Consider the following 55,445-nt stretch of genomic DNA (forward strand, 5'->3'; position numbering starts at 1 on the left):
AATTAACTAATAATCCACAATTAGCATTCATACCATACTTTGAAACTTCTTCCAAACTTCCACCCTGAGCTCCAACACCTGGTACTAACAAAAAGTGTTCAGGAGCTAAAGTACGTATGTGCGTGAGCATATCTGCCTTTGTTGCACCTACTACATACATCAATTGCTCGTCAGTTGCCCATTCTTGCGACTTTCTAATTACCTCCTCAAAAAGTTGTTTATTATCTTCTAAACGTAAATTTTGAAAATCTTTACTACCTGTATTTGAGGTAAGAGCCAATAGAATAACCCATTTATTAGGAAAATCAAGAAATGGCGTAACTGAATCTGCCCCCATATATGGAGCAACCGTTACAGAGTCAAAATCAAGTCCCGACGAGTTTTTGTCAAAAAAAGCTCTTGCATATAAACCTGAAGTATTTCCAATATCACCACGTTTTGCGTCGGCAATAGTAAAACATTCTTTGGGGATATACTCCATTGTTTTTTGGAGACTCTCCCAACCCTTTGCTCCCATTGCTTCATAAAAAGCGATATTAGGTTTATAGGCTACCGCAAATTGATGAGTAGCGTCAATAATCTGGCGATTAAACTCAAAAATTGGGTCTTTTTCAACTAATAAATGTTGTGGAATTTTCTGAATATCAGTATCTAAACCTACGCAGAGATATGATTTTTTTTGTTTGATTTGGTCAAATAATTGAGCTTTAGTCATTGCTTTTTTCGATGTTCGAGATTAGGAATTCGACAATCGTATAAATATATTACGGTGATTTGAAAACTTATGATTCTCAAAATCGAAATATTATATCGAAAATTGAAAACCTTTATTTGCTTAATCTTTGGATTAAGATTAATTTCGTGGACAATATTAATCTCTTAGTAGTCAAAAACAAAAGATTATCAATTCAAAAATCATTATTTATCCCCGATGCAATTCCAACCCCACGAAATAAAAGGCTTAATTGAGTGTATTCCTACAAAATTTGCCGATGAAAGAGGTCATTTTTATGAATCTTATAATAAAACTCTTTTTACGGCGAATGGTATTCCTCATGACTTTGTCCAAGACAATTATTCGTGGTCAAAGAAAGACGTGATTCGTGGATTACATTTTCAATATGAACCAAACGGTCAGGGAAAATTAGTAAGATGTATGACAGGGAAAGTGATGGACGTGGTAGTTGATATTCGTAAAGATTCACCTACTTTTGGTCAACACGCTAAATTTATTTTAGATTCCGCTATCGGTAATATGCTTTTTGTTCCAGTAGGTTTTGCACATGGATTTGTAGCCCTTGAGGAAACCATTTTTGTCTATAAATGTACCGACTTTTGGAACAAAGGTGCTGAATCTGGAATTTTATATAATGACCCTGCTCTGAATATCGATTGGGGTATTGACAATCCAATCGTTTCTGAAAAAGATTTAATATTACCCACTCTTTCAGAACTTAGATAATAGAAATGAGGCAGTAGGCATGAATTATAAGGTAAAATACGAATAGTAAATACTATCTCATTGCTCATCCCTACTACCTATTCTACATTCTTAATTTCTCAATCTCTCGAATAACATTTACAATTCCCTTCAAAGGTATCTTTACCCAATCTGGACGATAACTAATTTCGTATCCCAACTCATAAACGGCTTTTTCCAGTAAATAAATTAACATCAAAAAGTTAATCTCATTATTATTCTTAAACAATGGATGAGGATTACCGAAGGTATCCAAATATTTCTCCATATACGTTTGCTGAATCAATTTATACCAACGGTCAGCAGCAGTTTGTACTCGTATTGGGTCAAACTTAGCGGTATCAGGGTCATTAAACATTTTTGCAGAAATGGCGTAATGATAACTTCTAATCATTCCCGCAACATCCTTTAAAGGAGAGTGTTTAATTTTTCGGTCGGTAATTGAGCTTTCGGGTTCTCCTTCAAAATCAATAATAATATAATCATTTTGAGTTGCTAAAACCTGCCCTAAATGATAATCTCCATGTATTCTAATTCGTTGCGAGTCAATTTCTCTGGTCAAAATATCCTTTGCAAATTCATCAATCAACTCTTTAGCTTCCATAAAATCCCATGCTAATTTTTGAGTAACTGGATCAAAAATCTTCGTATAATTATCAATCAAAAGATTATACCTTCTCTCTAATAAATCTGATAATCGTTTATGAATAAATTGGCGGTAATCATCATTAAACTGCTCGGGAGCAAACATTGCATCAGCTTCTGGAGCGAACAAAGCCAAGTGCATTTCAGCAGTTCTTTGTGCCAAAAGCTCAACCTGTTCAAAAACCTCCTCTTTAATCGCAAAAGTTTTATCGGTAAAAGCATCTACAAAAGAGTTAAGCTGTTCGCCCGTCTGCACCCAACTATCAGCTTTATTTTCAACCATTCGCTGCATCATACCTAACGTAATATCAGGCTTGCCGTCCCTTTTCCATACTACACTCCCTGCAAAAGCTGGAATATAGGCAAAATCTGAATTTTCCGTAATAAACTCGACCATGTCCACTTCTGGATTAGTTTCCTCAAATAATTTACGATAGAGCTTTAAAAAATACTTATCGTTGAAAGTCATTGCTGAATTAGAAGAATCAACAGGCAAAACTCTTGATGAAATTGAAGCATTGATATCTTCCCCCGAAAGCCCTTTGCCACGATTAAATTCAACCTTACCATGTTCTTGTTGAACAATATCCTCGGCATGGGCTAAATGATGAAAAAGAGCCTGTTGAAAACGTTCATCATAAATAGCATCAACGACCAATCCCCGTTTTTCATTAATGTATGCCAAAGTGATGATACCTTTTGGGGAAATTTCTTGGCTGTTAGTAGAATCAATAAATGAAACAGGAAGAAGGTAAGTTTCACTTTCTCCATCCGCATACTTAACCTCTACAATAAATAAAAGTGCAATAGAATCTCTTATCGGAATTTCCATCGAGAACTTAATAGTAAATTTTTCTTGCAAGCGTGCCTTACCCGCAAACCAACGGCAAGTATTCATATAAGGTGGCAAAACACTTATTTCAAAATCTTTTAGTAAATCCTTATCATTTTGAATATCTGACCATGCTGCTTTTGAGGACAACGATGTGGTATTTGCTTTTTTCATATATCAACGGAAAATCTTTTATTTAATTAAATGGCACTATTCTACCTTAAAATTAGAATATATTCAGATACAAAAAAAACGTTTAGATAGTCATTGAAAAAATATAAAAAAAGTTAATAAAAAGTTAACACCACAACCTTTTGATAATCAATAGCTTCACTTTTTTTTATTATTTTTTTGCATTTTTTTCTTAAAAAGCGTTTGCGTTTTAAAAAAATCACCGTACCTTTGCATCACGAAAAACGAACAAGATAAGAGAAACAAAAACTTAACAAGTTCACATTAACCCAAATGGTCCGTTCGTCTAGGGGTTAGGACACGTCCCTTTCACGGATGAAACACGGGTTCGATTCCCGTACGGACTACAAAAGATGCTTAGGAGATACTAATTTTAGTATCTCTTTTTGCTTTTTACACTGATTACCAGTGGCTTACAAAAAGAACAATACTAAAAACAGTTCCGCTAACAGCTATATTTGGGCTTGCTAACAGGTTTTTGGTGCGGTTTTGATTGTTGGTTTTACACAAAAAACAACTAATTTCTACCAAAATGATTAAAGTAATCATCTCCTGTACTACCAATTCGGAAACTATCTTCCATGAATTTCAATTAGCAAGCATCCCAGACGAAGGCGAGTGTGTCTATTTTATTGAAAATAAAAAAGCATATCGCATCTCTATCGGAAAAAAAGAAGACTGTAAAAGCCCTAACCCTTTACGAGGTAGAGCTTTCTTTGATGGCGGAGCCGTTTATCTCAAAGGATATAATCTTATTGAAATTACAAGGAATAATCCCGATTATAATTATAATCCTTACCTTGATATTTTAGGCGTCTGATTTAGGAATTTCACCATACGCCAAAAAATTAAATGTTTTTTCAGCAGAAGGTAAATCCTCTACTAATCCACAACTATGGACGTTAAAAACTTTACTATTTTGTAAAGCAAATTTGCGAAGTTCAATTTCCTCTTTATGTGATAATTTTGGGCGTTCTGTAGTTTCTGACATGATTTCTAAACTTTTTGGTGAAAAATAATTGTATAATTTTTCACCAAAAATACATTTTTACATTTTAACAACCCCCTTAATTATGAAAAAAATAATTACCTCAGCTTTATTGCTATTAGCGGCTTATGCTTCAAATGCTCAAACAGTCAATGATAAACCCATTAAAGATATTGATGTGGAATATATGCAAGTTTTGGCAACTTCTAAATTCATGAGTACCAAACTCACAATTCAACTTGATTTTGGGCAAGAGAATAGTATATGGACAAATGATGATACGCAACTTAAAGATGAAACAGGTAAAAAAATGGTATTCAACTCTGTTATTGATGCCCTAAATTTTATGAGTAAAGCAGGATATGAATTTGTGAATGCCTACGTTATTACCATTGGCAATCAAAATGTATATCATTATTTACTTCATAAAAAACAGCCAAAAACCAACTAATCCCCCATAAATGCGAAAAATTTAAAGTTTTTCTCAATATTTTTCTGGCTAAATAACTGCATAGAAACCAAATATTTAGCGAACAAAACACACTGCATTAAGATAAGATTAAAAATTTCAAACCTAAAAAAAATCAATATAGGTACATTGATTGATAGATGTAAGGCTTTTAACATTATTTTTCATCTTAAATCACAATCAATGTACACTCAAAAAAGCGGAAAATGCTTAAAGTACACTTCTTTTTAAGAGGTGCTGAAAAGTGCCAAAATCCCGCCATCAATCTTTCTATCTATTGTCAGCTCGAAATTGAAGGTCTTAAACGAGACACGCCATTTTCGACAGAACACCGTGTACCCTTGCTTGCATGGTGGAACTACAATAATATTCCCGCCCCAAATGGCGAGTGGGTAACTCCCTCCTACTATACAGCCGCAAACATTAATCGTTGCCTCAAAAAATTAGAGCGTACTTACTTAGACATTATGGAAGTGCTGCACCTGATGAACACTCCCGAAAACATAACGTATAGAATGCTTAGGGAACACTATGACCCCAGTTCGCAGAAAGTACGTGATGCCCGAAAGGTACAAGCTCCTGAAAAATTCGTTGATATTCTCGACGAACTTATCAACCAAAAGAAACGCAAGAAGATGGCAAAGAACACTATCAAGAATTATATTTCCCGAAAAAATAATATCTTGGAGTTTCTTCGCTTCACTAAAACGATGGATATTAAGATTGATAAAATCAGATATAGCCTAATCGAGAATTTTGAGGACTGGATGCGAGAGCAGTATAACGAAGATGGTTCAGAGAAGTTCTGTAAAAACTACACCAATAAACACGTAACCCTTATCAGACAAACCTTAGACTATGCCGTTAATAAAGATTACCTTTCGCACATGCCCATTGGCAAACTAAACCTTGAGTACGACCAACCAAAAGAGCCTCACTACTTACTTCCAGAACAACGACAAAAGATTATTGATTGCAAAATCAAAAGTGTTGAGGTCGCTCGTGATATTGCCGTATTTCTGATATTCACGGGGTTCAGCTATATAGATTATCAAGAGCTGACTTCAAAACATATTTTTAAGGAGGGATTCAAAAAACAGCGACACAAAACAGGAATCTGGTCGTTGCCGCCATTGCTCCCTGAAACCGAAAAGATAATTGCAAAATATGGTTCAATCGAGAAATTGCCTCGCCCCGATAACAAGGATATCAATGAGCAATTGAAATTGTTAGGAGCATTTACGGGACTGCACGCCGAAACCTTAGGATACGACCTCTCAACGCAGGACTTCAGAGACACGTTTTGTTCGATGATGGAAAACGAAGCCATGCAAGACACCCGCACCATCATGGCGATGATGGGACACTCGACGATGAAACAAATGTCAACCTATTCACGAATGATGCCGTCAAGAATCCTGCACGACCTCAAGAAACAGAAGAATATGTTCTTCGAAATGAAGAAAGCAAGCTAATACCAAAATCCTCTGAATAATTCAGAGGATTTTTTTTGCACTCAACAATTATATTCTTACTTTTACATCACTTCAAATTTACTCTCATCATAATACTTTCTTCAATTTTTTAATATTTTTTCAATAAAAAACGTCCGCACTGTGTCCGCTCTGTTTTTCTGTTTTTTCGACAAAAAACGTCCGCACTGTGTCCGCTGAAATTATGCTAATTGAAGTCGCTGTTACACCTGTAAATGAGAAATTCATCAGGTCAAAACATCCTGATAATATCAAGATAGGTCGCCATTCTCTTTTCTTCATGATTTATTTAGCCCAACGGAAATTCCGTGATGGTCATGAGTCCACTAAAACCAAAATTCCCCTTGTTAAGCCCAAAAAGTTGATTGTTATTAATCAAAAACAGGAAGATACCACACCTGTTATTAAGTATTCATCCAAAATCACATTTAAGTGTTCAGCCGTCCAATGGCTTCGGCTCTGTCTGAAAGGACCTGAAACCGTCATCGTTATTACAAGCTTCAATCGCATTATCCGAGATTTCTTCTATCAAGACTTTTTCAATTACATGAATCTACGGGTACTTGCCAAAGAGCTACTCACCATTGATTCACAGGAAATCAAAGGTTTTGCTCTGGAGTATATGCAAAAACTCCGCCTTTCAGATGATGACATTATGTTAGAAACTTTGCTTAGGAACTATCGACGATACCGTCTAAATCCGAATTTGGATTTGTACGAACTGATAGAATCTTTGAATGACTAACAGTACAAACACCCCTCTATATCTCTGTGACTCCCTCCCACATTTGGGCGGGTTTTCTCGTTTACGCATAGCTTATAGTAAGGATATTGTACAACAACAGTTGAAGTCTGAAACAGAGCTGGAGCGTATTGTATTCTTGAAACTCGAAAATTGGATTGCTGATTATCAATACAGCGACAAATTTACGGGCGACTATAAAGCTGAATCCTCAGTGGCTGACTATGGCGTGGACGAAAAGTATGCTTTCAAGACCATTCACGAAACCGATACCGACCCAAAGGATTTCAAGGATTGGTATGAAAAGAAAGTTCGTCACCGTCGGTTTGTGCTTGAAATAACCAACAATAACGGCTTTGTGAGAAGGCTCAACCCATTTTTTATTACCTACACCTACATCGGTACGGCTGATTTTGGGCAAATCAATAGATATGAATTAACCTTCACAAGAACTATCCTGATTGATAACCTTCAAGGACTTAGCAACAATACTATCAAGAGCATTATAGTTGACTGCAATGCCAAAGAACCGTCGTTACCTGCTATTGCTCAGGAATCAGAAGCCTTAGTATTCACTACCAAAACAGAATATCAATAATGACAACCCGTGTAGATATAGACATAGACTACCCGATGTTGTTCAGATTTGGGTATTCCCTTACAGACGATGTAATGTCTGTAATCAATTGGCAAGAAGCCAATAATACCTTTTTCAATGTGCCAAATGGCTTAATCTTTTTTTTTGCTGAAAACATCTATAACGATTTAGAGGCTACCATCAGAGCCGAAAAGTACATCAAGTGTAGCTGTATTCTCGAAATTGAGCGTATTACCGAAACTAAAATTGTTGCCTGTACCCTCGAAATCAAGAGCATTACCGAACAAAAAGTAACAGATGCTTGCACCCTTGCCATTGATACCGTTACCGAGAAAAAGGTAACGAATACCTGTACCCTCGAAATCAAGAGCATTACCGAACAAAAATTAACGGATGCTTGCACCCTTGCCATTGATAGTGTTACCGAGAAAAAGGTAACGAATACCTGTACCCTCGAAATCAAGAACGTTACCGAGCAGAAGCAAACGGCTACTTGCACCTTAATAATTGCGAGCATCGAGGAAAAAATAGTGAGTGCCTACGATGATGGGTTCGGCGGTGGCTTTGGCTCTGGACAAGGTAATACTACTCAACCCGCCTGCATATTGGCAATTGACAGCATCGTAGAACTCAAAAAAACCAGCTTCACGGACGGCTTCACCAACGCATTTACTTAATCCTTCAATCATAAAAATCCATGAAAAAACTATTGATTTTTCTTTTCCTGCTTACCTCCAGCATCACAAAGGCACAGGTAACAGACAGCACCGTAAGGCAATACATTGATGTCAGTTTGCCCGATAACAGCGAGCGAAAAATTACGCCCTCATTGCTCCGTAATTCCCTCAACCAAATTATTGACCTTATCAATACGAAGGTCAACAATGCCCAGATAACCGTCAGTAAGGACGGCAAGAGCGTATCCATCAAGCCAAAAGGCACGAGCGTAAACACCGTCAAGACCTTTGAGCTATTCGAGATTTTAGCCACATCGCCAGAAGAAGCAACGATGTTTACTTACAAAAGTAAACCCGTTTTTCTGAAAAAAATATACGTAGAAACCACTCCAGAAGACCAAACCGTATTAGCAGGTATAGACCACCTCTACGATGTAGATGCCCGAAAGGTGTTTACCGATGCCAACAATTACCAACATACTCAACCAGGTACTTACACCTTTGACACCGCCAATAAGCACATAGTCGTGAAAGATTATGAGTGTGAAGGCTGTACCCAAAAAGCAATTTTTTTAACAATTAAATACACAAAGCAATAATGAAAATCCTTATTTCCTTCTTGTTTGCCTTCATCCTATGCACGCAAACAATGGCACAAGACAATCAAGTTTTTGTGCAAATGCCCCCTCTAAATGTCAGTGAGGCAACCATGCTAAAAACAGGTATTATCAGATACTTAAATTCTTATCCTGATTCTGTTCAATCAAGCATTTACGACAATCTCAAACAGATTTCGCAGTTTATTGAAGCTCAAAGCGATAGTAGCACCGCCGAAATGAGATTTCAAAATATCCCGATGAAGGTCATTAACTACGTTGAGCAGCAATATTACGGAGGGTCAATCATCGAATGGTCAGAAGCGAAAGACTCTGAAATATTTAGGGTAAAAGCAAACAAAGCGATGATTGAATCAATGCTCAAAGAAGTGGAGCAGGTCGAAGAAAAAATGAAGTGCAAAAAATCTTTCAGGTGCAAATACTTTTCGCTCATGGGTGTGCCATGCTCTGACAATTGAACGATGAAATCAAAAGGAAATCCACAAGAATACGGCATTGTACTATCGGGTGGTGGTGCAAGAGGCTTGTTTGCCGTACAGATATTGAAACGCCTTTTTGCAGGTGGTTTCGACTTCTCAAAAATCAAGTACATATCGGGTGTTTCGGTAGGCTCAATCATCGGAGCAATGATGGCTCAGGGAGATTGGAAGATACTTTTTGAGATGTTTGAGCAAATCAAAAACAAGGACGTGTACAATGGCAAAATGACCAAATGGCAAGGCTTCAAAAACAGAATTTTAGGCAGACGATACATTCTGGACATTGAGCCATTGCATGAACTGCTGCTAAAATATATCAGTCTGGAGAAGGCAAAAGCCACAGGAATCATATTTCATATTGGCATAACAGACTTAAATACAGGCGAGTATAAAACTTATACGCAAAATGATTTTGAAACCAATGAGGATTATATCAGGTGCATTATGGCTTCATGCTCACAGCCTGTCATTATGGAACCTCAGAAATTCACTACCAAATGGGGGAACGTCATCAATGGTGCGGATGGTGGAGTAGTGACGATTTCACCAATCAAATCGGTACTCAATTGCAATCCTGATAAGTTGATTATCATCAATTCGTCATCAAGCGTAATCCGTGACGTTTGGGGATTGAAAACCCTCGAAAGTATTTTATTGAGAACCTTAGACCTTGCCATTGCCCAATCTTTCAAAAAGGATTTGGAAAAGTTTAAGGAATACAATGAGCTGTATTCTGGACGCAAAAAGGCAGGAAAGAAATACTTTGAAGCCACCATTTTTGAAACGACTTTGTTTGAAGATAGCCTTGATTTTGATAGTGAAGCCTTGAAAAAATTGAGAGTCAGCGATGCCAACAGTGTTTTTCTCAAAACTTATAACCCATAATACAATGATACGATATTTCGGCATTTTGCCATTATTATTACTGCTTTTGCCAACGCCCCAAAAAATCACCAGTCAAAAAATTGGTGATTGGGCAAATGCCCAAACTTGGGACTGTAACTGTATCCCCACTGGGCAAGATACCGTGGTGGTCGCCCATGATTCCATCACCATTTCCACAGAGGTTTCTTGCCATTATCTGAAGTCTGAAACAGGTGGAAAGTTGCATTTTACGCCAACTGGGAAATTGGCTTTTGAATGAAAATCCAAGTAGCTCATCAGCCAGTGGATGTAAATAGTATTGTTTACATCGCTGGCGACGGGACATATTCGACGATATACACGGAGCAAAGAAAGATAGTAAATGCAAGATGTGTATTATTCTATCAAAAACAATTACCTCCGTATTTTATCCGAATACACCGTAAATATTTAGTCAATAGTCAGAAAATCAAAACCCTTCTCGAAGACTCTGTAATCATGCAAAATGGTACTGAATTACCGATTTCGAGAAGAAAAAAAAATCACATAAAATGAAAAAACTATTTAAAATTCTCTTGTATTTATTTGCCTTCATTACGGCAAATCAAATACACTCACAAAGCCCCGTAAGCGTCTCAAACGGGGTAATTACCCTCAAAGGTTCGGGTAATTTGGGCGGTTTAAAAGACGGCTCACAGCTAAGACGTTACAAAAATCAACTAACAGGCAGTTTCTATTTGCAAGGTTATGTTCGTTCCCTAACAAATTCCTCAAAGAGCTTTACAGGGCTTGCCATTAGGAACGAATCAAGTGCAAAAACAGACGGTGGTTTACCATCGGTAATGCTTGTATTTCAGAACGATACGCTAAGATGTTTGACCAAACTGACGGCCAATCAACCACTTATGACGGTGGTAAAAATGGCGATTAAATTCCCTGGATATTTGAAGGTCGTAAAAGACAATAATGACTTCGTTTGTTACTACTCAAAAGATGCTGAAGGATTAGCCAATCCGAGCTTTACCAAATGGGTAACGATACCGAATGCCTTTACGGGCTGGACCAACATTAGCCAAAATTTCATTACAGGTTCGAGCCTATCCACCGCACAAACAGCCGTAGTTTCAAACGTGAAATACGGAAGTATTACCCCTACTCCAGTTATTGAAGACGTACCTGTTATTGTATTAGTCGGAGAATCTAACGCAGGTTCAAAAAACCTTGCTTCTACTGCCTTAACCGCTGAATTAGGACTAAGAAGCAAGGTAAAAATCTGGAATAATAAAACTCGAGTTTTTGAAACGCTGAATATCCCAAATAATAACAACTTTGGAGAACATGACCAAGCCCCTGGTTCTACATGGGGCTGGGAATTACCCATTGCCAACGCCATAGATGCAGGAACGATACCATTTTCTACGATATATATTATTAAGACTGCTCAGGGCGGTGCAAAAATCGGAGAATATAATGATGATATTGTAGGTGGATATTTCAGCACGCTGAAAAACCGCATAGATTCTGCTAAGGTTGCACTTACAGCGATGAATAAGAATCCAATTTTTACAGTAATGTATTCTTTGGGTATTAATAACGCCAACGCACCAACCCTAACCGACCCCGGGCATTTTCCTAATCTTTCGGGAACACCCTACTACAAAGCAGCTACCAAAACCTTTATTGGCAAGATTAGGAATATCGTAGGAGCAAACACAAAAATATGCTTCACCAAGTTCCAAAGCCCTTTTGACGCATTTTGTAACGGGGCAATTGATGAAATCGTCGCTGAAAATACAGCTCTCAATTTTGCCGTAACGGGCTATGATTTACCCTTGCAAGCGGACGGTTTGCATTGGAACGCATCGGGTACAAAACAGCTTGCAGACCGTCAAATTGCTACGCTCAACTACTTCAAATTCACAGGTAGTAACACTGTTCCAGCACCAACATTAACGGCTAATCCGAGTAGCGTTGTTGCTAATTCGACGGTTACACTTACCGTAACGGGTTGCTCAGGAACGGTAACGATTTATACAGGAAGCTCTGTTTCTTCTGCATCATCGCCATACACTATTAGCTATCCTACTCAAGGAAGTGTTTACACGGCAAAATGTACAGTTGGCGGGGTAACCTCTGGAGCTTCCAACGCCATTACGGTAGGGGCTTCGCCTGTAAATGAAGGCGGCGGTAGCTCTACTACTCCTAATACACCGTTTTTTGCCTTCACAAACACGCTAAAAACAGTCCCTGTTGAAACGCAAACTGATAAGTTTAGCCCGCACCTTTTTGGTAATATCCCCGTAAAATTAAAGGACTACGATGCTACAAGGAAGATGCCAAAATACCCAATTGTATGGCATCATAAATTAGACAATTTTGCCAATAACGGCAAACGATGGTATGATGTGGGTATTGCATTCGCTATTGACCATATTCCAGTTTTTGGAGGAGCAGGACAAGTAAAATGCGTTGATTGGATATACTATAACGACCCCAGTACTGGACAAGCTTGGACAACTGGAAAAGACCCTGAATGTGCCAAAGGTGTAAACGATTTTGTTTCGGCAATTCCTTTTCATTACAAAGCTTTTGGAGATGGTGGAACAGTAAATGATTTCGGGAATATAACCAATGACCAGCTCTATGACCTTGGGCATGGATATACTCGTTCGGCTACCTTAGGTTATGGCGATAATGAAGGCAATAAAACGAATCTTGGATTAGTAATCACGGATGTAGAAAATGGCGAGCATGGGCGAGACCAGGAAATTCCATTGGTGATTGGTATGGCTGAAAACGTAGTAGGATTAGCAGTAGATATGTACGGACAATCTATTACTATAGCATACCCTACGCTGAGCCATTACCCCATCGATTATATCACAGGCGGATACTCCGCCACAAGAATCAACATTGATGGTTCTTCTACCACAGATGCCAACAATGTCATTAATGCCCTCTGGAATCAAACTATCAAAGTTGATATTCCATCAAAGGGAATCAGTCAAAAAAACCTAACAAACTATCCTAATGCTGCTGAGAGTTCAGAAATCAGTAGCTCGGCAAGTGCAGTCTTCAGACAGGGCGAAACCATTCATTATGACAATGACAACCCAAATTTAACCCGTCAGACCAACAAATTTGGAGTTAATCGAAACGCAGAACACCCCATCGCTCACACGATGTACGGCGTTGAGGTGAGAAAATGGCATTTAAGGAAAAATTACCCCCAAAATGCTATGTTTACGCTCACCAAAGCACTTGCCGACCGTAACAATATAGGACTAACCACTTGGGGAAAACATGGCGATTATATTGACAATTTAGCCCTCAAATCTTTGCATCATAATAGACGAACCGTGTTAGGGCAGTTTATGATGACCGCTATGGGTGGTTCATATTATTATCATTGGGATAGAAACAGTGAAAATAAAGACCTTGATGGGATAAATGCTATTTTTCAAGGGGCAAAAATGATTAATCAGGACATCGTTACGAGCGTAGGTACAGTCAGTTTTGTGGACTTGTTCGACCAGATGGACTTTAAGCTCTGGACCTCTGAAATATCTTACGATAATGGCGTAACATGGGAGTCTAAGAAAGGCACTGATTATATCATGTCTCAAACCAGTATTACGCAGTTTCAAGCATTATCATCAAACGGTATCTGGTTTTTCTACCTTCATAGAAACGAGAATACAGAAAAAACAGCCTGTAAGCTCCGCATTAAACGAAATGGCTTATATCACTACGTGAATATTACTAACGAAATGTGGGAGACTACCAATCCCGCCTATAAAGACACGGCAAAAAGTCAGATTCCAAATTCTGACAAGGATTATATTTTTGGATTATTAGACCTTAACGCCTCAACAGGTACAGCAAACTAATGAACTTAACCGTAAATAACGCACAAAATGATGGTGGGGGCTTATGCCCTCACATCGTGAGAGTTTGGCAAAATGGTACTTTTTTCGCTGAATACGTAGCGAAACCCGAAGCATCGGGTGTCACAAATAATATCTATGATTTGCCAGATGGTACTTATGACATTGAGGTGATTAACCCAAATATTACCGAAAGCTATATCAATACCGTAGTGTTTTTCTATGACCCAGCCAATAACTATACTGTTACAGAGCTTGCCAATGGTCGCCAAAATATTACTTCAGGACACTCGTATATTTTTCTGGGTATATCGTCGAGCCAATACCCGAATTTGACCGTCGAAACCTTCAATTATGGCACATCAAACACGGCACTCTATACCTTAGTAGGTGAAAATAGTATTACTGGAGGTACAGATTTGGACGGAAATACAATTCCAAGCAACAAAACCTATTTCCAACAAATTGGCTATAAGGATATTACAACAGGACTAAATACAGGATTGTTGATTGCCAACAAGAAAAATTGGCAAACGTCTGACGGTAAGGTAGATGTATCGTCTTACATTCCATATTTGCCTTATATTTCCCAATCTGGAGGCACTGAAGGCACAGACCTAACAAGTCCAATCCCCAACAAAACGGCAGCACTAAATACCGAATCAGTCGTATTTTCGGGAATGCAAGCGGGCGACGTGCTTACGCTCATCGCCAATGATTCAATAGATGTGCCATTTTCTCATGCAAGCGAGGCAATCGCCAGCAATGCAGGGCAGGTATCAGTAGGTTTGGCGAATCTTGGAGGGTTGACACTCAAGGCAAAATATACACGCAATGGCACAGTATCGCCTTTTTCTGTTAATGTCGTCGTTACGCAAGACAATAGCAACAAATTACCAGAACTAACTTACTCAAGAGTAATAGCAAGCAATACAGGAGCCTATTACGTTGGTGAAGAAATGAACGTTACGGGTATTTCGGAAGGGGCAAGCATTCATATCAGAAAGTCTGATGGTACAGATGCAACCCTAAACACCGACTATTCATTACAAGCCATTACGGGCGGGTATCGGGTCAAATTCCTCGCAGTTAATTACTTCACCATTTCGCAACAAAAAGCGAATTACACGGATAGTACACCGATGCTTGTCAATGTGTTACAAACACGCCCTGTATTAGATGTACCCACACCCTCAGTTAATAACCTAATTGAAGGCGGAACCCTGACGATTACTAACCAGACTTCAGCAGGTTATAGCAATGTTAATATTCTCAAAAACGGCAATATCATACCACTTTCAGACGGTGATTATACCCTAAACACAGGAGTATATAAAATCTTGAAAGCAGGAACTTATACGTTTATTGGGCAGAAAACGGGCGTAAACGACAGTGCAGAGTCAAGTCAGGTAATCGTTACGACCAGTGCCACAAGTGACCCCTTAGTGACCGACTGGGAGGACGTGCAAACCACAGAGCAGGCAGCTCCAACAACGCCAACGCCAACGCCTACTCCACCAACGCCTACACCTACTCCAGATACCCGAATTTACACCATTATTGTACGCAATTATTGTACGGTCAATTCAGCTAATATTCAGGTAGGTTCAGGGAATACCACCAATCCAGCCGACGTAAAAAATTGGGCTGACGGATTGGTATTACAGTTAGATATTGTGAATAACGCTCGTCCGTATTTCTTCATTCGTGACAAAACAAATATCAATACAGTTTCACCAGCTTACACAATTCCATGACAGGAAAAATCATAGTACAGGTGCTTAATCAGGCGGGGCAAGCAGTGCCACCGCCTGATAATTACGAGTTTGGTATATCACTAAACAGGCTTGTAGCACCCAATTACGCCCAAAGGAGTCATATTTTTGAAGGACTTGCTGAAGGCTCTTATTATATATTCTATCGGGTGCAAGGCACCAATTGGAGTCCTCAGCAAGTCCTCAAAGAAACCGTAACAATTCCTGTTAATAATCAGACCAATAACTCGTCATTGAGTTACCGCATAGACGGGGATAGTGTCCTTTTGATGACCGATTCAGGACAAGAAATTTGCAGCAAGCTACTAAGACATAGCTTGCTTGTAAATAGGCATGGACAAAACGAATTTGACATACCCACAGGGGTGAACGTGAGAGGAATAACCGCCCTTATCATTAATGCTGAACGCTATTATGAAGGTAGTTATATCCTACTACACAACAAGTCGAAGATTATTTGGGACAATGATTTATTTGCATTAGAAAGCACTGACTATGTGGCGATAGAATATATTGTTTCACAATTAATCTAACATTGTAATGTTAAACGGATTAACCAAATTCAAACAAATTCAGGGTCTTGATGCTATTCACACCCTATTTAAAAATCATTTAACTACGCTTGACGGACAGGTAGCGGGTATTCAGATTGGACAACCAAGCCTAACAGGTAAGGTAGCTACGATTCCCTTTACCGATGCTTCAGGAAATACCGTTAATAAGACCTTAGACTTATCGACGCTTGTAGGACCAGATGTACACGTACAGTCGGCGGCGATTGCCCCAAACTCGTTTGATATTGTCATTACAGAAACTGACGGAACTGAACGTACAGTACCCTTAAAATCACTGTTTGACCAATACTTGCTTGAATACATCAAGCCGTTAATTGATGCTAAAGCAGACCAAACAGCGGTTAATGACTTAGCTAAGCGAGTTTCTGATGCTGAAATTGCATTAGATGAAAAAGCTACTCAAGCTTCTGTTAATGCCTTAGCGGGTCGTACCCAAACAAGCGAAAACAAAATTGATGCTATTGAAACTAAAAATTCAGAGCAAGATGGTCGTTTACTTGCCCTTGAAGAAGCCAAAGTTTCAGGTGTTGTACCCGTAGTATTGTTAGGAAAAGCAACCGCAAATGATGGTGATGCAGCCTCAGACGACGTTGTTCCTGCTAACGTAAAACACATTACTTCATTGCAAGTAAACGGTGAATTCGTGTTGTGGGGAGCAAAAACGAAAGCGGCTTACTTCAGCAAAGACAACGGAGCTACTGCCGTAACTGCCAATTTGGGCGGGGCAAAATTGTTTTGGAACAAGTCGGTAATTGACTACAACCTTGCAGTTGACGACCAAATTGTTATCGTAGCCATTGTGTAGTTTTTGAAATTCTGAAAAGCCTGTCCCGAAACGGACAGGCTTTTTTTTGTCCTTTAATAGCCCAAAATCATATTGAAATTTTGGAGCATGAATACAGGCATCTTAGACATTAACCCAGCGGTTGCAGAAAACTATCTGGACATCTTACACGGAAAGATTCAACTTTCCAATAAGGCTGTTGACGTTCACTCTGAAATCATCACGGTAGGCGATACTAATACAGAAGGTGAAAAGGCTGACAGTATTGATAAGGTATTGAATTCCATCGACATCGTACCTGTTAGAGGTCCTGTTCAACGTGGTAATATCTTCAATCGCAACAATGATGTAGCGGTTTGGGGAATGGACTGGGTGAGTGATACAATCATTAGATTGGCAAACGACTCAAAAAATGTTGCCCTAATCCTTGAGTTTGAGACAGGCGGTGGTTACAGTAATTCGGTCGCCTCAGTAATCGACGCTATCAAGTTCTACAAATCAAAAGGCAAAAAAACCTATGCTTCAGTCGATATGGCTTGTTCAGCAGGCTATCATATTGCCGTTTTTGCTGATGCTATCTATGCCAATTCACGCTCAAGCGTATTTGGCTGCATGGGTACGAAGTGGGAAGGTGTCAACAGTTCAGCTATTGATAAGAGAATCGGATATCAAGAAATTACGGTTACTTCTGACATGACTCCAGACAAAAACCGTGAATTCTCCGAAGCCCTCAACGGCAAACCTCAACTACTCAAAGACCACCTAATTAACCCGATTGGACAACACTTTGTTGATGATGTTACGACAAATCGCCCAAGTATTAATCGTGAGATGATTAAGGGAGCAACAGTAACCGCAGAAATCGCCATCAAAAACGGCATGGCTGACGGAATCCTTAGCATTAAGCAAATAATTGACGGAATCGCTAACGATAACCTACCCGCAAATAGTAGCTCTACACCTACTAAAACTCCACCAGTTTCAAATTCAAAACCAAACAATACAATGAAGAACATTAGCTTATTAGGCTGGACGCTCAGCAAATCGGCAGGGACATCCACACCCGAAATGGATGAGCAAGCAATTAAGGACATTTCGGAGTTAGAAAACTTCAAATCTACTTACGGGCTTGAAAAACAAGGATTTGTTGACAAAGTAATCTCGCTTGAATCTGCATTAGAAACAGAAAAACAAGCTCGTGCTACTGATGCTCAAACAATCGCTGATTTGAATAGTCGCTTAGAAAAAACAACAGGCACACCGCCAAAACAGCCTGCTGATGCTACGGGTGATGCACAAAATCCAATCGAGAATTCTCAAAAACACTTAGAGATGGACGATATGGATAAGCAGTTTCATAACGATGTCAAAGCCAGCCGTTCAAGTGTAAATTATTTAGGTTACTAAGCCTAACCCAACATCTTTTAACGAATAACACCTTTAAAAAAACTAATTACCCCTATGTCACAAATCGCAGTTGATTTAGACCCACAGAAGATGATTGATACGTTCGGTGATAAATACCGTTCAGGAATCATCAAAAGAGAGGATATTATTTTTCCTCTATATGCCCAAAGCAAATTTGACGAAGGCTTTACCACTATCACCATCGACGAAACGCAGAAAGATTCTGTAATCGTTGACTTGAAAGATGCCCGTTTCCAACAATTCTCTGAAGAATTCTTAGAATTAGGGGGTATGGACTTCACTCCAAATGAAATCAAAATCTATGAAATCATGTTGGATACAGCCCAAACACCCGATAAAATTCGTAAGACTGCTTTGCAATTCTTGTTGAAAAAAGACAATTTGGACAGAAGTCAATCGCCCATCTTAGCTATTTTCTTAGAAGCTTATTTGACTGCATCTCTCTACAATTTGCACAAAAAAGAAGCCTTCAAAGGAAAAGAAGCACCTAAGCAGTACGATGCTCAAGGAAAGTTAATGTCATCTCCAGTGGGTGGATTAATGGATGGTTTCGGAACGTATTTGCGTAAACTTACTTCAAATCCATCAACTTCAATCAAAAAACCTTCGGTTATTCCGGGCTTTATGACGATGCCAACTACACCAGTTGAACACGTCGAATTCATTGAGGATATGTACGATATGTTGGACGATGAAATGAAGGACAATATTGATTGTTTCATGGTTTCACGCACATTCGAGGAACAATACTTAATCGGCAAGGATATTAAGTACAATTCTTACTACGCTAAAACAGGCGTGGACAACAAACTACACCTAAGAAATGGACGAGTGAATGGCTCAATTGACCAAAACGGAACAAACTTAGTTTGGTTCACTACGAAAGTCAACGCCATTAAATTAATCTCAAATTTCGGAAACGTTGGTAACTGGAAAGTGGGCTTGAAGGACTTGAAAAAAGTACAAGCTACCTCTGACTATGGCTTAGGCTATGGCTTATTAGACCCCTCACGTTCTATGCACAACGGTAACTACACAGGCTTACCAGCACTTTAATTTTCCATTCATCAATAAGATTGGGGCATAGCTCCAATCTTTTTTCCTAATACAAAACAATGGCACAACAATCCATTACTCAGGAGGAGCAAAAGACTCCAATTGACGCAAAACAAAATGAAGAAACTCAGGTGAAAACTGATGCTGACAATACTGAAATTTCAGCTCCAGCTCCAAAAGAGTCAGACTCAACAGAATCCAATAATTTGCCCAAAACTCAAGCTGAATTTGAAGCTGCTATTAGAGCTGCCAAATTGGAAGGAGCAAGAGAAACAGCTAATAACGCTGCAAAACAAATCAAGAAGTTAGAGGAGAAGGTTGCTACCAAAGTGGGAATAAATGGGTTTCCAAAAATCGTAGTTGAAGGCAAAACTTTAGAACTTCAATTTTGCTCAAGAATGGTTATCAAAAACGAAGATGGTGAAAATCAATCTATTTCGTATGAAGCTATGGTTAATGATGACGTTGCCAAAAATGAGCTAAACATGACTGCAAAAGAGGTTATTGCAATGCTTTATGAAATGCACCCGAAAGCTTTTACTGAAGCGAAGTAATTCAAACCTTAATCCATCTTAAATAACAAAATACAATGAATTGTGTAGATAAATCATACGAAGACGTAGAATTCTGTGAAGGTCAACATACCATCTCAGGATTCTACAACGAGGCTTATATCATTAAGCCCACTGACATTCTCAAATTCCCAAAATTTGCGGATGACAAAACTTTAACCGATGCCGAAAAAGCCTTAGTTGAGGGCTATGGTACTTTAAGCGATGCCGAAAAAGCATTCACCTTAGTAGGAGACATTACGCTAAAGGCAGGCAAAAAAATGACGAAGATTAGAGTTATTGATGATACGGGCGAAGTTGACCACGAGTATCCAAAACCTGAGTCAAAAAATTGTAAAACCACTTATGGAGGTAGTATTCAGAACACAACTCACAATAAAGGCGTATTACATTCTATTTCAACTTGTATCTTAGTTTTAGTTCCTTCAGAAGGTCCTATGCAAATTATGGGTCGCCCGGGCTTTCCTGCCAGACTTGTAGAAAACAAAGGAACGAACAAAAAATCAAGTGATATAAGTAAGAAAATTGACTTCAAATTTGAAGCAATGCCATTTCCAACGTCTGATTATAGAGGAGCTGTACCATTGACTCCAGTAGTCTAATTTTAATAATTTCAGAACTTAAAAAATCATTAAAATGCCAACTCCAACTAATAATAACGAATTGAAGGATACTTCTCTTGTCCAAACTCCAGAGATAAAATCACTTGATACCATTAAGGACAAATCGAAAGATGTTGATATTGTCCAAACTACACCTAATAAGGAATTACAAATCCTTTGCGAAAGAGGTGATTTTTGGTTCGGCGGTGTTCGATACCACCATGATGCTCTCGACGATGAGACAGCTCAAATGTTAATTGATAAAGGATACACCCAAATCAAATTCCAATAACACCTATTATCAAAGGGCTGGCAATTTGCCCGCCCTTTATTTTTTGTATGAATGATGACTTTCAATTGATTTCACTATGGTTAGCAGGCAACAGAGATTTTCAGACTGGAGTAGAAATTTATAACCGTTTGGGGAGTGACTATATGCTTATGACCATGTTTGAACAGGGGCATACATCCTACCGAGAAGAGCAGCTCATAGAGGCAATGAATGAATTATTACTTGAAATTGGCAAGTCTGAAAACCCAATCGCCAGCAATCAAACAATTATTCATGAAGCAGCTCTATTTGTGGCAAATGTGGAGAATCACGGCATAAGAGCTTCATTGCTTCCCAATGCACCATTCAAGATTAAGGAAGCCGTCAAAATGCGTAGAAATCTATACTATGAATTCATGCGACTTCATGCCCTGCTCATAGAGCAAACTCCTCGAAAACTACGTACTGAGTATGCTCTACGCATCTTAGACATTTTTGACGAAATCAAACCGCTATGGGATTTGACTAACTTCTATGACCAATACTTACGCCTACCTGATGAACCCAAAGTAATTGACATCAATAGCTTAACAATTGTAGAAGCAAACCAGCTCTATGATGCTAACTATAAGTACGTCCGAAAATTCTACGATGATGATAAGAAAAAGGAAAACGTACTAAAAAGAATAGAAGAATCTCAACGCCTAAAAACACGACTTATTAACGCTAATGCTTTTTTTCACGAACGCCTTACCTTCCCAACAGTTACCGCCTGAGCAAGACTTAGCGGTTAGCTTTTTGACCTCTGTTTTCGAGCCAACATCTTTCAAATTTGCAATAGATGATGAACTCAAAAAAGCAATTCCAACGCTTAAAGACGGAGAACTGATACTGTTTTTCACAAAAGGAAAATGGTCGATGCACCAGCTCATTAAGCACGTCGCTGAACTCATTGGACCTTGCGACGTAACACTATGCACATGGGCAATGACAGAAGAACCATTACGGGTAATTCATAACCTGAAAATGGAAGGAAAAATAAAGAAGCTGACAGGATTATTTGAACACAAAATTAAGACAAGAGGCGGGGCATTCGCCTTCGCTGAACAGTTTTTTGATGAGGTAATCTTATCAAAATGCCATGCAAAAGTAACAATACTGCAAAATGAGCAAACATCCGTGAGCATCTTTTGCAGTGCTAACCTAACAAAAAATAGACGAATTGAGGCAGGCGTAATATTTAGTAACAAAGACGCTGCCGAACTCAGTAGAAGATTTATTATTCACGCAAATGACACAGATACTAATTGAAGCCGAAGAATTAGGCAAATTATTTTTTACTCAAACAGACATTGAAACAATTCTCTACACCAATCCTGATTCAATTCAGGGAGCTATTAGAAAAGGGCAATTGCTCTCTGATGCAGAGGTAAGAAAAGTAGTAATCCAACAAGCAAAAAGCGGTTCGGGTGAAGCTCAAAAAATAGTTGAGAATTGGAAAAATGCCATCAAATTTGAAAATGCACTTAGAACATGAAAGACCTAACTACATACGATGACTTCGATGATATATTATTAGCCGTAATACAGAAAAAAGAAGTCAATCTTAGCGAGAAAGAGTTGCAGTCGCATCAAATGCTCATGTATGCTGCACAAATGATTAAAGACAGGGGATACGCCAGCAAATGTATAACTGATTTTGCAACAAAGTTCAACGTACACCCCAACACCGCACGAAACTACCTCAGACGAGCTCCAGAGTATTATCAAGTCGTTGAGCCTTTCCAAGAGGCTAATTTCTTGCGAACATCAATTTATGGAAAACTACTTGAGACAAGAGAAAAGATTGAGGCTCTATGCTTAGTTGACCCCAAAACAGGGGTATTAGCTCTCAATCAAAATGATAAGAACTTGTTATCGTTCGCTGAGAAATTACTACCCAATGTCAACGCTATCAATTACGATGACTTCAAACCACAACCAACGGTGGTACAGTTCCGCCCAGACCTTGTAGTTGAGCCTGAGATGAGCGAAGAGGATTTATTACGTGAAATCCAAAAACTCAACGTGATTGAAGGTGATAACAAGAACATCAATATTCAAGATATAGACTATGACGAAGTTTAGCGAAGATAATATCAAGCATCTACACCGAAATAAGCCCCAATTAAGAGCTATCGCCATCGATGCAAATATTGAGGTCGATTTGTGGGGGCGACGTACAGGTAAGTCTGTACGTATCGCCGAATGGCTTAAAAAACGGTCTGAACAGATGCCACGTTGTAACCTCGTTTTCTTATCAACGAGTTACACCCACCTCAAGAAAAAAATCCTTCCTGAGATTGAAAATGCCTGGGAAGGCATGGGCTGGATAAAAGGCATACATTACTGGAAAAATGAGTATCCACCTGCTGAGTTGGGTGTACCAACTCCTTATCGCCCAGCCGAGAAAGAAGATGCGTATTTTACGATTTGGGGGAGCGTTATCAAACTTGCCTCAATGGATAAAAACGCCCCATCGGCGGGTGATGCAAACGACGGTATTGCCGTCGATGAATGCCGTATGATTGACGGAGAACGTCTCCAGACTGACATTTTACCTTCTGTTTCGGGTACAAATCCGAAATGGCGAGGTAAATCGTATTATTGCTCAAAACTTTTCGTAACAGATAAGCCACGTGATGCAAAAGGAAAATGGATTTTAGAGTATCGAAAACAAATGAATCCTGCACGTGCTGAATTGGTACTACAAATTGAGCTAAAAAGAAGCAAGATGATGTTAGAAAAGCTTACAAAGAAGATTTCTAAGAAACGTGAAAAGGAGATTGATACGACAATAGAAACATTTGATAAGGCTCTCAATACGCTTAGAAAGGACTTAGTGTACGTATCAGAGGCATCTACTATGGATAACATTGATATAATTGGGGTCGATACCATAAAGGGTATGAAACGTACATTAACACCTCGTAACTTCAAAATATCGGTAATGAATAAGGACGGTATGGAAGTAACAGACAATATGTACGTGGACTTAGATGAGGACGTACATGGATACTATGCCAACAATGATTTGTATTTCCGTAATAGCAAGGAGCTGCATCAATTCAAGTATGAGTGGTTCACTGACATCAAGAAGAACTTAGGCTTTGATATTGCCATAGATACCAATTTTGCAGGGAACTGTGTAAGCGTTCGCCAAATAATAGGTACAGAAAGTAGGTTAGTATTCGTACTATTCAACATAGCACCACATGACCACAAGGATTTAATGATTAGGTTAGCAGACTACTTACAGCCACACCCTACCAAGAAGATACGCTTCATATATAACCACACGTTCATTGCGGGGAAAAAATGGAGGCGACCATACATTGCTCAAGAGTGCGTACAAACCTTGCAGGGAAAGGGCTTCAAGGTAACTGAAGAGTATATAGGACAGGCTTATACCCATGAAAAAACTATGTATCAATCGAAAAAGGCTTTCAGAGGGGAGCTTCCCATGAAATATACCTTTAACCGTGTTACGTGTGCCGTGTACTATGATTCAGCCAAACAGACGCAAATGGTACAAAGTGAGTCAGAAGGCTTAAAGAAGAATAAGAAGTCAGAAACGGACGGAATAACACCCTACCATGAAGCCACACACATACCCGAATCATTCGACCAATTTATACAATTTGATACGATGAAATTTGAATCAAGTGAAAGTGATGTATTCGACCTAATGAAAGGCAAATAACCCCCCAAATCTCCAACAAGAACAACCCCAAACCCTTGATATAATCACATATCAAGGGTTTTTTATTGGCGAACGCAGGCAAGGGATAGGGCGTGCAACGTCATAAACCTTCGGACACATTTAACAGAAATTTCAAAAAATGTGTTAATTACTTGAAAATGTGCATTTTAACTAATTTTTTTTTGTAAAAAAGGTTGAAAATCCAATAAAAAGAGCTATATTTGTATATGGAAAAACGGTAAAAACCTGCTCTAACAGGGTTTTTCCTATCAATTTTTAATCAAAAAAATCAAAAATCATGTCAAACAACACAACAACCGCACAAAACGGTAAGGCTATTTCTATGCCTACCCAATTAGCTACAACTCCAAAAGCTAACGAATCAAAAATCATTACTGTACAGGCTGAGGAAATTAAGCCTAAACCAACAATTTCACACGTATTTGAGCGACTTCAAGAGGGTATTCTAAAACAAGAATACTTTGAAAAAGCATCAACACGAATGAAAGAGGTTTCCGAGTTTAACCGAGAAGCAAAAGAAGGGGCTGGACTTATTTTAACAGGAATTTTACCAAGTGGGCGTAAGATTGAATTTTTACACCTTCAATCAAATCTTGAATTTTTGAACTTACAAGAAGAAAGAGGACGTGAACACGTGAAATTTTTAGAGGAAGAAATACAAAATTTCACTATTGCCTAAAACACAAAAAGCCGTGCGAGGCTCTAACACTCGCACGGCTCAAAAAAAGTCAAAAGTCTTACAACTTCAACAGGTCCAAAATTATGTCAAATTCCCGAAAAATCAAAATTTCTAAAAAATATCGTTATAATAAATCTAACCTTGATATTCCTGTAATTTCCCCAAAACTTCTATTACAAGGCGAATGGCTCAAACAAGCGGGTTTTTCCTCTACAAATACGGTAAGCGTTGAAATTTTTAATAAAATGTTAGTTATCACAGTTAATTGATGTATGAAAATTTGCACATACCGAGCAGGTATAAAAGCAAATTTTTACATTCAATCAAAAGGTAATTACTCAGGGCGACCGCTCAAAAATCCTATTCCAAATTGTTTTGCAGTTCAAACTAATACGCCCCTTGCGTATCAGATTTGTTATTGCCTTTTCAAAATGAGAGTTTACGAACCATTTATACATGGTACGGCAATACCTTTTATTCGTTTAAAAGACGCTCAAACCATCATTTTTGAAGCTTTTGCAAAGCAATATGATGAACAGAAATTAAAAACAATTGAGAAAATACAAGCCTTGATTGATGTAGAAAGCGAAAAAATTAACCTGCTAAAACAACTTGAATATACATTATCTAAAGAAACATACAGAAATGGAAAGTAAACTAAATTGGGAAGTCGTAGAACGCCCCCTTTACTCAAATTATCAACCAGTAGCAGGATATAAAGCCCTGTTTCGCTCCGATACTGACGAATTATTACATATTGCAAAAGCTACCTACACGCATACGCCTAACGATAGATTTTTAGAAACAGTCGATAAGCTATCTAATATTACAGGTTTCCCGATTGAATTATTCGACGAAGTACAAGGAGGTAAAAAAGTAATAGCATTCTTGAAATGTACCAACCCCGTGAGTGTAGGCGGTCACGAGTTCAAAGATTATCTAATGGTGGGTAATAGTCATGATGGTTCAACAGGCTTTTTTATCGGAAATTCAAACGTTATGGTAAGATGTGCCAACCGATTCACAAAGCAATTTAGAAGTTTACAGGTTTATCACACTAAAAATCACAATATAAAAATTGATTCCCTTGCAAATTCTTTCGATGATTTCACAAAACAAAGACAAAGATTTTACGACCGTTTCGGTGAATATGTGGATTTTGAAATTGTGGACGAACACAAAGAAAAATTGGTTAATAGTATCGTTGATTTAACGCCCTTAGAATTGGCAGAACCCGAAACAATATCAAGCAGAAAAAACAATATTATTACAGATATTCACAAGAGTATTGAAATAGAAACAAATGCACTTGGTAATAATTTGTTTGGCTTATTCAACGGAATAACTCATTACACAACCCACACCCGAACACAGAAAAACCCAGTTTTTGGTAATGCTTTTGGTTCAGTTGCCGACATTAACAACAAGGCTTTAAATTTTTGTGAAACGCTTATAAAATCCTAAAAATATGATTCTCGTAACTAAAAATGATAGAACTATTAATATATTTAATTCTCAACGTGATGCCGATTTTTTCCACAAAACACGCCATCAAAAACACCTTTATAAAATTGAGAACACAATTGAAGAAATTAGCGAACAGCGATATTATGAATTATTAGAATCTTTACCCCCTATTTACTTAGATGGTTTTATTTTCGCCAATTCTGAACCGATAGACCATTTTAGTTTACAAGGAAAATATATTCCACTTTATCAGGGTTGTTTCCAAAAAGGCGGAGCATATTTTCAATTTATAACCACCTTAGATTTAGTTAAATATTTAATGCCTTTTGATTTCGAAGTTTAAAAACCAACCTTTCACGGCTCAAAACTTGCTAACCCCGTTAGTAGGTTCGCCGTCGCCCCAACGATGGAGGATTTAATTTTCCTTCTATCAAAAATTCTCCATTTGCTCTTAGCTTCATTCCACATTTCCGATAGAAGAAAAATTAAAACTGACGGTAATGGCTAATCTTGTCCTTTCTCTGCTCCTACTTCAATCACAATTTTGAGGTATGGAATCAATAATCTCAATCTCCGACGTTCGTAAAGAATTGCTTCGCTATAAGGATAGCGAGAGTCCTATTTTTTTCAATATATCTTTCGTTACCGCTAATCGTAAGAAAAAAACAGGCGGTGAAATTATCAATCTGGACAATTGCCTACTGATGAAAAATCAGAACGGTCGCCCACGTTCAAAAAACTATCAACCAATTGTCAGAGAGCTAATCCGTGACCCAAACCACCACCGAAACCAAACTTTCAACATCGTTCAGGTCGATAGTCAATCCAAATTCACCGTTCACACAAATCTTATCGTTCGTTTTCAAAACAAAAAAGTAGTCGCTGCACATTATGAATAATCAAGCTGAAGACATGAAATTAGTAGTCATGCAAGGTAACCTTTATGGTACAGTGCAAGGCTTATCTACCTTTGATATGCAGTTGGGAAAACCTGCAATTTCTACACAAAAACAACCCGTTGAACAACTCCACACCCAAAATTTACCCTATGCCAATTGGGGAGACGACAACCTTGCACCACGTCACTATGACGATAGAATTGCCGAAAACGTAGCTCTATCTGGAGCAATCGAACGCCGTACCGACAAACTTTTAGCGGGTGGTGTAGAATATGGCTTCTTGAATGACCAAGGAATTTTTGAAACCAAATACGTGGAAGAAATAGAGACATTCATGGAAGACCCTCATATCATCAACTACCAAAATTCCGCTTTTCTTGACTACGTAAAATACAAGGCTATTTTTCCTCAAATTGCCTTCAATGAACCCAAAACAAAGGTTTTATACTTCAAGCATACCAAAGCTCCAGAAGTTCGTTGGGAAGTGCAAAACAAGACAAACGGCATCATCGAAAACGCCTATTGGTCAAAAAATTGGCATTGGCAATCTGGTATTTCCACCGCCATCAAATTGCCCGTAATCGACGAATTATTCCACGATTTCAACTATATCCGTGATAATACCAAAGACTATTTCTACATCTACCAATGTAATATTCCAGGTACTAACACCTATTATCAAGTTCCTGTTTGGTATCCAACAGTGCTACAAGGCTGGCATAAACATTCAATGCAAATACCACTTTGGTACGAAAAAGTAATGGAACGCTCCATTACCGTTCCTTGCGAAGTAGTCCTAAAAATGGGCTATCTCAAGCACGTTTATGGTGAGCGATGGGAACAAGCAAGTACAAAAGGACGGCTTGATATGATGCAAGAACGCTTAACCCACATCGCTCAGTCTATCCAAGGACCTGAAAACGCAGGAAAATTCTTTGTCAATCTATCCTATTGGGACACACAAGCCAATGAGCAGGTTAACGGTTTTGAGCTAAAACCCGTCGATTTCAAATCTTTTGCAGGTGAAAACCTCAAAAATATGCAGGAAGCCGACACCCATACCATGTGGGCAGTTGGTGAAGACCCATTAGGAATGACAAATTCCAATTCTTCAGGTACGAGTGGCTCAGGAAATAAGGCGAATTTTAACGGTGATATGGCAACAAATCAACGCCATGCCAACATTTTTTTAGCTCCATTCTACTTTGCCAAACGCTTCAATAATTGGGACAAAAGGCTAAAATTCAGAGTAAAATTACCGTTCCTTGCCGACATGAATCAAATAGCAATGGACAAACGAAACAACGGATTCCAAGACCAAAACAAACCTGCTCAAACAGACAACAAACCCGCTAAAAACAATGATAACAATAACTGAAGATGAACTTAAAAGGTACACAGGCGTAACCAATAGCCTAAAACCTGACGATTTAGCAGACACCATTAAAGTCGTTTTCAATCGCCGAGTATTACCCTATTTGTCTCAGGAGCAGTTTATTGTTTCAGAGGCAAGTAGCTCAAATATTCATATCCTACTCATCGAATCCGTCAAACGTGCGGCTTGTTGCTTTGCCATCGCTCACGACTATATGCGATTTGTTCTCCAGCACGAAAAAGGAGCTATAAAAGACAAGTCCGCAAAAGATTCAAAAGCAACGAAAGAGGATAAGGAAAAATCACGTGAAGATTACGAGCGTGAAGGATATGATTCGGTTGAAGATATGCGTAAGCTACTTGAGGAAAATCCCACAGTTTTCACCCAATGGAGTAACTCATCAAGCTTCAATATTTTCAATATTTCATTTGTTTACAGTACCGATATTTTCAATACATGGGTAGATATTAATTCCTCAAGACGTACTTATTACCGCCTTAAACCGCACATTCGGAAAGTTGAAGATTTGATAATTAGTAAATTAATTGACAGCTCTCTACTCGAAAGCCTAAAAACTAAAGCGGGAAATAAAACGCTTATTCCAATCGAGAAAAAAGTTGTAGAATATATTCAAGCGATTATCGCTAATCATGCTATTGCCGATGCTCTTATTAAAGGCTCAGTTATCAAAGATGCTTACAATACCTTTACTGTTTTTGACGATACCTCACTATCCAAAACAACAGGAAACCGAACCGCTGAGTTAGAACGCCTTAAAACCGCTCAAAAAGAATACATAGACACCGCCAACAGTTACGGCGACCTAATGCAGAAAACCATTAGCGACAACCTCACTGCTTTAGGAATTGTACCCACAGAACCCGAAGAAGGATACAAATACATGAACGACCCCGATGCTGGTTTCGTCCTATTTTAGTGTCCTTTAACTATCCTGGTATTCTTACAAGTTTTGACCATGCAAACTATACAATTCGGACATAGATTAATCAAAGTACCAACCCAATTAAGCGAATTAAACTCAAAACAATTAATTCGGTATGTTCAACTCATTAACGCCAAACTGACTATTCCGCAGTTCAACGTTTTAATGATTTTGAACTTATTGCAGGTGCAAGAAAGGGCATGGCTCAAATGGTTTTTTTTCAAAAATGAATACCTAATTCCGTTTTTAGACAAGCTAACCTTTGGGCTTTTTGAGTGGACTGTCATCACCATCCACGAAGAAGATTTTTACGAGCTGACTTTACTTTCTGCCAATTTTCACCAAATAGAAACCTTTGCTCTGGAGAACCCAATACCAAAAATCAAATGGTTAGTTGGCCCACAAATGTTGCTCAGTAATGTAAGTTTCAGACAGTTCCGAAAGGCAGAAGAATTCTTTGCAAGGTACACAAATGACCAGTCCGAAGACAATTTAAACACCCTTTTAGCGTGGTTATACCTCCCTTTTTGGAGTAAAAAAGCAAGCCAAACACCTCAAAAAGCGGCTAAAAGAGCCAAAATCATAGGCAAATTACCGCTTGAAAAACGCTTGACTATCTACTATTTCTATCTTGAGAGTCGTACTAAGCTTACAAAAATCTACAATGATTTGTACAACAGTACCGAGATTGATAATGAAGGTACGGTAATCAAGAAAATTCAACCTATAAAAATCAAAATGAGTTTTGAAAAAGCAGTAAGAATATTATCAGGTAATATCAATCAGGACGAATCTACCGATTATCAATATGCCTTAGATGCCCTTTCTCACCTTAACGATAGAGCCGAAGAAGTAAGATTACTAAAGGAAGCTAATGAAGCTCACAAGCAAAAATGACACAGGACGTAATTACCGCATATTTCGAGAACATCGCCACCAATTTCAAACCGATTTCTCACACGCCAACTAAGCACCGATTTGCTGAAATGGATGCCGATACCATCGCCGAAGAGGTAACAAATAAGCTTGATTTTTCGGATTGGTGCTTACTACTGGAGGAAACAACGCCTAAAGTAAAAGCAAACGAAGCCAATGCACTCAACGAATATCGTCACTTCAGATACACCGTTTGCAAAAGTGCCACAGGCTTAAACGCTGCCGAAAGAAAAGCAATTTTCCTTCAAGCAGAAATCTACGCAAAACACATTTTTATGAAGATTTTGCGTGAATATCGTGCCTCCAGAGAGCGAAAAGACCCAACTAAAATTTTCCCATTACGGGACATTGAACCAAAATTTGAAATGGAAAAATACGCTGATATTATGAACGAAGACATCATCGGTATTGATACAGCTATCAGCATCAAAGAGCCTTTCAAAGAAGCAGACTATAACGACGCAACACTATGGAATTAACCTTAATCCGAACCAAAAAGACAGAGTTATCTACCATGTCTCAACTTTTTGTCGATGACAAACACCAATGTTTTACCATCGAAGACACCGACCGTGGACTTACGCAAGATATGCCACTGCAGGAAATCAAGAAGCGAAAAGTATTTGGAAAAACTGCCATTCCAGAAGGTCGTTACCAAGTCAAAATAACCTTCTCAACTCGTTTCAAAAGGCTTTTACCCGAAATTCTAAACGTCCCTGCTTACGAAGGAATCCGTATGCACGTAGGCAATTATCCCAAGGATACTGAAGGGTGCATATTACCAGGAGAATTACCCGCTCAAGACTGTGTTTTGAAATCGAAACCAGCCTTCGATAAACTATTCGATAAATTGACAAAAGTCCCTCAAGACGAAAAAATATGGATAACCATTACATCTCTCGCATAAGGATTATCATAATCCTTATTGCTCTTATGCTCACGTGGCTATTAAATAGCTGTATGACCTATAATAAGGCAAAAGCACGCTATGCCAAAACCAAATTTGATACCGTAGTAGTAACAAAACAAGTGACGGCGACTATCCAAAAAGATTCTGTAAAATATCATTTTGTTGCCGATACCATTCCTTTTTATAAGGAAATTAAACAAGGCAGAGCCAGTATCAAAATTGAATACCGGGATAAAATCGTAAAGGTAAAAGCCGATTGTGACTCCGCTACTAAAACCGAATACGTAACCCTCAAAGCACCGCAGGAAATCAATACTTGGGGAACAACTCCACTTTTTGAAAGAGGCTTCTTTGTCCTTTCTGGGCTATTCGCTTTTGCGGTATTTCACATCATAATCATGCACAAAAAACAGAATTAAAATGGAAAATATCCTTCAAATATCATTACTCAAGCAAATCTTTTATGCACCCACTTGGAAGGCAGCTCTTTACATTATTTTAGCAGCTCTCTTTAATTTCATTGCACCCATTGCCGATTTTATCATTTTGCTAACCTTCCTTATTATTGCAGATTTTATTACAGGCATTTGGGCGGCTAAAAAACGTAATGAAGCCATCACATCGAGAGGATTCCGAAGCACCTTTCTCAAGGTCGCCACCTATGCTATTTGTATTGTTTTATTACAATACATCAAAATCCTTATGTTTTCAACACTCAATTTTGATGTTGCCTACGCCGTAACCTTAGCTGCTATTATTGTAGAACTAAAATCGCTATTAGAGAATGCTCATACCATCACGGGCGTTGACCTGTGGGCAGTCATTAAGGACAAAATCAAATAACTTTAAAATCCGACTTGTTTAAAAGCCTCTTGATATTCGAGAGGTTTTTTTGTAACTTTCAAATAAAAAAAGATGACACAAATAATAACTCCAGAACTCAAAAAAATACTTTTTGACATTTCGACAAAATGCCAACTAACTGAAATTCAAGCCGCTGAAATACTTAATGATATTGGTGAATTACCAAATCCATCTCAACACGTCATCGACGTTATGATTGAGAAAAGTAACCTTGGTCATTCATTTGATAAAACAAAAGCTTTAGTTGAATATAGCATTTATCCATTACCACAAATAAATAAACATGATTAGAATATTTGCAAAACTAAATAGCACCGAACGAGTAGCTAAGTATATCCGTAATAGAGAAGATATTCGTAATTATATGGGTATTTTAAACAGAAATGAACCAGGTTCTGACTGGGTTTACGTAGCTGATTTAGATTTTGACGAAGCAATTAAATTTGATTGTGAATACAAATACCAAGGTTTTACAGGGAATGAAGAAACCAGATATAACCAAGGAGCAGTAGTAAAACTATAATGATATGGCAAAATGCAATGAACTAAGCAATCTGACAGAAATACGACTCAGGGGCAGAGCCTGCGGATTACACAAACAAATGCTTACAGAGATTACCAAATTAAAAGAAGAGGGTTGTAAAGTTGTAGTGGTAACAAGTAATCCTAAACTTTTTAAAGGTGATAACCTTGATAATTTTGAACTATTCGTACCCTGATGGTTCAAATAAAATAAATGAAGCTACTCTGACTGAGTAGCTTTTTTCGTTTTGGAAGTACAGGTATTGCCGATTCCCAATCATTGTAATCAAATTCTAATTTCGTTCCAAAACAAATACCTATTTGTACGTTAGGCGAAACCCTTTTCACCTCCAAACCATTAAATTTCAAAATTCTCATGCTACAAATCTCAGGAGCTTGAAATATATCCCCTTCTTTAAAGCTACACTTATCTGGACTTACAGATAGATGTATTTCATTATAATTACTTGTCATCGTCAGTCTAATTTCATAAATATCTCATCAAATCATTTTGCATTTCTTTTAAAGCAAGAGCTTTAAAACTGTATTCGAGCGATTTTTTCTCATCAGCACTACCAAGCTTTAGAGCTGTTTCATAAAACAAATTATATTTTTCGCTAATTCTATGGATACACTCAAGTAAAGTTGGTTCATCCATAATTTTTTCTTTCTCTATTTTAGCTTCTTGCTGATGGTCAATCAGTTTCTGCATAAACAATAAATCACATTGATACTCAATGGCAGGATTGAAATCAAAAAAATAGAATCTTCCAATACCATCAACACCAACACTAAAATTCCCTCCAATTCCTTTATAAGTCCATCTTACAATAGCCCTTTCATCTTTAACAAAACCTTGTTCTATCAAAAATTCCTTCGTTAACCTTTCCATACCCAAAGGTACAAATTTGTCCTTTATTCTGCCCTCCTATCCTCACAAATTCGTAGCATGAGAAGCTACGAAAAATCAAATATCATTGAATTTCTTAACGATTGGATTACCTCAACCGAAAGAATTGTGGGTGCTGCACTCAAACGTAACCGTGTCAAGTTTTCTGACAATACTACTCCCAACATCCGTATCCGTATCATTGAACAACTCCAAGGCAATGTTTCCCTTGAATTCTACTTCCGTGATGCCCTTCGTTTCGTCGATATGGGAGCAGGAAAAGGCTACCACAAAGGCAAAAAATTAGGTCGAACTACCATCAATACCATCTTTCGCAAGAAAAAGAAAGTCCTCAACAAACCGCTATACTCTCGCCTTGCACGCTTGCAAGAAGGCATTTTAATTTCTCTTATCGAAGAATTCACAACAGAATTAATTACCCAAAATGGCAATTAAAACCGAACGCTTACAACTCCGTGTTGATATAGACACTGCCGAAGGTGTACGTAACCTTACTACACTTCAAGAAAAATACGACCTCCTTATCCAAAAAAATAAAGAGGCAAAAGGTGATGAAAAATCAACATTCGCCAAAGAAGCGTTAGAAGCAAAAGCAGCTCTTGACAAAGAACGTGAATCATTAGGTTTAGTAGGCTTAACACTCAAAGAGTTAAAACAACTTCAACGAGAATTAAACTCCGAAAAAAACCGCTATAATGAAGGTACAGACCAATATAATAAGGCAAATACAAACCTTAATATTGTCAAAACTCGTATCAAAGAACTGAGCTCTGCCCAACATTCTTACAATCAAGAATTACTACAAACAGTCAAAACACAAGGTGTAGAAGCTATTTCACTAACGCACCTGAAAGAATACTATCAACTATTACAAAAAGAAATCCGAGACACCTCCGATTTTGAGAGCGAAGCCAACAAAAAACGCATTGCTGATTCGCAGAATATTGCTCAAATGATTGCCAAAAAAGACGGTCAAATTTCTGGTACAACCTCATTTTTTGGGCAAATCAAACAACAATTACCCTCAGCCGTTGCAGGAGCATTCGGAGGAATGTTCGTAGGTTTGGCAGGCATGGCTTCCGAAGCAATCATCGGTGCGTTTTCTTCAGCCGTTGATTCTATCAAAAAGCGAGCAAGAGACATTACCGATATTGAAGTATCTCTCAATACCACACGTGAAGCAGCTACCAAAATCAAAGGCGAACTAAATGATATTAAAACCGAATCATCGGTTGACGAACTCAAAAAGTTAGTCGTCGTCGCTGGAGACTTAAACGTTGCCGAAAATGATATTAAATCATTTGTCATAGAAGCAGACAAAGTAGGAATGGTATTAGGCCCAGATTTTGGCGGAAACGTTGAAGAAGCTATCACCATGATTGCCAAATTGAAAGGCGAATTCAGAGATACCCGTGACCTTAATTATTCTGAATCTCTCGCCAAAATTGGCTCAACCCTCAAACAATTAAACCTTGATGGTCCCGCCAGTACACAAGGAATTACCGACTTTCTAAAACGAGTTGGGGCAATTCCTGATTCTATCAAACCAACACTTCCACAGTTAGCAGCGTTCGGAGCAGTCTTTGAAGAAGCTAACCTTTCTGCTGAAATCGCAGGTTCTGGATTCTCAAAAATCCTTACAGTAGCGGCTAATAATGCAGCTCTTTTTGGCAAGCAAATGGGCATGACCAAAAAGGAAATCGAAGCTTTAATCAATACCGACCCTAATAGTTTTGTTATCAAATTCGCCCAATCGCTCAAAGGATTATCGGGTACAGATACCGCCAAAACCCTAAAAGGCGTAAAATTAGAGTCTGACGAAGTATTAAAAGTAGTCGGTATTTTGACGGATAATATTGACAAACTTACTCAAAAACAGCAAGTTGCCAACCAAACTTTTGAAGACGGAGCCGTTACCACCGAAATTTTCAATAAATATCTCAATGACGAAGCCGGGCAAATCTCTCAAATTGGCAAAGCATGGTCAAGAGTGGGTGCAAGTATCGTAAACACCTTAGCAAAAATCTCAGGTCCTACTATTCTATGGCTTGCCAACATGACCGAAAAAGGAAAGTCTGCCGAAGAAACTTTCTTTGAGCAAGAAAAAAAATCGGCAAAACTTGAAAAAACCTTAGCTCCCTTAGTCACTCGTTATCAACAACTTTCAAAAGACGGAAATCTATCTGCTGAAGCTCACCGAGAACTTAATAATGTAATAGGGCAATTAGGGGGAATAGTGCCGGGGGCAATTACCGCAATGGACAGTTTAGGACGTGCCACAAAGGTAAACTTAGGGATGATAAATGATTTCTTAGACAAGAACAGAGAGTTAGCAAAATCAACAAAAAACTCCGCTATCAGCCAAAAGAACGCTCAAAATAATGCTCTCGGAGGCGAAAAGAAAAAAATATTAAAGGAAGTAAGTGATGGTTATAGCTATGATTATAATAACTTATTTGCTTTCCGAGAAAAGAAAATATTGAATGAAGAAGCCATTTTAAAACGCCAAAACCGCCTAATTGAAATTAATAATACGCTTCTCGCAAACAAAAAACGAGTAAAAGAATATAGTGAGGATACACCCGTAAATCAACCTACCACAAAAACAGATACTTCCGATAACGAAGCTAAATTTTCGGATAAACCTAAAGGAAAGGGCAAAGGTAACGGCGATGCCGAAAAACGCAAACGTGAAGCCGAAGCACGTGCAAAATTCTTGCAAGAATCTCAACGACAAATTGCAGAACTCCAAGCAAAAATAACTTTTGAGGAGTTACAGGCTATTTCTGACGATGAACAAAAGCGAATTAACCTCGTCAATAAAAATGCTGAAGATGAGCTAATCCGAATTGAAACGCAGTTCAAAAATCAGAAAGGCATCGTTCTCAAAGAATCTGAACTTTCACAAGAGCAGAAAGACCTTATCCATCGTGAACGTCTGCAAATCGAGAGAAAGCAAGAAGATGAGGTATTAGCTATTTATGACGAATTCGACAAAAAACGTCAGGCTCAAATCCTCGAACAAACCAATCGTGCCATCCAGCTTGTTCAAGACGCTAACGCAAAACAGCTTCAAAACAAACTCAAAACAGCTCAAAAAAAAGGTACAGATACCGACATTTACAATGCTCAAGAAGCTATCATTTTCAACAATCAGGAAATTGCACTCGCCAACCTGAAAATTAAAAATGATAAGGAAAAAGAGTCATTAAAAGATAATAAAGAAGCCCTAAAATTATTAGAACAAAATTACGGAAAAGAGAAATCCGCAATCATTGCTCAGTATTTGGGCGATTGGGAATCATTAGTAAACGACTATATCCATAAGGATATTGAACGTGCTAAAAAGGCAAATATTGATAAACTCCGTCTCGATGTATCCGAAGCAGAGCTAAACAATAAGAACCCGAACGATGCCAAAATTGCCCTGCTCAATGCAGAAATGCAATCAGAACTTTCAGCCTCAAACCTTACTGAAGCTGAAAAAACAAACATCGTTCGTCGATACGCTCAGGAGCGTCAGAAGATTCAACAAGATTCTACGCTTGCCACCACCCAAGAAGCCATTGCCGTTTTTTCGCAAGCATATTCGACCGTTAGTAATGCCTTTCGTCAAAACATTGCCAACCGCACACAAGACGAGCAAGAGCATTACGACAAAGGAATCCGTAACCTCGAATCTCAAAAAGATGCAGGTATTCTCACAAGCCGTCAACTTACCAAGGCAAAGAAAATTGCCGACAAAGAACATGACGACGCTCAGCGAAAATTAAAGCGTGAACAATTCCAGCTTGACAAAGATGCCAACATTGTGCAAGCAACCATTAATGGTGTACAAGCCGTGATGAAAGGTTATGCCCAAACGGGACCAATTGGCGGAGCTTTGTTAGCTGCTATTATGGGAGGAATCACATTAGCCGAAATCGCTATTATTTCCTCACAAAAACCACCATCTTATTTCGACGGTGGAGCTATGCCAAGCTATTTCAATAACCCCGTCGATAACCAGGGCGGTGGAACTATCATTGCTCACCCAGACGAATACATGATTCCAAAATTCATCCGTATGTCGCCAGCATGGGCAAATATAGAACCGTTGGTAGAACACGCACGTGTTACCAAACAAGTGCCTCAATCCTTCCAAAATGCAGAACCGTTCTATAACGGAGGGGCTATTTTTAGTAAGCCGATTACAAATCAAAGCAATTCAAATTCTATGGACGAATTCTTTGATAAGTTAGACCAACGTTTTGAGAAAATGGCAAACGATTTTGAGGATAAAATGAAAACGCCAATCACGGCTCACGCCAACATCGGGCAAGAAGAAATCTATAAGTTTGAACAGGAAAAAGGCAAAATGAACGATACCGTCAACAGTGCTTACGCAAGCACCAAAACCTCACTAATCAAATGATTTACCAAGGCAATATTAAACCGCTTATAATAACAAGCACCGCCACCATTCCAACTATCGCCAGCGTATTGGTTGATGATATAGAAGTGGGTAAACTCACAGGTTTTCCCATCAACGGCAAAATAACCTATTACCTCGAAAGCCTTTTGCTTTCATTAAAATTGCAAGAACAAACCCCCGATTTTGAAACCAAAGTACGGGCGGTCAATTTCAATAAGGAGGTTAAAATAATCGTTGATAACCAAATCATCACCGATACCTTATTGGGCGGTGTTGATATTCCGCATACCCAACGGCTCACCAACAACCCAAAAAGAGCTGCATTAGACCACCCCTATCAGGTAGTTTATTACCTCAATAAGCCAATTTTTGGCAAACTGTACGCCTCCGTCAATGGTGGAGCATATACCGAAATTGACCACGTAAAATCAGTGGCAAACCGTCACCTTATCATTAATTATCACAAATACTACGAAGAACTCAACCTTCAGGAGTATGACAAAGTAATATTTCATTTTGGTGATTTCCGAGAAGTCATCAACCTTAACGCCTACTATACCGATACGCCTTTTATTCTCACGATGAGAAATAAATATGGCTTTTGGGATTGTTTCAAATTTTATGGTAATCAAGAAAACCATTTTGATTTTGCCCAAACCGTCATCGAGAACATGACCGAATCTGTACCCGTCTATAACGAAATTACCGAAAAAGTAATCATCGAATCAGGTCTATTAGAAGGAAATGAACGATACATCATTGCCGAAAACCTAAGTTTCTTGGATACCTACGAGTACCGAAATGGTCAATTTTTCAGGCTTATCAATACCCAAAAGTCTATCGTTGCTCGTAAACTAAAAGATACGCAAGACACCCACAAACTCGAATTTCAATACGCCAACATCAAACGAGTAACCCGATGATATACAGATTATTAGTTCAAAAAAATAACGAGTGGCAAGAGCTTGACCTGCCTAAAGATTTTGGCAGCTCTTTAATCCTCAATAGCGGATTTTTAGGCTTGATTCAGTCAGGTTCGTTTACTTTTACCAGCTCATTACCTACCACACAAAACAACTGTGTGATACTCCAAAACGTACAATATCCGCAGGTAGTCGCCGACCGCAAAATTCAATTACCTGCCAAATTATTGGTAGGCTCAACCGAATTTTATTCCTGGTACTTTGTTTTGCGAAGAGCAGGACAAAAAAGTTATAGTTACGACCTCATCCAAACGCCAGGGAATCAACCCCGAAATTTCTACGAAAAAAAACTATGGGAACTTGATTTTGGCAAATTGGACCTTGTGGGTATTCCTGCTCAAACGCAAATATGGACACTTAACTTATATGGAACAGATAACCTAAGTAAATATTTTATCAATCCCGTTGCCGATACCGCCGTCATCGGTCAGCCTATTCCATCGCCAGTTTGGTTTGAACTACTCATTAACAATACCGTTGTGGCGGAAGCTCCTGAATTTTCAAATCAAAATAGCTATTTCTATGATTATTGGTATAACGAAAAAGACCCAGAAACAAGATTTCTGCTTTGCACCTCCAAAATCAAAGATTATAGCGTATCAATGAACCTGCCAAAATCTGGAACAGGCTCAATAAACGTTGTACAGATAGATTCTAACAAGCCTATTACTTCTGTTAGCATCAAAATTTACAACAAAACCATGTACAGTGTTGTAGGTAAAGGAACATTGTTATCAACTCATAACCTCACTCGCTTAGAATATAACGACGTTTCGCAGAGCCTAAACGCTATTGTAGAATATCAAAATCTATATCCATTCAAATTCTTAACCTATTACAATGACAGCTATTATCCTTCTGACAATACCCAATACGAAGGCATCGTCAACCAATACAAAGGCGATGATTTTCATTTGAATGACGGATTAATAACAATTGATTTAGCTCCCAAAAATTCACTCAAACTAAACAATTGCTTGAGCAACGAAAACCTAAATACCTATCCTATTTCACCATGCTTTTCATTGATTTTTATCCTCGAAAAAATCTGTACCATGATGGGTTTTACGCTTGATGCAGAAATTTTTAAAGATAAAATCAAGGCTGGAGACGCTTATTTGGGAGACTTACACCTCATCAATAATGTAGATTTTGCCGAGCAATTAGCAGGTACAACCATACCCGCCAATATGTATTCTACCACCATGTCATACAGCAAATTCATGCCTGATATGACGGTCAAACAGTTCATAGATGCCGTCAGAACCACCTTTTGTTTGTCTGTCAAGTATGATTATCAAGCCAACAAAATCACTATCGTGAAGGCAAAAGAGGTACTCAATAGCGATAAGGTAATTAATATTTCAGACCTAATCATGCGAATGCCAACCGCTGAAAGTAATGACAAAACCTATTATCAATTACGTTTCAAAAACGCAGACAATACAGCTCTCTCACAACAAAACTATCCAACTGATACAGCCATCGCCAACGACGGACGCAGCTACACACCCATAGAAGCAGGTTTTACGCCTGTTCTCAATAACATGGACTTAGACGAATTTATGATTTCAGACCCAAATCCATACATTCCAACCGTCAACGAAACCGCCAAAAGCCCAATTTATTTAGAACAAAAAGACAACAATCCGACACCAAGATTGTCGTTTTTCCTCGGTTTTGGTAGTAACGGACTATCATACATCGCCAAATCTGATAACAAAAATGATAAGATAGCCCTGAGCTGGAGCAGTACCACCACCCACAAAGGACTGTTAGAAATGTTTTATCTGGAGTATTTAGAGTTTCTCAACAACACCACACAATGGACGTCCGAAATTTGGCTTACCGAATTGGAGCTTGCCAACTTCGATTTCACGGCAAAGTATTACGCTTACGGAACGGCATTTTTGGCGGAAACCCTTAGCCCAAAATTCCCGATAAAAGACCGAACGCCTATCAAATTATTATCTTTGTAATCATACATTATCCTAAACAAAAAGCCTCTATACACAACGTACAGAGGCTTTTTTGTTCTTGTAATCATACAGGAATATTTTTTGGAATATTTTTAACCGCTTTTTAGGAATATAATTTGGAATATTTATGATACAAAAAATAATATGTTTTCACAGAGGGACATCAATGTCCCTCTCATAAAAAAACCCGACAAAATTTTGTCGGGTTTTTTGCACTATAAAACAATAATAAAAGCTACAAATATTTGATTGCCCTTATTAATTTCAACCCATTCAACATAGGTAATGTCTTGATATTTTCAGAAGGGATTATCCCTCTTTTAATCCAGTTTGTCACAATATTAGTCGTTGAAAGATTAAATCTTTTTGAATATTCTTTCATCGTTACCCATTCATTCAAATTAACCGTAAAATCTGGCGTAGCCAAAACGCTATCTATTTGAGCTAATAAATCATTAGACTCTTTCATTAGCATTTCATTTTTAGCATACACAACCGCCTTTAACGCTTCTTTTTCTTCGGGTGTGGCATTTTTAATTGCCTCATTCATTGCCACAATAGATTTTTCAATTTCTTGTTCGGTAGTGGCTAATAAGTATTTCGATATTAATTCTTGTTTTGACATTTTAGTAAAAGGGGCTATTCGCCCCCATTTTTAAGATGATTTTCAATAACTTCTATCCCTTTTTGAAGTTTATTTAGGGTATCTAAAAGTTCATTTACTTTTTGTTCGTCATAATTTTCTTCGCTTTCCTGTAAATTTCGCAGATACATTAAAATACTTGCTCGTTTCATGCTGAGGTCAGTTAATAACGCTTGGGATTTAGTCATTTATTTGATTTGTTTTATTATTGTTTTACCATACAAAGATACGAAACTTGTTTGACAATCAAACAAGTTTCGTATCTTTTTTTAATTCGGAATGAACTGTGTTAATATTTTCCATCCATTTTTAATAGAAATATTTTTTCATTTTGTCTCTCAAGAGCCGCTTGATGATTTTTAAGAATCAAAAACAAATCCTCAATCATTTCCTTTTGCTTTAGCTCCCGCTGGAGAGCTTCTTTCTCCATCTTATCAAAATTTATTTGGCTATGGATACTACTGCCAATAATCACTATAATAAGAAACGCTTGAAACGCCCTATCGTAATATTCTTTCAGCTCTTTCATAATTCTATCAACATCGTTTTGAATTTCGTTTCTACATAATCCTTAATCTTTTCCTCATTAGCAAAATTAGTATCTCTGTCTTGCTCATACTTATAACTAAGTTTAACACTAACCTCAACCCTATTTACGTTTGAGATAAATTCAATTTGAAATATCTCATCTTCGCTATCATAAGCCTTTTTGGCTAATATCTGATAGCCGTCTATCTCAAAAAGATATACCCATTTTTCCATAATTAAAAAAAATCTTAAAATTAAATAATCCTAAAAATCATAGTTCAGACTCAATTATTATTAAATCTATTCACCGCCTTACCCGTTACCTCCTTAGCTTTCTTTCGTAATTCCTCACACAATTCTTTTGCCTTCACGCCATCGAAGGCATCAAAGGCTTGGTCAAGATGCTGCATACAGCACACGCCTAAAATGGTTTCAAACTCAGGCATATACCCGAGCGGAATATATTCATCGAAATAGGCATTTATTTTGATGGAAAATTGACGTTTGCCATCAACCATTTCCATTCTCTTTCTTACCACCATCTCCGTACCGTCGATACGGAATAGTTTAACAAATTTTGCTTTGCTCATAATTAATCTAATTCATATTCTGATGGTGAAAAAAAACAATCAAATTCTGTACTGAAAGCATCACCATTTTCATTAATTTCCACTTCAATAGGTCTTATCTGCTCCATTCGGTGGTAATAGACCAAAGCTTTCAAACTTTTTATTTTATTATCCCGATATAAATTTGGAGACAAAAACCCTGATGCTGAAAAACCGCTATTCAAAATAGCATCGGTATTAAGTTTTATTTTCATAATTCCTTGATTGATTTAAGCATGATACTATCGTCTAATCCGATAGTCATAATTCGTCTTTTCGTCACTTTTATTCTCCTCGTTAAGACATCGTGTCTCAATTCGTCTGAGAGTTTATCTAATCCTAATGCAAAAAACCTATCAGCTTTTTTCATTCGTGGTGTTACTTCTTTCATATTGGTGAAGTCGCCTGTGGTGCCTTACCACAGGCGTTTTTTTTGAGGTGAAAAATGAAGTTCTTTATGTATTTCTGATTGCATTTTTACAAGTATCCGTGCAATATTTTGCTCCTTTTCTTTTCCCTTTCAAACTATTTCCGCAAGTCAAACAACCATCTGTCTGAACGGATACTGAACGGTTAATGTCCCTTAGAACGGTTATTTCGGGGTTTTGCTCGGATAATTGAACGGATAACGGAACGGTTAAATCGGATACTGAACGGTTCATGAACGGTTCAGTATCCGTAAAGAACCGTTCATTTTCGATGCCTAACAAAGCTCTCCAGTCCATGCCCAAAACTTCACAAGCCTTACGAATATTGGGCAAATAAGTTCGTGCTTCAATATCCTTTCCAACCCTCACACAATTCTCAAACGATTTGGCAAATCGTCTAAGAATTTGCGACGCTTCAAGCGTTTCATTTAGTGTCATACGTCAAAAAATCGTAAAAGAGCTTCGTTAGGATTCATACCCTCATTAATCAATTTCAAGAAATTCAAACAACGTTCAAGGTTATCAAGGCTCAATTGATTAATTCCCTTTTCTGCAAACATAACCATAATCGTTTTTCCCAAATTCTCTTGAATAAAAGCTACTAAAAGTTGGTGACGATGAAAATCTGGAAAATCAGCCCTAAAAGCATAATAGAACTTATCGTCTATAAAATAGAGATTGGACTTTACGCCATTAATCTCAAAATCTCCGTCTAATTCGGTATTTTCTTTGCCTTTCAAGGCTTCTACAATACGCTCCGAAAGAGACGTTTCAAAAATACATCCGTCATTTGCGGACAAAAGAAAGTTTTTTTGCATAATTTTGTACTGTTAAAATGTGTAATTACTGTTTTAATTTAGCCGTCCAGTGTTCAGACCATTGGGCGGTTTTTAATTGAGTGGGCGGCGTTGGTCGTTTATCGTCACCGCCCCGTTCTTCCTACCAGAATAAACTCAATTTAATGTTTAGGTGGCTCACGTCTCAGCTCATGAGGGTTGTTCCGTTTCAACCTTACCCACCTTTTTATTCACTGCTTCTTTTGCCTTCAAAAGAATCTTATCATTAATATTTAACAACTTCTTTACCGTGTCTGGAGCTGTACCCGCATTCAGCAGATTGGTAGCAATTCCGAGCGTCTTATGCTTCATCTTGATATAGAATTCAACATCTCCTGTTCTATTTGGTCAACAATTGACGTTGCAAAATCTTTCCAATAGGGGTCATCAATGTAAATTCCTATTTCTGTAATTGTATTCTTATCGAATACGATTTTCAAAACTGGTGGATTGGTTACTGTTGATTTTTTATTCCCTTTATTATAGTTCAACAACACATTTAGCGTCTTGACAGGATTATTTTTGAAAGGTCCTGTAAACTTTGTTCTCATTATTCTAACGACCCTACCAAATTCAATCGCATATCGCTGGTTTTCGTCAGCATTCATGTACTCCACATTTTCAGCAATATACTTTAGCGAGTGATAAGTGGCTTTGGTCATACCTTTTGGCGAGTTCCATTCTGATTCATGATAGACTGCCGCTACCAACAAGCAGTTCGTTTTGTCGTAAGGAGACGGAGCTTTGTCAGTCTCTGGATTGTAATTTGATTGTAGCATAATTATAAGTTATTGATTATCAGTTCTTTACGATTTTCGACCGCCGCCGCCCGCCCGCAACTTTTTTTTAGTTCATATCAGAACTAATCAGAACTAATCAGTTCTTATCTGTTTTGCGTGGGAATCAGTTTTTTTTTGCAATAAAATTTCAGAACTCAAACATATCCAACATTAAATGCCTTTTCATGTTCTAATTGGAAGTTCTAATTATTGAATATTAGAACTGATATGATACTTATATTGCAAAATGTTACTATCTATTTTTAAGAGGGGGTTGATTGGCTCTCAGAAAATTGATTGAAAAAGTCACCCATCAAATTCCCCAAACTGGTCGCTGACGTTTTAACAGCCTGTACCACAGCCTTTTGCTCTTCTGTTTGTGCGTTTCTTAATGGCGTTGTTGGGGTAATCATTTGTTGTTCTCTACGGTAAGATTTCTTCTGGTGTCGAGGTTTTGGAAGGTTCATTAACTCTATTCCTTTCTCGTGATTTTCTTGATGCTTAGGGTCTGAAAACACTAATAATGAGGGGTCAATCTGGAGGGCGATGCAATTCGTATCTTGCCCCGGTAATCCGAGCGTCGAACGCTCTTGAGATTTGATGAAGCTTTTCGGCATAGATAAAAATTTGTCTATGTGTCTATCCATCGTCACCACGTGCGGAGCTTTGAAGCCAGCACCCACTGCGTTAGCCAAATAATTACGGCAAAACTTAACCGTATAATTACGTATTTGCCCAACCTTAAATTTTTGAACGTAAACCCATAATATCCGTAAAGCTGTTGCCTCCATCGACACCGCCAATGGTCTAACCTTAGTATTCGGATTGAACTCCATCTGCTTCTTTGCCCACTCATTGAACTCATGTAATCTAATTCCAAGATTTTCTTTGATTTTCGCCCAATTCAAATCAGGGCGTTTCAATGTAAAGCCAGCCGAATAATAGGCGGCTGATACAGACAGTCGGTTCATGTTTAGTAAGAATTTAGGTCAATGGCGTATTCATCACGCTCATTGAAATGAGATTTTGTGACTCATTATAAGGATTATAATGCGTTTATTTAGGCAATATTCTACTAACCCTTACATATATACGTAAAGGCAAACACTAAAAAAATAAGTATATCAAAAAGCCTAAAAAAGAAGGCTATTTTTTCTTAAAAATGAAGTTCGTGGCAAAGCCAAAAACCAGCAATATGATAATTTTTGTCATAACGTAAAGAGTTAACCTGCCGTCAGAAACGGCAGGAACTTTTCATCTAACCACTAATTTAATCTTAGACCAGAGAGCTTAAATTATCCTTCCCAAAAAGGGAAGGCTAACCCAACTACATCTCATATAAACTGTCTTTTATCTTCTAAAGAACCCCCTTAGAGGCTCTTTCATTTCTTTGTTCTATGTACAATTCAAAGGCTACATACACCGCACCCAAGAACCAAATAACTGATACTGATAGGCACATATACCCTATTCCTATCAGATGTTTATAAATAAAATCCATAGCGTTTATCGTTTAAATCGTTTCCAAATCCAAGCCCTAAGCCCCGTAGCTGCTCCCAAAAAAAAACAGTTAATTATTATATTCAATCTACTCATTGTCAGATGCTTGTACAGACTTCATAACAGCTTCACAAACAATAATTATAGTTCCTAAGCCTGCACAAAAGGCAAGCAATCCTAATACTAAAGGGTCGATATTGGTTAGAGCAATCATCGGATTGGTTGTTTAGTTGAAAATAGCTCCATACCAGAGAATGGGCTATTCTCAACAAATTGAAAAATAAAAAAATTACAAAACTAAATCTTTAGGTCGGTTACAATAACCCCTCCCTATCAGGGAGGGGTATTAATTACCCTTTAAACCTATTTAACTATGAAAATTGGCACGGGTGGCAGGACTCGAACCTACTCCTTTTCCTCTTGGAAAATGCACCAATTACACCACACCCGTTACTGCTTTTATATCCCCAAAAACAGTAAAAAACACTTCGACACACCTTGATTGTTGTGTTTAAGACCTACTCCCCAAAAGTCCGCCAACCAACGGCTTTCAATCTTAATATCTTTATAAAATGGGGGTTAAATGTGTTATATTTGTAAGACCAAAAAACAAAATATTCACAATTTAATCCCCCATTTCAAGCATGAAAATTTCAGAATCTGAATTATTACAAATTACTGCATCCAAAATACTATTTCCAGATTTGCCAATCTCCGATGACTTAGAACAAGCTATCAGAAACAATTACGCAAAAATCACACAAAGATTTAACCGTACTGACGAGCAAAAAGCAAAGGACAATCAACTCATAAATGATGTTTTTGAGTTAAATTCAAAACGCTAAAAACATGGTACTGGTTGATTTTATTGACCAGTACTATTTCGTAAAATAGCCTTAAAAATTATTTCATATTCAAAATCAGCAGGATAATCTTTGTTAAAGATTAAATCGAATCGCCGAGTCTTAATTTCCACCTCCAATCCTGCTTCAGTAGCATTTTTCAAGGACTCCATCAATTTAAACAGTTTCGATTCTACATCATCCACAAGCAATGTCTTCTCATGCTTGATTGCCGTCAATCTGTCTAATTCTACTTTAGCTTGTTCGCCATTCATCGTTTTATCGTTAAGAAATTATTAAAAACCGCATTATACTAATTTAGTAATCCGTCTTTCACTTACTTCTCTATAAATTACTTTGTAGAGAAGTAAACCAAAAACTTTATAATTAACTTCCAGCAACATTTTGTTATCGTATGCTGAAAAAATCTTCTCAACTTTTATCATCTTATCTATCTTTTAAGCCGCTTCCGCAAGCTGTTCTAATGCTCTATCTGCCTGACTATTAGGCACAAAACAGTATTTGAATTTTGGGCAAACCCGTATCATATAGCCCTTTAAGTGGCTATCTAATTTTTCGGGATTATGCTTTGCATTTACAAAAAAATACTGCCTTAAATTATGTCGTGATTTAATCTTACAGTCTGTAATAGCCACGACAAAAATTTGTTCTCTTAATTCCTTTGGTAACGTCCAGAAGACTCTACCCAAAGGATTTTTCTTGGAAAGATTTACGCTATTCATGGTTAGGTTTGAAATTTGATTGTAGGGAACGTATCCCCTACAATCGGCATATCGGCACGCCCACTTTTGGGCCATCCACCGACAACATTTTTAAAAACTTCAAATGTTGTCCACAAATAAATTCATCTTTCATCACAAATACAAGAACGCTCGTAAAAATATTTGTCTGCGTTTATCATCAATGTGCATAATTTATGCACATTTTGTTTTATATTTGTATCATATCGCCTTTACATTAAATTCGATATGCAAATATGTAGTATAAATACTACAATACAAAATAAATATTTAAAAAAAGTGAAATTTTTTTTTGGGGATGGTTTCTAAATCGTAGTATTTGAACCGTTTTGAGGGAGTTTTTTTTGTTCGTAAATTGAACAAAAAAACAAAATATGGATTGGATAACTGAGGTAGTTAAATTATTTTTGGATGGCACCTATAAGATAACCCACAAGATAGGCTTATTTATGATAGTCGTTATATGCGTTCTTTTAACAGACAATCACTTTGGTTTTTCAAGCCACTGGACTAACAAAGGCAAAATAGAAGACATAGCAAAACTTCAGGAGCTTATAATCCAAAAGAATACAAGCCCTGAGTTAGTAAACAAATTGCATGGTATGCAAGAGCAGATATTAGAACAAAAAAATTTGCTAAATCATTTTTCTGATTTTCGTTCTTCTCTTATTAACCAAATAAGTTTTTCTAACGCCAATATTGCGATAAATATAAATACAAAGCCCATAGAATATTCGTTGGTTTATCACGTACTAAGTACGTCGTTTTGGATATTAATTTTATTATTAACAGTAATCGTTCAATTTTTAATAACAATATATCAAGAAAAAAAAATAAGTATTGAATCTATTAAGTTGATGTTTCAGATTGTCGCTATTGCCATTCTCTCTATAATAGGGCTATCTTTTTTGACTTTTATGATACCAAAGTTCAATCCACCATTTGCAAACTATCTTATTAATTTTCTAATTATTACAATAGTTCTTATGACACTTGGACTATACATAGTCATCAAAAATAATACGGCTTTAGAGAAAAGGCATCAAACCCTGCTTGATACTATTAAATCAGCAAAAAATTAATTTTTCCAAAGATAAATTTAAAAACTAAACATACAATCATGGATATAATAAATGATAGGCTAAAATTAGTTGTAAATGAAATTGGCTATACTGTACTAAATGACTTAGATAGGACTTTAGGTGTCGCCAGAAATACAACTTCTAACTATGTCGGCTTGAGAAAAGCTAAACCGGGTCCAGAGTATTTAGAAAAGCTATTTAAAAAATTTCCACAAATAAATACCCGATGGGTAATGACAGGAGAAGGTGAACCTTTTACTCCAGAGACGCTTAACAAAGAATATATTGAACGTCTTGAACGTGAATTAGAACTTGAAAAAAGAAGAGCAGCACGCTACGAAAAAATGATTGATATGGCAACGCAAGAGCAAGAATATAGAATAGCTGCAAATTTTCAGCCGCTTAGCGAGGGTATAATGCCCGTGACACCCGTATATCCGTTGTATAGCAACTTGCTAAAAAAAACGGCTTGACACGCTCACGGACTCGCTAACAGTAGAAGTCTCGCACTTCTAAGCATCTCATATTCAATGGCTTTGGATTAATTTGTATGACCTCCGTACGGACTACAAGATTGCACTTAGGAGGTACTTAAACAGTACCTCTTTTTGTTTTTAGGGCTGATTATCAAGTAGTTATATTTTTGTAAAACTCCAAAACAGATTCACTAACAGCCGATTTTCTTACTAACACATGACACTCCCCTTTTTCGAAGTCAATCATTTTGATAATAATTGTACCTGTTCTTTATCAAAAAAAATCCAAAATTTTATTACCGTACAATAAATCCGACAACTAAGTATAATTTAAGGCACATATAATGTTTTAAGTAAAGTTTTCAATTTACTTAAAATAAATTTATGTACTTGTACTCACAAAAAAGCGAAAAATGCTCAAAGTGCAGTTTTTCCTCAGAGGTGCTAAAAAATGCGCCAACCCCTCACAAAATCTTTCTATCTATTGTCAATTAGAAATTGAAGGTCTAAAACAAGACACTCCATTTTCGACAGAATATCGTGTGCCACTTTCTGAATGGTGGAATTATAGGCAAATTTCAAGCCCAAATGGTCAATGGGTCAATCCTGATTATTATACTGCCGAAAACATTAATAGAAGTCTACAAAAGATTGAGAGAACTTTTTTTGACATTATGGAGGTCTTATACCTAATGCACACCCCCGAAGATATTACGTATAAGATGATTAGGGAGCATTACGACCCAAATTCGCAACATATTAGAGATTTCAAAAAAGAAAAGAAAGTCAAAAGTTTTATTGAGGTGTTGGACGAGGTTATCGCCAAAAAATTGAAAAAGCGAATGGCAAAAAACACAATTAAGACCTATCATTCACGGAAAAACAACATTCTGGCATTTTTAAAAAAAACAAAATCATTGGACATTAAGATTGACAAAATAAGGTATAGTTTCATTGAGACTTTTGAAGAATGGATGGAACAGCAAAGAAATAAAGATAAAGCCGATAAATATTGCAGAAATTACATCAATAAGCATATTACACTAATTCGTCAATGTCTTGACCACGCAGTTGATAGGGAATATATCAATGCCATGCCGATTGGTAAATTAAACTTAGAATATGATGCCCCGAAAGAACCACATTATTTATTACCAGAGCAACGCCAAAAAATAATAGATTGCAAAATCAAAAAAGTAGAACAAGTAAGAGATATTGCTGTTTTCTTGATGTTTACGGGGTTTAGTTATATTGACTATATGGAATTGACATCAAACCACTTAATTGGAGAAGGATTCAAGAAAGCTCGACACAAAACAGGTATTTTTGCTTTTCCCCCACTCTTACCTGAAGTTGAAATGATTATTAAAAAATATGGCTCAATTGAAGAACTACCGAGATTAGATGATAAAGAAGTAAATGAGCAGCTGAAATTCTTAGGAGCTTATGTAGGACTCCACCAGGAAACTTTAGGCTACGAACTTTCTACACAAGACTTCAGAGATACTTTTTGCTCAATGATGGAGAATGAATTCATGGTCGAAGGGCGTACTCTAATGCACATGATGGGACATTCTACAATGAAACAGATTGCTACTTATAGTCGAATGATGCCAACACGAATTTTACACGATTTGAAAAAACAAAAAGTAGAATTTTTAAAATAGCATATTGTAGTTATAATAACCTTAAAATAGGTATTTTTGAAAATAAAATACCTATTAACACAGTATGAAGGAGAGACTCCGTTAGACCAATACATCATTAAAAGTCACCCTTAAAAGCGTAATATTTCCAGTTGATAAATCTCCATGCACATTTATTTAATGACAGAATCCCTTATATAAATGCTCAATTGCTCCTCCGTAACCTTCAATTTCTCTTCGAGTAATGTAGTATATTTCTTATTAACCTCATAAAGCTCAACAATGCAACTTTCTTGAATAGGAACACACTCCTGCTCTCTTAACATATTTCCCCTTCCCGTAGTAACCCAATCAGGATTTAACTCCTTATACAACTGCAAGATTTTTTCTAACTTATCAACCCCAATTGTTTTTCCATTTTTCAATTGACTGGTAAATGAACCATTAGAAACACCAATTGACTGCTCAAAACCTCTTAGACTAAGCCCCTTGTAGTCAATATATTGCTTTATTCTTAATAATGTATCTGACATAATGACGAGTGAACGCAGAAAAAAACTTACGAAAAGTTGATTATATAGATTATATCCTGCATTTTTGTTGAAAAACAAATATACAACCAATTTGTAAATTTCTACTAAATCCCTAAAAATTGTAATCCAATATAATTTCTTGGGAAAATCTAATTTCAATATTTCGATGAATGCTTTTTTATTAACCACGCAACCATTAGACTTTATCTGTTTTGATAAAAGCCGCCAACAATTCATTCTTGATGAAATCGAATTGGATAAAATTCCCGTTAGCCAACTACTCCTTAAAGAAAGAAGATACATTGCTCTGCAAAGGGTTGGTTGGGATAAGCAAAAGAAGCCGCTTTACCTCTATGATATTGTCATTAATGAAGATGAAAAATGCTTCTACATTGATTCCATCGAATCAGCCCCATTTTTAAGGTCTTTCGATACGCCAAGCTATACTTTACAGTATTACCCCGAAATCACTGAAAAGTTCTTTTCAAAAATGGGGAGTATGCTCCTCCAATAAACAATCATCCTATGAAAAAGCTAAATATCTTTAATCTACTACAATGGATTATATTTTCACCCATCATCATTCCCATATTCATGGTGCAATCCCTTGTAAAGTCAGTGATTAGGTCGATTACCGAACTAATCACTTTAATGATTTCCGATTGTATTGAGGAAACTTTTGAAAACCCAAGTTCAAGTTTTTTACAAATTCAATAAACAAACTATTTGTATCTTATATTTATCAATAACTTTGTATTATAATTTTTTATACATAACCCTTACTTTTAAACTTTCAAAGTTTATGCTGTTGCTGTTAACGCTTGTGTATTCACATTAAATAAAAAAATATATGACTATCGCACTCATTGGCTTCCCCTGGGAACCATTTATCAAATACACCAGTATCATAGTCTTTATCGTTTGGGCTGTCTTCTTTTTTTATGACTATTTCATTTTGGGGAGTAAATCCAAGGAGGACATTTACGATAACCCCATTAACAAAAAAACTAATGAACTTGACTCTCGCCAGCAGGTACTTACGGATAAAGTCGAGTTTGATTCTATCCTAAAATAAACTTCAAGTATATCCTTTTTCAAAAAGCAAACATTTTATCATTTATATATTTTCAAATATTTATTCATTTCAAGTCATGAAAAAAATACATTTCATTAATCGGAAAAGAAAAGCGATATTATCTGCTTTAGCATTGATGTTTCTTTCCAACACCATTGCCAACGCTCAATCATCTTGGGCGGCTAAGGTTAGTTCAGCTTCTACTGCTGGAGCAACCGCAATATCTGGGGTAATGGATGCCGTTACTTCTCTTTTGATGGCAATTGCTGCCGTTGCTTTCCTAATCGGAATTGTCAATGCTGGTTTTAAGTACAAAGCTGGCGACCAACACGCCTTTAAAAACTTGCAAGGGGTTTTGATGGGAAGTTTGATTGTGTTGATTGGCGTGGGGCTGGCTAAAATCTTATTCTTCTAAAAATGGCTCAATTCAGAACGCACAAAGGAGCAAACAATCCTCCCTTTTTTAAAGGATTTCCTATGAGTTCTATTTGGTATTTGTTGGCTTGCTTCTTTGCGACAAGCGTTATTTCAAGTATCTTATTTGGACTCTTCTTTAGCTACATTTTTACCATTACTCTAACTTTTTGCTCCACTGCTCTTGTTTGCTACAAAGCCTTCCATTTCCTCAAAGAAATGGGGGCTTTTGGTTTGAGTAAAACCTTTGTTAGATATTTTAAAACGGTGGATAAAATGCTGATGAAACGACCTAACATTGATTCTATTCATATTCTCAATACAGCTAAAAAATAATTACGGAAGTAATTTATTGAAAATAACATGGAAATAAACTTAGCGAACAATTTTCCGATTATTGGTTTAGAACCCACTATCTCGGCTTTAATCTCACGCAATGGTGATATTACGGTGAGCTACGAAGCTACTTTTTCTCATTTGAATTCACTAAGCACCGATGATTATAAACTCATTAATGAAAACTTCAGAAGTGCTTTCGCTCAATTGCCTAACCACACTTTCTTACACGCCCAAACTTTCTTTACCACTTGTCTCTACGATGATACTGAACTAAACTTGCAACGTTCTCAGGAAACCTATTTAGGGCAAGCCAATGAAAGTTTATTATTTGAAAAAGCTTTTAAACAAACCAAAAGCTATTTACACTTTACCCTCTGTAAAACTCACCCTTCTAAAAAGGCTCTCAATACGAATGGGGTGTTTAGTAGTCAAATCAATCTCTCTAAAAGGGATTTTGATTCAGATACCATTGAAAAATTCTTGGATGCTGTTTCGGATTACCTTAATGTCTTGGGGAATGGTTTACCTTTTGTTTTTACTCAGGTTGATAATCAGACATTACAAGGGACTACGGGGGCTTTGAGCTTGTGTGAGCAGTATTTAATGCTTACACAAGACAAACAAGATTCTATCAAAGAAATCCACTACAATCGGGAGGAAAATACCCTCAACATTGGCAATAAGCGTTGCGGTATTTTTAACATTGATTCTATTCTGTCCATTAATGACACCGTTTCATCTTTCATCAATGACCCCAAATTAAGTACGGAGGTTAGTTTCTTCCCTTCTGCTTTATGCAAGGATTTCACCCACAAAATTGATGGGGAATCCATTTACAATGTGGTGGTTTTTAAAGAAAGTATTGAGGATTGTAAGGATGAGTTAAGAAGACTGATAAAAACTAAAAACAGTTTGTATTCCTTTTCGGAGGAGAATAGAACATCCTTATTAGATACTGAGGAGTTTTTGAAAAACTTAGTAGATTCTTCAGGTAGGCTTTTTCCCATTCGCTTTTATGCGAATCTTATCTTTTGGACGGAAGGAACGCTGGAGCAATTCAAGGATTTAAAATCGGCTATTCATGTGGGTTTCAAAAAACGTGATTTAATTCCTTCGGAGTCTCATGCTGAAATGCCTTTGGTTTTCTTAAATACGATGCCAGGAAACGTAGGGAATATTGGAGCTGACCAAATGATTCTGACTTATAATGAGGTGGCTTCTTGCTTTTTCAATTTTGAAGAAACTTCTGCCAACGATGGTAAAGTGGCGGTGGGCTTTCCCATGC

The 55,445-nt window shown here is 37.4% G+C and carries 73 protein-coding genes, 1 tRNA gene and 1 pseudogene (2 of these 75 only partly in view); 54 read left to right on the forward strand and 21 right to left on the reverse strand.

The genetic code is table 11. The features are described 5' to 3' along the window. A protein-coding gene (pyrF, locus tag VB796_RS06415) for an orotidine-5'-phosphate decarboxylase (protein ID WP_323345690.1) crosses the window boundary here: on the reverse strand, positions 1–715 show its 5' portion. The gene continues 116 nt to the left of window position 1, outside the view; the window shows 715 of its 831 coding nt (coding positions 1–715); it begins with the start codon at positions 713–715; its stop codon lies off the left edge, out of view. Positions 716–931: 216 nt separating this feature from the next. Between pyrF and rfbC the strand changes: the two genes are divergently transcribed. Beyond that, a complete protein-coding gene (gene rfbC / locus VB796_RS06420; RefSeq protein ID WP_323345691.1) occupies positions 932–1,462 on the forward strand; it encodes a dTDP-4-dehydrorhamnose 3,5-epimerase in 531 nt (176 codons plus the stop codon). Between the two features lie 82 nt (positions 1,463–1,544). Here the strand turns inward: rfbC and VB796_RS06425 are convergent, their stop codons facing one another. Then, complete coding sequence (locus VB796_RS06425) at positions 1,545–3,131, reverse strand: putative maltokinase (RefSeq protein ID WP_323345692.1); 1,587 nt, start codon at positions 3,129–3,131, stop codon at positions 1,545–1,547. A gap of 293 nt (positions 3,132–3,424) precedes the next feature. On the opposite strand from VB796_RS06425, the gene VB796_RS06430 reads away from it, so the two are divergent. Next, a tRNA-Glu gene (locus VB796_RS06430) sits at positions 3,425–3,496 on the forward strand. Positions 3,497–3,681: 185 nt separating this feature from the next. Next, the gene (locus tag VB796_RS06435; protein WP_323345693.1) at positions 3,682–3,969 is read left to right on the forward strand and encodes a hypothetical protein; all 288 of its coding nucleotides are present in this window, start codon (positions 3,682–3,684) and stop codon (positions 3,967–3,969) included. Here VB796_RS06435 and VB796_RS06440 read toward each other — a convergent pair. Next, positions 3,958–4,140, reverse strand: coding sequence for a hypothetical protein (locus VB796_RS06440; RefSeq protein ID WP_323345694.1), 183 nt, complete (start codon positions 4,138–4,140; stop codon positions 3,958–3,960). The genes VB796_RS06435 and VB796_RS06440 overlap by 12 nt on opposite strands. Before the next feature lie 82 nt (positions 4,141–4,222). On the opposite strand from VB796_RS06440, the gene VB796_RS06445 reads away from it, so the two are divergent. The 39 genes from VB796_RS06445 (at position 4,223) to VB796_RS06635 (ending at position 33,385) form a co-directional block, all read left to right on the forward strand. Continuing rightward, positions 4,223–4,588, forward strand: coding sequence for a hypothetical protein (locus VB796_RS06445; protein ID WP_323345695.1), 366 nt, complete (start codon positions 4,223–4,225; stop codon positions 4,586–4,588). A 224-nt stretch (positions 4,589–4,812) separates the two neighbouring features. After that, the gene (locus VB796_RS06450) at positions 4,813–6,081 is read left to right on the forward strand and encodes a site-specific integrase (RefSeq protein WP_323345696.1); all 1,269 of its coding nucleotides are present in this window, start codon (positions 4,813–4,815) and stop codon (positions 6,079–6,081) included. 202 nt (positions 6,082–6,283) lie between these two features. After that, positions 6,284–6,844, forward strand: a complete 561-nt coding sequence (locus VB796_RS06455) for a hypothetical protein (RefSeq protein ID WP_323345697.1) — start codon at positions 6,284–6,286, stop codon at positions 6,842–6,844. After that, positions 6,837–7,439, forward strand: coding sequence for a hypothetical protein (locus VB796_RS06460; RefSeq protein WP_323345698.1), 603 nt, complete (start codon positions 6,837–6,839; stop codon positions 7,437–7,439). The genes VB796_RS06455 and VB796_RS06460 overlap by 8 nt, the downstream gene beginning before the upstream one ends. After that, entirely contained in the window at positions 7,439–8,116 is a 678-nt protein-coding gene (locus tag VB796_RS06465) for a hypothetical protein (protein ID WP_323345699.1), read from the forward strand. Before VB796_RS06460 ends, VB796_RS06465 begins: the two co-directional genes overlap by 1 nt. A 20-nt stretch (positions 8,117–8,136) precedes the next feature. Continuing rightward, entirely contained in the window at positions 8,137–8,715 is a 579-nt protein-coding gene (locus tag VB796_RS06470) for a hypothetical protein (protein ID WP_323345700.1), read from the forward strand. A 50-nt stretch (positions 8,716–8,765) separates the two neighbouring features. Continuing rightward, the gene (locus tag VB796_RS06475) at positions 8,766–9,191 is read left to right on the forward strand and encodes a hypothetical protein (protein WP_323345701.1); all 426 of its coding nucleotides are present in this window, start codon (positions 8,766–8,768) and stop codon (positions 9,189–9,191) included. 3 nt (positions 9,192–9,194) lie between these two features. Next, the gene (locus tag VB796_RS06480) at positions 9,195–10,097 is read left to right on the forward strand and encodes a patatin-like phospholipase family protein (RefSeq protein ID WP_323345702.1); all 903 of its coding nucleotides are present in this window, start codon (positions 9,195–9,197) and stop codon (positions 10,095–10,097) included. 4 nt (positions 10,098–10,101) lie between these two features. After that, entirely contained in the window at positions 10,102–10,356 is a 255-nt protein-coding gene (locus tag VB796_RS06485) for a hypothetical protein (RefSeq protein ID WP_323345703.1), read from the forward strand. Further along, positions 10,353–10,631 carry a LytTR family DNA-binding domain-containing protein gene (locus VB796_RS06490; RefSeq protein WP_323345704.1) on the forward strand — a complete coding sequence of 93 codons (279 nt, stop codon included), beginning with the start codon at positions 10,353–10,355 and terminating at the stop codon, positions 10,629–10,631. The genes VB796_RS06485 and VB796_RS06490 overlap by 4 nt, the downstream gene beginning before the upstream one ends. Next, positions 10,628–13,966, forward strand: a complete 3,339-nt coding sequence (locus VB796_RS06495; protein WP_323345705.1) for a hypothetical protein — start codon at positions 10,628–10,630, stop codon at positions 13,964–13,966. The genes VB796_RS06490 and VB796_RS06495 overlap by 4 nt, the downstream gene beginning before the upstream one ends. Beyond that, on the forward strand, positions 13,966–15,720 hold the full coding sequence (locus VB796_RS06500; protein WP_323345706.1) for a hypothetical protein: 1,755 nt from the start codon (positions 13,966–13,968) through the stop codon (positions 15,718–15,720). The genes VB796_RS06495 and VB796_RS06500 overlap by 1 nt, the downstream gene beginning before the upstream one ends. 20 nt (positions 15,721–15,740) lie before the next feature. Then, a complete protein-coding gene (locus tag VB796_RS06505) occupies positions 15,741–16,271 on the forward strand; it encodes a hypothetical protein (protein ID WP_323345707.1) in 531 nt (176 codons plus the stop codon). 7 nt (positions 16,272–16,278) lie between these two features. Then, entirely contained in the window at positions 16,279–17,118 is an 840-nt protein-coding gene (locus VB796_RS06510; RefSeq protein ID WP_323345708.1) for a hypothetical protein, read from the forward strand. An 87-nt stretch (positions 17,119–17,205) separates the two neighbouring features. Further along, entirely contained in the window at positions 17,206–18,504 is a 1,299-nt protein-coding gene (locus tag VB796_RS06515) for a S49 family peptidase (protein ID WP_323345709.1), read from the forward strand. 54 nt (positions 18,505–18,558) lie between these two features. After that, positions 18,559–19,581: a hypothetical protein gene (locus VB796_RS06520; RefSeq protein WP_323345710.1), complete on the forward strand. Its 1,023-nt coding sequence runs from the start codon at positions 18,559–18,561 to the stop codon at positions 19,579–19,581. Positions 19,582–19,640: 59 nt separating this feature from the next. Beyond that, on the forward strand, positions 19,641–20,135 hold the full coding sequence (locus VB796_RS06525; protein ID WP_323345711.1) for a hypothetical protein: 495 nt from the start codon (positions 19,641–19,643) through the stop codon (positions 20,133–20,135). 35 nt (positions 20,136–20,170) lie between these two features. Then, complete coding sequence (locus tag VB796_RS06530; protein WP_323345712.1) at positions 20,171–20,755, forward strand: hypothetical protein; 585 nt, start codon at positions 20,171–20,173, stop codon at positions 20,753–20,755. A 34-nt stretch (positions 20,756–20,789) separates the two neighbouring features. Then, complete coding sequence (locus tag VB796_RS06535; RefSeq protein WP_323345713.1) at positions 20,790–21,047, forward strand: hypothetical protein; 258 nt, start codon at positions 20,790–20,792, stop codon at positions 21,045–21,047. A 47-nt stretch (positions 21,048–21,094) separates the two neighbouring features. After that, positions 21,095–21,802 (forward strand): hypothetical protein, encoded by a 708-nt coding sequence (locus VB796_RS06540; protein ID WP_323345714.1) that lies wholly within the window; start codon positions 21,095–21,097, stop codon positions 21,800–21,802. Continuing rightward, on the forward strand, positions 21,756–22,337 hold the full coding sequence (locus VB796_RS06545) for a hypothetical protein (protein ID WP_323345715.1): 582 nt from the start codon (positions 21,756–21,758) through the stop codon (positions 22,335–22,337). The genes VB796_RS06540 and VB796_RS06545 overlap by 47 nt, the downstream gene beginning before the upstream one ends. Then, positions 22,318–22,563 carry a hypothetical protein gene (locus VB796_RS06550; RefSeq protein ID WP_323345716.1) on the forward strand — a complete coding sequence of 82 codons (246 nt, stop codon included), beginning with the start codon at positions 22,318–22,320 and terminating at the stop codon, positions 22,561–22,563. The genes VB796_RS06545 and VB796_RS06550 overlap by 20 nt, the downstream gene beginning before the upstream one ends. Beyond that, entirely contained in the window at positions 22,560–23,153 is a 594-nt protein-coding gene (locus VB796_RS06555; RefSeq protein ID WP_323345717.1) for a hypothetical protein, read from the forward strand. The genes VB796_RS06550 and VB796_RS06555 overlap by 4 nt, the downstream gene beginning before the upstream one ends. After that, a complete protein-coding gene (locus VB796_RS06560; protein ID WP_323345718.1) occupies positions 23,140–24,768 on the forward strand; it encodes a hypothetical protein in 1,629 nt (542 codons plus the stop codon). The genes VB796_RS06555 and VB796_RS06560 overlap by 14 nt, the downstream gene beginning before the upstream one ends. Positions 24,769–25,066: 298 nt before the next feature. Continuing rightward, complete coding sequence (locus tag VB796_RS06565; RefSeq protein WP_323345719.1) at positions 25,067–25,468, forward strand: hypothetical protein; 402 nt, start codon at positions 25,067–25,069, stop codon at positions 25,466–25,468. Between the two features lie 83 nt (positions 25,469–25,551). Continuing rightward, the gene (locus VB796_RS06570) at positions 25,552–25,737 is read left to right on the forward strand and encodes a SymE family type I addiction module toxin (protein WP_109742743.1); all 186 of its coding nucleotides are present in this window, start codon (positions 25,552–25,554) and stop codon (positions 25,735–25,737) included. Between the two features lie 3 nt (positions 25,738–25,740). Beyond that, positions 25,741–26,124 carry a DUF6943 family protein gene (locus VB796_RS06575; protein WP_323345720.1) on the forward strand — a complete coding sequence of 128 codons (384 nt, stop codon included), beginning with the start codon at positions 25,741–25,743 and terminating at the stop codon, positions 26,122–26,124. After that, the gene (locus tag VB796_RS06580) at positions 26,114–26,932 is read left to right on the forward strand and encodes a DUF932 domain-containing protein (protein WP_323345721.1); all 819 of its coding nucleotides are present in this window, start codon (positions 26,114–26,116) and stop codon (positions 26,930–26,932) included. Before VB796_RS06575 ends, VB796_RS06580 begins: the two co-directional genes overlap by 11 nt. A gap of 4 nt (positions 26,933–26,936) precedes the next feature. Beyond that, the gene (locus VB796_RS06585; protein WP_323345722.1) at positions 26,937–27,278 is read left to right on the forward strand and encodes a hypothetical protein; all 342 of its coding nucleotides are present in this window, start codon (positions 26,937–26,939) and stop codon (positions 27,276–27,278) included. Between the two features lie 208 nt (positions 27,279–27,486). Continuing rightward, a complete protein-coding gene (locus VB796_RS06590) occupies positions 27,487–27,834 on the forward strand; it encodes a hypothetical protein (RefSeq protein WP_323345723.1) in 348 nt (115 codons plus the stop codon). Continuing rightward, positions 27,827–29,212 (forward strand): hypothetical protein, encoded by a 1,386-nt coding sequence (locus VB796_RS06595; RefSeq protein WP_323345724.1) that lies wholly within the window; start codon positions 27,827–27,829, stop codon positions 29,210–29,212. The genes VB796_RS06590 and VB796_RS06595 overlap by 8 nt, the downstream gene beginning before the upstream one ends. After that, the gene (locus tag VB796_RS06600; RefSeq protein ID WP_323345725.1) at positions 29,196–30,146 is read left to right on the forward strand and encodes a DUF6712 family protein; all 951 of its coding nucleotides are present in this window, start codon (positions 29,196–29,198) and stop codon (positions 30,144–30,146) included. The genes VB796_RS06595 and VB796_RS06600 overlap by 17 nt, the downstream gene beginning before the upstream one ends. Positions 30,147–30,185: 39 nt before the next feature. Next, positions 30,186–31,049, forward strand: coding sequence for a hypothetical protein (locus VB796_RS06605; protein WP_323345726.1), 864 nt, complete (start codon positions 30,186–30,188; stop codon positions 31,047–31,049). Then, positions 31,046–31,567, forward strand: a complete 522-nt coding sequence (locus tag VB796_RS06610; protein ID WP_323345727.1) for a hypothetical protein — start codon at positions 31,046–31,048, stop codon at positions 31,565–31,567. Before VB796_RS06605 ends, VB796_RS06610 begins: the two co-directional genes overlap by 4 nt. Next, the gene (locus VB796_RS06615) at positions 31,558–31,995 is read left to right on the forward strand and encodes a DUF5675 family protein (protein WP_323345728.1); all 438 of its coding nucleotides are present in this window, start codon (positions 31,558–31,560) and stop codon (positions 31,993–31,995) included. The genes VB796_RS06610 and VB796_RS06615 overlap by 10 nt, the downstream gene beginning before the upstream one ends. Positions 31,996–32,048: 53 nt before the next feature. Continuing rightward, on the forward strand, positions 32,049–32,417 hold the full coding sequence (locus VB796_RS06620; protein WP_323345729.1) for a hypothetical protein: 369 nt from the start codon (positions 32,049–32,051) through the stop codon (positions 32,415–32,417). Between the two features lies 1 nt (position 32,418). Continuing rightward, the gene (locus VB796_RS06625) at positions 32,419–32,841 is read left to right on the forward strand and encodes a phage holin family protein (RefSeq protein ID WP_323345730.1); all 423 of its coding nucleotides are present in this window, start codon (positions 32,419–32,421) and stop codon (positions 32,839–32,841) included. Between the two features lie 72 nt (positions 32,842–32,913). After that, positions 32,914–33,153, forward strand: coding sequence for a hypothetical protein (locus VB796_RS06630; RefSeq protein ID WP_323345731.1), 240 nt, complete (start codon positions 32,914–32,916; stop codon positions 33,151–33,153). Next, positions 33,146–33,385 carry a hypothetical protein gene (locus VB796_RS06635; RefSeq protein WP_323345732.1) on the forward strand — a complete coding sequence of 80 codons (240 nt, stop codon included), beginning with the start codon at positions 33,146–33,148 and terminating at the stop codon, positions 33,383–33,385. Before VB796_RS06630 ends, VB796_RS06635 begins: the two co-directional genes overlap by 8 nt. 200 nt (positions 33,386–33,585) lie before the next feature. Here VB796_RS06635 and VB796_RS06640 read toward each other — a convergent pair whose 3' ends face one another. Together VB796_RS06640 and VB796_RS06645 are read right to left on the reverse strand one after the other, a co-directional pair. After that, complete coding sequence (locus tag VB796_RS06640; protein ID WP_323345733.1) at positions 33,586–33,858, reverse strand: hypothetical protein; 273 nt, start codon at positions 33,856–33,858, stop codon at positions 33,586–33,588. A 13-nt stretch (positions 33,859–33,871) separates the two neighbouring features. Beyond that, positions 33,872–34,276 carry a hypothetical protein gene (locus tag VB796_RS06645; protein WP_323345734.1) on the reverse strand — a complete coding sequence of 135 codons (405 nt, stop codon included), beginning with the start codon at positions 34,274–34,276 and terminating at the stop codon, positions 33,872–33,874. 57 nt (positions 34,277–34,333) lie between these two features. Between VB796_RS06645 and VB796_RS06650 the strand changes: the two genes are divergently transcribed. The 4 genes from VB796_RS06650 to VB796_RS06665 are packed head-to-tail and all read left to right on the forward strand — an operon-like array spanning position 34,334 to position 41,670. Continuing rightward, positions 34,334–34,729 (forward strand): hypothetical protein, encoded by a 396-nt coding sequence (locus tag VB796_RS06650; RefSeq protein ID WP_323345735.1) that lies wholly within the window; start codon positions 34,334–34,336, stop codon positions 34,727–34,729. Next, positions 34,719–38,708, forward strand: a complete 3,990-nt coding sequence (locus VB796_RS06655) for a phage tail tape measure protein (protein ID WP_323345736.1) — start codon at positions 34,719–34,721, stop codon at positions 38,706–38,708. The genes VB796_RS06650 and VB796_RS06655 overlap by 11 nt, the downstream gene beginning before the upstream one ends. Beyond that, positions 38,705–39,631 carry a hypothetical protein gene (locus VB796_RS06660; protein WP_323345737.1) on the forward strand — a complete coding sequence of 309 codons (927 nt, stop codon included), beginning with the start codon at positions 38,705–38,707 and terminating at the stop codon, positions 39,629–39,631. The genes VB796_RS06655 and VB796_RS06660 overlap by 4 nt, the downstream gene beginning before the upstream one ends. After that, positions 39,628–41,670, forward strand: a complete 2,043-nt coding sequence (locus VB796_RS06665; RefSeq protein ID WP_323345738.1) for a hypothetical protein — start codon at positions 39,628–39,630, stop codon at positions 41,668–41,670. Before VB796_RS06660 ends, VB796_RS06665 begins: the two co-directional genes overlap by 4 nt. Positions 41,671–41,905: 235 nt before the next feature. On the opposite strand, the gene VB796_RS06670 is transcribed toward VB796_RS06665, so the two are convergent. The 13 genes and pseudogenes from VB796_RS06670 to VB796_RS06730 all read right to left on the reverse strand — a co-directional run bounded on the left by VB796_RS06670 (position 41,906) and on the right by VB796_RS06730 (position 47,443). Further along, positions 41,906–42,295: a hypothetical protein gene (locus VB796_RS06670; protein ID WP_323345739.1), complete on the reverse strand. Its 390-nt coding sequence runs from the start codon at positions 42,293–42,295 to the stop codon at positions 41,906–41,908. 14 nt (positions 42,296–42,309) lie between these two features. After that, a complete protein-coding gene (locus VB796_RS06675) occupies positions 42,310–42,501 on the reverse strand; it encodes a hypothetical protein (RefSeq protein ID WP_323345740.1) in 192 nt (63 codons plus the stop codon). 101 nt (positions 42,502–42,602) lie between these two features. Continuing rightward, entirely contained in the window at positions 42,603–42,842 is a 240-nt protein-coding gene (locus VB796_RS06680; protein WP_323345741.1) for a hypothetical protein, read from the reverse strand. Beyond that, entirely contained in the window at positions 42,839–43,075 is a 237-nt protein-coding gene (locus tag VB796_RS06685; protein WP_323345742.1) for a hypothetical protein, read from the reverse strand. The genes VB796_RS06680 and VB796_RS06685 overlap by 4 nt, the downstream gene beginning before the upstream one ends. Before the next feature lie 50 nt (positions 43,076–43,125). Next, positions 43,126–43,431, reverse strand: coding sequence for a hypothetical protein (locus VB796_RS06690; protein WP_323345743.1), 306 nt, complete (start codon positions 43,429–43,431; stop codon positions 43,126–43,128). 2 nt (positions 43,432–43,433) lie between these two features. Continuing rightward, positions 43,434–43,664, reverse strand: coding sequence for a hypothetical protein (locus VB796_RS06695; RefSeq protein ID WP_323345744.1), 231 nt, complete (start codon positions 43,662–43,664; stop codon positions 43,434–43,436). 240 nt (positions 43,665–43,904) lie between these two features. Further along, positions 43,905–44,315, reverse strand: a complete 411-nt coding sequence (locus tag VB796_RS06700; RefSeq protein WP_323345745.1) for a hypothetical protein — start codon at positions 44,313–44,315, stop codon at positions 43,905–43,907. After that, positions 44,312–44,695 (reverse strand): hypothetical protein, encoded by a 384-nt coding sequence (locus VB796_RS06705; RefSeq protein ID WP_323345746.1) that lies wholly within the window; start codon positions 44,693–44,695, stop codon positions 44,312–44,314. Before VB796_RS06705 ends, VB796_RS06700 begins: the two co-directional genes overlap by 4 nt. A gap of 168 nt (positions 44,696–44,863) precedes the next feature. Beyond that, positions 44,864–45,025: a hypothetical protein gene (locus tag VB796_RS06710; protein ID WP_323345747.1), complete on the reverse strand. Its 162-nt coding sequence runs from the start codon at positions 45,023–45,025 to the stop codon at positions 44,864–44,866. Continuing rightward, positions 45,022–45,492, reverse strand: a complete 471-nt coding sequence (locus VB796_RS06715; protein ID WP_323345748.1) for a hypothetical protein — start codon at positions 45,490–45,492, stop codon at positions 45,022–45,024. Before VB796_RS06715 ends, VB796_RS06710 begins: the two co-directional genes overlap by 4 nt. A 263-nt stretch (positions 45,493–45,755) precedes the next feature. Then, positions 45,756–46,463, reverse strand: coding sequence for a hypothetical protein (locus VB796_RS06720; protein ID WP_323345749.1), 708 nt, complete (start codon positions 46,461–46,463; stop codon positions 45,756–45,758). Positions 46,464–47,080: 617 nt separating this feature from the next. Beyond that, a complete protein-coding gene (locus VB796_RS06725; protein ID WP_323345750.1) occupies positions 47,081–47,206 on the reverse strand; it encodes a hypothetical protein in 126 nt (41 codons plus the stop codon). A gap of 167 nt (positions 47,207–47,373) precedes the next feature. After that, positions 47,374–47,443, reverse strand: a pseudogene (locus VB796_RS06730). Positions 47,444–47,636: 193 nt separating this feature from the next. Between VB796_RS06730 and VB796_RS06735 the strand changes: the two are divergent. Continuing rightward, the gene (locus VB796_RS06735; protein ID WP_323345751.1) at positions 47,637–47,837 is read left to right on the forward strand and encodes a hypothetical protein; all 201 of its coding nucleotides are present in this window, start codon (positions 47,637–47,639) and stop codon (positions 47,835–47,837) included. Positions 47,838–47,857: 20 nt separating this feature from the next. Here VB796_RS06735 and VB796_RS06740 read toward each other — a convergent pair whose 3' ends face one another. Together VB796_RS06740 and VB796_RS06745 are read right to left on the reverse strand one after the other, a co-directional pair. Next, on the reverse strand, positions 47,858–48,109 hold the full coding sequence (locus VB796_RS06740; protein WP_323345752.1) for a hypothetical protein: 252 nt from the start codon (positions 48,107–48,109) through the stop codon (positions 47,858–47,860). Between the two features lie 183 nt (positions 48,110–48,292). Beyond that, positions 48,293–48,652, reverse strand: a complete 360-nt coding sequence (locus VB796_RS06745) for a hypothetical protein (protein ID WP_323345753.1) — start codon at positions 48,650–48,652, stop codon at positions 48,293–48,295. A 317-nt stretch (positions 48,653–48,969) separates the two neighbouring features. Here VB796_RS06745 and VB796_RS06750 point away from each other — a divergent pair, with 317 nt between their 5' ends. From VB796_RS06750 to VB796_RS06760, 3 genes are all read left to right on the forward strand, one after another. Continuing rightward, complete coding sequence (locus tag VB796_RS06750; protein WP_323345754.1) at positions 48,970–49,677, forward strand: hypothetical protein; 708 nt, start codon at positions 48,970–48,972, stop codon at positions 49,675–49,677. A gap of 38 nt (positions 49,678–49,715) precedes the next feature. Continuing rightward, positions 49,716–50,150, forward strand: a complete 435-nt coding sequence (locus tag VB796_RS06755) for a hypothetical protein (protein WP_323345755.1) — start codon at positions 49,716–49,718, stop codon at positions 50,148–50,150. 416 nt (positions 50,151–50,566) lie between these two features. Then, positions 50,567–51,820: a site-specific integrase gene (locus VB796_RS06760; RefSeq protein ID WP_323345756.1), complete on the forward strand. Its 1,254-nt coding sequence runs from the start codon at positions 50,567–50,569 to the stop codon at positions 51,818–51,820. Between the two features lie 152 nt (positions 51,821–51,972). Here the strand turns inward: VB796_RS06760 and VB796_RS06765 are convergent, their stop codons facing one another. After that, entirely contained in the window at positions 51,973–52,332 is a 360-nt protein-coding gene (locus tag VB796_RS06765; RefSeq protein WP_323345757.1) for a hypothetical protein, read from the reverse strand. A 139-nt stretch (positions 52,333–52,471) separates the two neighbouring features. Between VB796_RS06765 and VB796_RS06770 the strand changes: the two genes are divergently transcribed. The 4 genes from VB796_RS06770 to VB796_RS06785 all read left to right on the forward strand — a co-directional run. Further along, complete coding sequence (locus tag VB796_RS06770; RefSeq protein ID WP_323345758.1) at positions 52,472–52,846, forward strand: hypothetical protein; 375 nt, start codon at positions 52,472–52,474, stop codon at positions 52,844–52,846. A 637-nt stretch (positions 52,847–53,483) separates the two neighbouring features. After that, on the forward strand, positions 53,484–53,822 hold the full coding sequence (locus tag VB796_RS06775; RefSeq protein ID WP_323345759.1) for a DUF4134 family protein: 339 nt from the start codon (positions 53,484–53,486) through the stop codon (positions 53,820–53,822). A gap of 2 nt (positions 53,823–53,824) precedes the next feature. Then, complete coding sequence (locus VB796_RS06780; protein WP_323345760.1) at positions 53,825–54,157, forward strand: DUF4133 domain-containing protein; 333 nt, start codon at positions 53,825–53,827, stop codon at positions 54,155–54,157. 27 nt (positions 54,158–54,184) lie between these two features. After that, on the forward strand, positions 54,185–55,445 hold the 5' end (the start) of the coding sequence (locus VB796_RS06785) for a TraG family conjugative transposon ATPase (RefSeq protein WP_323345761.1). The gene runs 1,346 nt beyond the window's last position; only the first 1,261 of its 2,607 coding nucleotides appear in the window; the start codon lies at positions 54,185–54,187; its stop codon lies beyond the right edge, outside the window.

It is taken from the genome of Arcicella sp. LKC2W, assembly GCF_034931005.1.
Classification (GTDB): domain Bacteria; phylum Bacteroidota; class Bacteroidia; order Cytophagales; family Spirosomataceae; genus Arcicella.

What these genes read in the sequence shown, in the direction of transcription:
- rfbC (WP_323345691.1), top strand. Translation starts at nt 932, where the DNA reads ATGCAATTCCAACCCCACGAAATAAAAGGCTTAATTGAGTGTATTCCT.
- VB796_RS06425 (WP_323345692.1), bottom strand. Translation starts at nt 3,131, where the DNA reads ATGAAAAAAGCAAATACCACATCGTTGTCCTCAAAAGCAGCATGGTCA.
- VB796_RS06435 (WP_323345693.1), top strand. Translation starts at nt 3,682, where the DNA reads ATGATTAAAGTAATCATCTCCTGTACTACCAATTCGGAAACTATCTTC.
- VB796_RS06440 (WP_323345694.1), bottom strand. Translation starts at nt 4,140, where the DNA reads ATGTCAGAAACTACAGAACGCCCAAAATTATCACATAAAGAGGAAATT.
- VB796_RS06445 (WP_323345695.1), top strand. Translation starts at nt 4,223, where the DNA reads ATGAAAAAAATAATTACCTCAGCTTTATTGCTATTAGCGGCTTATGCT.
- VB796_RS06450 (WP_323345696.1), top strand. Translation starts at nt 4,813, where the DNA reads ATGCTTAAAGTACACTTCTTTTTAAGAGGTGCTGAAAAGTGCCAAAAT.
- VB796_RS06455 (WP_323345697.1), top strand. Translation starts at nt 6,284, where the DNA reads ATGCTAATTGAAGTCGCTGTTACACCTGTAAATGAGAAATTCATCAGG.
- VB796_RS06460 (WP_323345698.1), top strand. Translation starts at nt 6,837, where the DNA reads ATGACTAACAGTACAAACACCCCTCTATATCTCTGTGACTCCCTCCCA.
- VB796_RS06465 (WP_323345699.1), top strand. Translation starts at nt 7,439, where the DNA reads ATGACAACCCGTGTAGATATAGACATAGACTACCCGATGTTGTTCAGA.
- VB796_RS06470 (WP_323345700.1), top strand. Translation starts at nt 8,137, where the DNA reads ATGAAAAAACTATTGATTTTTCTTTTCCTGCTTACCTCCAGCATCACA.
- VB796_RS06475 (WP_323345701.1), top strand. Translation starts at nt 8,766, where the DNA reads ATGGCACAAGACAATCAAGTTTTTGTGCAAATGCCCCCTCTAAATGTC.
- VB796_RS06480 (WP_323345702.1), top strand. Translation starts at nt 9,195, where the DNA reads ATGAAATCAAAAGGAAATCCACAAGAATACGGCATTGTACTATCGGGT.
- VB796_RS06485 (WP_323345703.1), top strand. Translation starts at nt 10,102, where the DNA reads ATGATACGATATTTCGGCATTTTGCCATTATTATTACTGCTTTTGCCA.
- VB796_RS06490 (WP_323345704.1), top strand. Translation starts at nt 10,353, where the DNA reads ATGAAAATCCAAGTAGCTCATCAGCCAGTGGATGTAAATAGTATTGTT.
- VB796_RS06495 (WP_323345705.1), top strand. Translation starts at nt 10,628, where the DNA reads ATGAAAAAACTATTTAAAATTCTCTTGTATTTATTTGCCTTCATTACG.
- VB796_RS06500 (WP_323345706.1), top strand. Translation starts at nt 13,966, where the DNA reads ATGAACTTAACCGTAAATAACGCACAAAATGATGGTGGGGGCTTATGC.
- VB796_RS06510 (WP_323345708.1), top strand. Translation starts at nt 16,279, where the DNA reads ATGTTAAACGGATTAACCAAATTCAAACAAATTCAGGGTCTTGATGCT.
- VB796_RS06515 (WP_323345709.1), top strand. Translation starts at nt 17,206, where the DNA reads ATGAATACAGGCATCTTAGACATTAACCCAGCGGTTGCAGAAAACTAT.
- VB796_RS06520 (WP_323345710.1), top strand. Translation starts at nt 18,559, where the DNA reads ATGTCACAAATCGCAGTTGATTTAGACCCACAGAAGATGATTGATACG.
- VB796_RS06525 (WP_323345711.1), top strand. Translation starts at nt 19,641, where the DNA reads ATGGCACAACAATCCATTACTCAGGAGGAGCAAAAGACTCCAATTGAC.
- VB796_RS06530 (WP_323345712.1), top strand. Translation starts at nt 20,171, where the DNA reads ATGAATTGTGTAGATAAATCATACGAAGACGTAGAATTCTGTGAAGGT.
- VB796_RS06535 (WP_323345713.1), top strand. Translation starts at nt 20,790, where the DNA reads ATGCCAACTCCAACTAATAATAACGAATTGAAGGATACTTCTCTTGTC.
- VB796_RS06540 (WP_323345714.1), top strand. Translation starts at nt 21,095, where the DNA reads ATGAATGATGACTTTCAATTGATTTCACTATGGTTAGCAGGCAACAGA.
- VB796_RS06545 (WP_323345715.1), top strand. Translation starts at nt 21,756, where the DNA reads ATGCTTTTTTTCACGAACGCCTTACCTTCCCAACAGTTACCGCCTGAG.
- VB796_RS06550 (WP_323345716.1), top strand. Translation starts at nt 22,318, where the DNA reads ATGACACAGATACTAATTGAAGCCGAAGAATTAGGCAAATTATTTTTT.
- VB796_RS06555 (WP_323345717.1), top strand. Translation starts at nt 22,560, where the DNA reads ATGAAAGACCTAACTACATACGATGACTTCGATGATATATTATTAGCC.
- VB796_RS06560 (WP_323345718.1), top strand. Translation starts at nt 23,140, where the DNA reads ATGACGAAGTTTAGCGAAGATAATATCAAGCATCTACACCGAAATAAG.
- VB796_RS06565 (WP_323345719.1), top strand. Translation starts at nt 25,067, where the DNA reads ATGTCAAACAACACAACAACCGCACAAAACGGTAAGGCTATTTCTATG.
- VB796_RS06570 (WP_109742743.1), top strand. Translation starts at nt 25,552, where the DNA reads ATGTCAAATTCCCGAAAAATCAAAATTTCTAAAAAATATCGTTATAAT.
- VB796_RS06575 (WP_323345720.1), top strand. Translation starts at nt 25,741, where the DNA reads ATGAAAATTTGCACATACCGAGCAGGTATAAAAGCAAATTTTTACATT.
- VB796_RS06580 (WP_323345721.1), top strand. Translation starts at nt 26,114, where the DNA reads ATGGAAAGTAAACTAAATTGGGAAGTCGTAGAACGCCCCCTTTACTCA.
- VB796_RS06585 (WP_323345722.1), top strand. Translation starts at nt 26,937, where the DNA reads ATGATTCTCGTAACTAAAAATGATAGAACTATTAATATATTTAATTCT.
- VB796_RS06590 (WP_323345723.1), top strand. Translation starts at nt 27,487, where the DNA reads ATGGAATCAATAATCTCAATCTCCGACGTTCGTAAAGAATTGCTTCGC.
- VB796_RS06595 (WP_323345724.1), top strand. Translation starts at nt 27,827, where the DNA reads ATGAATAATCAAGCTGAAGACATGAAATTAGTAGTCATGCAAGGTAAC.
- VB796_RS06600 (WP_323345725.1), top strand. Translation starts at nt 29,196, where the DNA reads ATGATAACAATAACTGAAGATGAACTTAAAAGGTACACAGGCGTAACC.
- VB796_RS06605 (WP_323345726.1), top strand. Translation starts at nt 30,186, where the DNA reads ATGCAAACTATACAATTCGGACATAGATTAATCAAAGTACCAACCCAA.
- VB796_RS06610 (WP_323345727.1), top strand. Translation starts at nt 31,046, where the DNA reads ATGACACAGGACGTAATTACCGCATATTTCGAGAACATCGCCACCAAT.
- VB796_RS06615 (WP_323345728.1), top strand. Translation starts at nt 31,558, where the DNA reads ATGGAATTAACCTTAATCCGAACCAAAAAGACAGAGTTATCTACCATG.
- VB796_RS06620 (WP_323345729.1), top strand. Translation starts at nt 32,049, where the DNA reads ATGACCTATAATAAGGCAAAAGCACGCTATGCCAAAACCAAATTTGAT.
- VB796_RS06625 (WP_323345730.1), top strand. Translation starts at nt 32,419, where the DNA reads ATGGAAAATATCCTTCAAATATCATTACTCAAGCAAATCTTTTATGCA.
- VB796_RS06630 (WP_323345731.1), top strand. Translation starts at nt 32,914, where the DNA reads ATGACACAAATAATAACTCCAGAACTCAAAAAAATACTTTTTGACATT.
- VB796_RS06635 (WP_323345732.1), top strand. Translation starts at nt 33,146, where the DNA reads ATGATTAGAATATTTGCAAAACTAAATAGCACCGAACGAGTAGCTAAG.
- VB796_RS06640 (WP_323345733.1), bottom strand. Translation starts at nt 33,858, where the DNA reads ATGACAAGTAATTATAATGAAATACATCTATCTGTAAGTCCAGATAAG.
- VB796_RS06645 (WP_323345734.1), bottom strand. Translation starts at nt 34,276, where the DNA reads ATGGAAAGGTTAACGAAGGAATTTTTGATAGAACAAGGTTTTGTTAAA.
- VB796_RS06650 (WP_323345735.1), top strand. Translation starts at nt 34,334, where the DNA reads ATGAGAAGCTACGAAAAATCAAATATCATTGAATTTCTTAACGATTGG.
- VB796_RS06655 (WP_323345736.1), top strand. Translation starts at nt 34,719, where the DNA reads ATGGCAATTAAAACCGAACGCTTACAACTCCGTGTTGATATAGACACT.
- VB796_RS06660 (WP_323345737.1), top strand. Translation starts at nt 38,705, where the DNA reads ATGATTTACCAAGGCAATATTAAACCGCTTATAATAACAAGCACCGCC.
- VB796_RS06665 (WP_323345738.1), top strand. Translation starts at nt 39,628, where the DNA reads ATGATATACAGATTATTAGTTCAAAAAAATAACGAGTGGCAAGAGCTT.
- VB796_RS06670 (WP_323345739.1), bottom strand. Translation starts at nt 42,295, where the DNA reads ATGTCAAAACAAGAATTAATATCGAAATACTTATTAGCCACTACCGAA.
- VB796_RS06675 (WP_323345740.1), bottom strand. Translation starts at nt 42,501, where the DNA reads ATGACTAAATCCCAAGCGTTATTAACTGACCTCAGCATGAAACGAGCA.
- VB796_RS06680 (WP_323345741.1), bottom strand. Translation starts at nt 42,842, where the DNA reads ATGAAAGAGCTGAAAGAATATTACGATAGGGCGTTTCAAGCGTTTCTT.
- VB796_RS06685 (WP_323345742.1), bottom strand. Translation starts at nt 43,075, where the DNA reads ATGGAAAAATGGGTATATCTTTTTGAGATAGACGGCTATCAGATATTA.
- VB796_RS06690 (WP_323345743.1), bottom strand. Translation starts at nt 43,431, where the DNA reads ATGAGCAAAGCAAAATTTGTTAAACTATTCCGTATCGACGGTACGGAG.
- VB796_RS06695 (WP_323345744.1), bottom strand. Translation starts at nt 43,664, where the DNA reads ATGAAAATAAAACTTAATACCGATGCTATTTTGAATAGCGGTTTTTCA.
- VB796_RS06700 (WP_323345745.1), bottom strand. Translation starts at nt 44,315, where the DNA reads ATGACACTAAATGAAACGCTTGAAGCGTCGCAAATTCTTAGACGATTT.
- VB796_RS06705 (WP_323345746.1), bottom strand. Translation starts at nt 44,695, where the DNA reads ATGCAAAAAAACTTTCTTTTGTCCGCAAATGACGGATGTATTTTTGAA.
- VB796_RS06710 (WP_323345747.1), bottom strand. Translation starts at nt 45,025, where the DNA reads ATGAAGCATAAGACGCTCGGAATTGCTACCAATCTGCTGAATGCGGGT.
- VB796_RS06715 (WP_323345748.1), bottom strand. Translation starts at nt 45,492, where the DNA reads ATGCTACAATCAAATTACAATCCAGAGACTGACAAAGCTCCGTCTCCT.
- VB796_RS06720 (WP_323345749.1), bottom strand. Translation starts at nt 46,463, where the DNA reads ATGAACCGACTGTCTGTATCAGCCGCCTATTATTCGGCTGGCTTTACA.
- VB796_RS06725 (WP_323345750.1), bottom strand. Translation starts at nt 47,206, where the DNA reads ATGATTGCTCTAACCAATATCGACCCTTTAGTATTAGGATTGCTTGCC.
- VB796_RS06735 (WP_323345751.1), top strand. Translation starts at nt 47,637, where the DNA reads ATGAAAATTTCAGAATCTGAATTATTACAAATTACTGCATCCAAAATA.
- VB796_RS06740 (WP_323345752.1), bottom strand. Translation starts at nt 48,109, where the DNA reads ATGAATGGCGAACAAGCTAAAGTAGAATTAGACAGATTGACGGCAATC.
- VB796_RS06745 (WP_323345753.1), bottom strand. Translation starts at nt 48,652, where the DNA reads ATGGCCCAAAAGTGGGCGTGCCGATATGCCGATTGTAGGGGATACGTT.
- VB796_RS06750 (WP_323345754.1), top strand. Translation starts at nt 48,970, where the DNA reads ATGGATTGGATAACTGAGGTAGTTAAATTATTTTTGGATGGCACCTAT.
- VB796_RS06755 (WP_323345755.1), top strand. Translation starts at nt 49,716, where the DNA reads ATGGATATAATAAATGATAGGCTAAAATTAGTTGTAAATGAAATTGGC.
- VB796_RS06760 (WP_323345756.1), top strand. Translation starts at nt 50,567, where the DNA reads ATGCTCAAAGTGCAGTTTTTCCTCAGAGGTGCTAAAAAATGCGCCAAC.
- VB796_RS06765 (WP_323345757.1), bottom strand. Translation starts at nt 52,332, where the DNA reads ATGTCAGATACATTATTAAGAATAAAGCAATATATTGACTACAAGGGG.
- VB796_RS06775 (WP_323345759.1), top strand. Translation starts at nt 53,484, where the DNA reads ATGAAAAAAATACATTTCATTAATCGGAAAAGAAAAGCGATATTATCT.
- VB796_RS06780 (WP_323345760.1), top strand. Translation starts at nt 53,825, where the DNA reads ATGGCTCAATTCAGAACGCACAAAGGAGCAAACAATCCTCCCTTTTTT.